This window comes from Burkholderia reimsis, from assembly GCF_003294055.1.
In the GTDB taxonomy this organism is placed as follows: Bacteria; Pseudomonadota; Gammaproteobacteria; order Burkholderiales; family Burkholderiaceae; genus Burkholderia; species Burkholderia cepacia.
The window spans coordinates 1-57,387 of record NZ_QMFZ01000013.1 but is presented as its reverse complement, the minus strand read 5'-3'; the positions used below and the strand labels follow the sequence as shown (position 1 = coordinate 57,387).

The following is a 57,387-nucleotide window of genomic DNA, read 5'->3' as shown; positions in this document are numbered from 1 at the left end:
AGGGTCATGTTCCATGCGGCGTGGGCGAATGCGCCCGAGGCGCCGCCCGAGGTGGCGCGGTATTCGGTCGTGCTCGCGCTCGACTGCGACACGATGGAGCGTTACGCGGATCTCGACGAAGGCGCACGCACGCGCGTGCACGCGATGCTGCACGAGGCCGTGCAGCAGACGCTCGAGCAGTTGCCCGACACCGACGAAAACCTGACGCTGACGATCGAACTGACCGACGCGATGCTCGATGCGGCGCGGCACCTGCAGTAATCGTTGCGGGCCGACGTGCCGCATCGGATTACATCCCGTTGAAATCTTTGCAGTCGGGCGCGCGGCGACGTCGAACGGGCCGGCCGGGAGCATGCGTGTGCCGGCCTTGATGCGATCGCGGGTCGTTCCCCGGCCGGTACCTCGATGCGAGCGGGTGCGACCGTGCGCGTGCAAGTGCAGCGCGCCCGGCGGCCGGCACGCCGATTGCTGCACGACCGATGCGGCACGACGTGTGCCGCCCATCCGAAGGAGACATTCATGAGCGGCAGGCTGGAGCATTGCAAGGTGGCCATCCTCGCGGTCGACGGATTCGAGGAAGCCGAACTCGTCGAGCCGCAACGCGCGCTCTCGGCCGAGGGCGCGCAGGTCGACGTGATTTCGCAGAAGCGCGGCGAGATCCAGGGTTTCCGGCACGTCGACAAGGGCGGGCGCGTGAAGGTCGACCGCACGTTCGACGATGCGCGCGAAGGCGATTACGACGCGGTCGTGCTGCCTGGCGGCGTCGTGAACGGCGACGCGATCCGGATGCTGCCGGCGGCGCGCGAATTCGTGACGGCGGCCGTCGGCGCCGGCAAGCCGATCGCGGCGATCTGCCACGGCGGCTGGCTGCTCGTGTCGGCCGGGCTCGTGGAGGGCCGCACGATGACGAGCTGGCCGAGCCTGCAGGACGATATCCGTCATGCGGGCGGCAAGTGGGTCGACGAGGAGGTCGTGCGCGACGGCAACCTGATCACGAGCCGCAAGCCCGCCGACCTGCCCGCGTTCAATGGCGCGCTGGTCGAGCGCCTCGCGTCGCGGGGGGCGTAAGCCGATGCCGGCCGATTCCGCCCGCCGCGTGACGCTGACCGACACGCCGCCCGTGTTCGACGGAGCGGCGCTGCAGTTGAGTTTCGTCGTCGACGTCGATGGCGTGCCGCAAACCTGTGCGATCACGGTCGAGGCGCTCGAGGATCATTTCGGCGCGCAGTCGGCGCTGGAGGCCGACCTGCGCGATGCGTTCGAACGCGGCCGCGCGCGCATCGAGGCCGCGTGCGCGGAGGTTCTGGCCGACGGCGGCGGGGCGGACGTGGTGCTGCAAAGCGGTTATTTCCGTGCGCCGGGCGGTCGGGTGCGGGCCGGGCTGTTTCGTCCGGGGAAGTCCTGACCTCCGTCGCGCTTCCCGAAGCGTCGTTCCGCGCCGCATCCAGCCATCAGGCCATCCAGCCAACCGCATTACACGCCATTGAAAACTTTGCCGCGCGTCGCAGGCATCGCTCGGTGCCAAATCGCGCTGCGTGCCGAACGCGCGGTGCGGTTCGCGTCGTGTCGACAGGCATGTTCCCTGCATGAATGGCCTGTTACCGGCGCACGATTCGCGCCGCATGCCGATGCGACCCGTTCGTCGCATCGCACGTAGCCGCAGACGGGGAACGAGCATGCTGACCGCCCATGAATTTGCCGTGCTGTTCCTGGTGCATCACGCACCGGAGCAGATCCAGATCGACCGCGACGACGTCGTCGCCCTCGTCGAGCAACAACTGATCGTGATGCAGCGCGACGACGCGTCCGGCGAGCGTCGGCCCGTGTTGACGGCCGGCGGCTTGTCGGTTCTGAAGTGCGTGCAGCGGCATGACGGGGGCGCGACCGACGTGACTGACCTGAGTGACATGAACGACGCGTGATGCACGGCGCCGCGCGGCGCTCACCGCGCGATCGCGACGCCCGCGTTGACCTGGACGACAGGTGTCCGGCCGTCGAACGGCGGCGCGGGCAGGAAGCGGTCGATCACGCCGGCTTCGAACAGCAGGCAGTACGTCGATCCGCCGAACTGGAAGTAGCCGATCTCGTCGCCCTTGTCGACGCGCTGCCCCGGCACGACGTCGATCACGCACGACGACACGTCGCCCATCCCGACGAACACGGCCGCCACGGTGCCGATGCCGGGATCGTCGCAGGAGAGCGCGACCACCGCGCGCGTGGCGACGGCCGTCATGTAACCCTGCGAGTCGTTCAGCCCGGCCGGATCGGTGCCTTCCGCCTCCGCGACCGAGTAGTAGGTCCCGTCGACACGGTACGCGTGCGTGACGACGCCGCGCACCGGTGCATGCCAGCGATGGTAGTTGTACGCGCTCAGGTAGGCCTGGTAGATGTCGCCGCCGACGAAGCGCTCGGCGAGCGGCAGCCACGCGGGCGTGAAGAGGTCGCGCAACGAGTACGGCTGTGCCTTGATCCAGAACGTGTCGCGCAGCTTCACCTTCGATTCGGTGTGGTACGGCGCGGCCTCGCATGCGCTGACGATCACGTGCGGATCGTCGGGTGCCTCGACCGGGCGCGCGCCGTCGCGAAAGCGTCGCGTGAAGAAGTCGTTCCACGAGTCGAAGCCCAGGTGCGGCTGGTCGTCGCGATACTGGAACTGCGACAGCCCGAGGCGCCTGCACGCTGCGTCGCAGAACCAGCCGTCGGGCGCCGACGTGTCGAGATGCGTGCGCGAATGCGGGCCGCCGAGGAAGTCGCACCATACGTTCAGCACGCACTTCAGGTGCGCGTTGACGGTCGCGTCGCGAAACACCGCGTGGCCCGACGGCATGCACATCGGCCAGTCGAGGAACGCGTTGATCGGGCACACGATCAGGCTCGCTTCGCTGAAAGGGGGCGTATAGGTCATCAGGTGATCGAGCACCGTCATCAGCTCGCCGATCGACGCGTAGCCGAGCCGCAGGCCCGAGTCGAGCGCCTCGTCGATTGCGCGGGTCAGGCCCATGCGCAGGACGGCATGGTCGTCGAACAGCCGCGCGAGGGCCTGCACGGCCGGCGTGCGCAAGCGGTCGCCGGCATGCGCGCGGGCCTCCGCCGCGATCCTTTCGCGGAACGCGGCCATGTGGGTTTCTTCGCGCGCCATCCATTCGCCGAGCCGATGGCGCGTGGCGGGCGGCGGGTTGCGGTCGGTCGGCATGGTTTCCTCCGGACGTTGGTTCGTCATGAACGTGATCAGCAAGATGCTTGCCCGGCGGCGGCACCGAAATTGCGGCGATCGTTCGTCCGTTTTTTTGACACGGGAGACGAAGATGAACGCGGCTTCGAATGCACGACAGGCGAACAAGACGAACGAGACGGGCGCGAACGACGCGCGGCACGGCGGCGAACAGCACACGGTGACGCCGACGCGTACACGTGTGCGGCCGGCCAAGGCGGCGTCGCGCGACACGCGTCGACCGGCCGGGCGCGGCGCGGGTGGCTCAGGTGGCGCAAGCGGCGCGAGCGGGACGAGCGGGACGAGCGGGACGAGCGGGCCCGTGGCCGCGCACGACGGCGACAGGAAGGGCAATCCGCTATGGGAGGACGACGGCGGGGCGATACCGCCCGAAGAGTGGTCGTGACGGGGCAATCGTGCTTGGCACGTGCGCAAGGCTGCCGACGTTCGGTCGATTGGATCGACGATCGCCGGCGTGCCAGATACGACACGCACCGGCAGGGCAGGGCAGCTTTCAACCGCCGACACGCGCCGCCACGAGCACCGCAACAGGCAATCCGGCCAGGCAGCGGCGTAGCGCCAGCACCCCGTCGGGCATATCGATCGTGTCCCGATCGTTCAGCCAGTCGATCCACGGCCCCCCGATTCCGCGCGGCAGCACGACCGCCGTATCGCCCCACTGCGCGGGCGCCACGCGCGGCATCCCGGGCGCTTCCCCCAGCAACCGGCTCGCGAGCCGCGTCGCGACGATCACCACGGTGGCGGCCGCGTCGCACCGCGCGAACGCCACCGCGTGACGACCAAGCGGGCCGCGCACGCGTAGCGGCACGTACGCGCCGTCCGCAAACGTCGCCGGCCACCGCGCGCGCAGCGCGAGCATCCGCTCGATCAGCGCGCGTTTCACGCGCGCATCGGGCCAGGCCGGCAGGTACGACGCGACCGGATCGTCGACCCGTTCGGCCGCCAGTGCGTCGAACGGCACGTCGCGCCGGTTGTCCGGATCGACGAGCGAGTGATCCCAGCACTCGGTTCCTTGATAGAGGTCAGGCACGCCGGGCGACGCGATCCGCAGCGTCGTCTGCGTCAGGCTGTTGACGATGCCGGCCGGTGCGATCCGCGCGACGAACGCATGCAGCCGGTGCGCGAAATCGCTGGCGCCGCGCGGCGTCAGGATCGCGCGGACGAATGTTTCGCAGGCGTGCTCGTAGTCCGGTTCGGGCGCCAGCCAGTCGCTGTGCCGCTTCGCTTCGCGCACTGCTTTCGTCTGCCACTGCGCGACGCGCGCGGCGAGTCCGGCCAGCCCGGCCGCATCGTCGGGCGCGAGTGCCGGCGGCCAGCAGCCGACGAGCGTCTGGTACAGCATCGTCTCCGCGGCCGGCCCCGGCGCCCACGCGAGATCGCGATGCGCGCGGCCCCGGTGCGGCAGGTTCAGCGCGCTCCAGTCGAGCGATGCCGCGCGCCATGCGTCCGGGATCTCGCTGAGCACCGCGAGCCGTGCACGCGCGTCCTCGCCGCGCTTGTGGTCGTGCGTGGCCGTCGCGACGAGCCCGTGCGGCACGGTGCGCGCGCGGCGCCGGTTGCGTGCGTGGAACGCGCCGCGCGACAGGCTGAAGTCGCCGGCGTCGGCGCCGACCTCGTTGCGCGACAGCAGCCGGCCGTAGCGATAGTGGGCCGTATCCTCGACGCCTTTCGCGGCGAGCGGCGCGGTGAGCTGCGCGAACGCGACGCGCGCCGCGGCCAGCGCGTCGGCGTTTGCGCGCGGCACGCGTGCGGCCGGCAAGCCCAGCCACGCGGCGACGCGATCGAGCGCGAACCGGTCGGCCGGATCGATGGCCGCGCACGCGCTTTCGTACGCGAGCGCGAGCACGCGGCGGTCGGCATCGTCCGGCTCCTCGCGCGGTGCCGGATACATGCGGTACACGGGCAGCCGCACCGCCAGTTCGCCGAGCACGCGCCGAATCGCGATCAGGCTGACGTCCCGCGTGGCGGGCGACGCGCGCGCGATCCCGTGCAGCAGCCGCGCGGCGCGCGCATGCTCGACGGCGAGCTGGCGCATCAGCACGCGCCGCTTGCCGTCGAGCGCATCCTGCGCGAACGTGCGCGACGAGCCCGACACGGCCGCCCAGTGCGCGGCCAGCGGTTCGGCGCCGGCCGGGTCGTGCAGCAGCGCGCCGACGTCGTTCATGAAGTCGTAGCCGGTCGTGCCGGCGACGGCCCAGTCGGCGCGCAGCGATTCGCCCGGCGCGAGGATCTTCTCGACGACGACATACGGCGGCGCGCTGCGCTGCGCGGCCAGTCGTGCATGCAGCCGCCGGCAGTAGGCGCGCGGATCGGCGAGGCCGTCGACGTGATCGACGCGGATGCCGTCGACGAGCCCGGCCGCGTGCAGGCGCAACGGCAGCGCGTGAACGGCGTCGAACACCGCGTCGTCGTCGACGCGGACGGCCGCGAGTGTCGCGATGTCGAAGAAGCGCCGCCAGTTCAGCTCGTCGGCGGCCGTGCGCCACCACGCGAGCCGGTAATGCTGGCGTTCGAGCAGCCGGTGCAGGCTGGTGCGCGAGCGCGCGACGCGCGGGTCGGCGCCGCGCAGCACCGCGTCGAGCGCGTGCGGGCCGTGCGCGGCCGCGTGATCGCGCAGCGAGGCATGCGCGGTGGCCAGCCGTGCACTGTCGCGCGCCGGCGCGGCGTCGAAGCGTTCGGCGAGCGCGTTCAGGTCCGCGCGGTTCGCGAGGCGCAGGATGTCGGCATAGGTGGCGGCCGCCACGGGCAGCCGCCGTCCGGGGCACGCGATGAAGAAACGGCCGCTGGCCGGGTCTGCGTTCAGCGTGATGTCGCCGGCCGCGAGCGCGTCGCCATAGGGCATCCCGAGACACGGCAGCAGCACCTTGCCGTCGAGTGCCGGATCGGGCGGATGCCAGTCGATGTCGAAATGGCGCGCATACGGGCTGGCGGGGCCCCATTCGAGCACGTCGTTCCACCAGCCGTTCGACGAGCCGCCGACGCCCATATGGTTCGGCACGATGTCGACGATCACGCCGAGGCCGCGTGCACGCAACGCGTCGACGAGCCGATTGAAACCTGCTTCGCCGCCGAGTTCGGGATTGAGCGTGCCGTAATCCACGGTGTCGTAGCCGTGCCGCGAGCCCGCTTCGGCGGCCGAAACCGGCGACAGGTACAGGTGACTCACGCCGAGCCGCGCGAAGTAGTCGGCGTGCGAGGCCGCGTCGTCGAACGTGAAACCCGCATGAAGCTGCAGTCGCAGCGTCGCGCGCGGCGTCATGCGCCGCGCTCCCTGGAACGGCGCGCCTGCACGACGGCGGCGATGCGTTCGCGCACGTCGGCGTCGAACAGCGAGTCGATTGTGCGCGGCAGACGTTGCCGCCAGTTCGGATGCCCGCACGGCGGCCCCGGCAGGTTCGGCTGCGCGTCCAGCGCGAGCAGGTCCTCGAGCGGCACGATCGCGAGCGGCGACGGGCTGCGCGCGACGTAAGCGAGGATCGCGCCGACCGGCGGGGCATCGGCCGGCGGGGCGGCGGCGCCGGCCGGTGCGCAGCCGGCCTGCTGCAGCGCGTGCCATAACGCCGCGCGTTCGGCGGCGCGTTCCGCGTGCGCGGCGGGCAGGCCGGGGGGCGCGTCGGGCGGCGCCGCGTTGCCGGCGTCCGGGCGCGGCGCGGTGTCGTGCCCGCGCGCCTGCACGATTTCGTCCGAATCGTGCGCACTGGCGTCGTCCGGTGCGGGAGCGGCCACGTCGTACCTGTCCGCGTCGTCGTGCTGCGCGGCGGCCTGGGCCGCGGCTTGCCGCCAGGCCAGGTCGACGCCGCGCCACCAGCCGGCCACGGTCGGCAAATCGTGAGTCGACGTCGTCGCGATCGCGTCGCGGTCCCACTCGGACGGCTGCCGGAACGCGCCGCCCGCATCGCGCTCGAACCACAGCACGCGCATGCCCGCGACCCCCTGCGCGCCGAGCCGTTCACGAAACCCGGCGGGCACCGTGCCGAGATCCTCGCCGATCGCGAGCGCGCGATGGCGGGCCGCCTCGAGCGCGACGAGCCGCATCAGATCGTCGACCGGATAACGCAGGTACGCGCCGTCGCGCGGCGAGCCGCCGTCCGGCACGATCCACATCCGCGCGAAGCCGAGCACGTGATCGATGCGGATGCCGCCCGCGTGCGCGAACGCCGCGCGCAGCAGCTCGATGAACGGCACGAAACCTTCCGCGCGCAGCGCGTCCGGCGTCCAGGTCGTCACGCCCCACGCCTGGCCGGCCGCGTTGAACAGGTCGGGCGGCGCGCCGAGCGATACGCCGCGCAGCAGCGTCGCGCCGTGCGCCCACGCGTCGCTGCCCGCGCGATCGGAGCCGACCGCGAGATCGGCGATCAGCCCGGTGGCCATGCCGGCGCGGCGGGCCGCATGCTGCGCGTCGCCGAGCGCGCGCGCGGCGCACCATTGCAGGAACGTATGGAACGCGACCGTATCGGCATGCGTGTGCGCGAATGCGTCGACTTCCGCCGATGCCGGGTCGCGCCACGGCGCCGGCCACTGCCGCCAGTCCGCCCCGAGCCCGTGTTCGATGCAGAACGCCTGCAGCGCATCGAAGCGCGCATGCGCGTCGAGCGCCGCGCCGCCCGTCGCGCGAAACCGCTGGAACGCGTCGCGCGACGGGGCGTCGTCGGCGCGCCACGCGTCGAAGCACGCGCGCAGGCGGCGCAGCTTCAGCGGCAGCACGTGCGGCCAGTCGATCAGCGGCGCATCGGCTGCCGCACCGGATACGTGACGCACGGCCTCGGCGCCCGGCACTGCGTCGCAGTCGAGATACGCGACGTTGTGCCAGCGCCGCGACGACGGCGAATACGGGCTGTCGTGCGCGGGCAGCGCCGGATAGCCGGCGTGCGTCGGGCTGATCGCCACTGCCTGTGCGCCATGCCGCGCCGCGCGCGCGGCCAGCCGCGCGAGCGCGGTGTAGTCGCCCGCGCCGCCGTCGCCCGCGCGGCGCAGGCTGTAGAGCTGCGCCGCGATGCCCCAGCGGTTGCCCGCATCCGTCGCACGCGTGTCGAACGGGTGCGTATGGGGCAGCGCGATCGTCAGCCCGATGCGCCGGTCGCCGATGTCGAGCGCGTGGTAACCGGGCATCGCGAGCGGCGGCAATGCGCCGTGCGCATCCACGCGCCCGTCGATGTGTCCGCCCGCTTCGAGCGTGATCCGGAAGCGCGCGCCCGGTTGCGCAAGTGCGGCGGGCAGGGGCAGCGGCAGGCCCGCGTCGCCGGTCACGACGCGCGGCACCGCCGTGTGTTCGCCCGCGAGCGCCGCCGCGCTTTCGACGCGCTGAGCCGCCGTGCCGCACGGCCAGCCCAGCGCATCGACGAGCGCGGCGAGCGCGCCGTCGTCCACCCGCCGCGCGATGCCGCCGGCATCGGTCCAGTCGGATTCCAGGCCGGCCGCGTGCGCGAGTGTCGAGATCGAAACGTCGGTCGTCATGATCGGCTCTGCCCGTTCGCGCGATGGTGCCGCGCATCGTGGTTGACCGCACCGTCCCGCCAAGCGATGCACGCGCGTGGCGGCAGCTTCAGGTCGGGCAGCCGGTCGCGGGCGCGCGGCGGCGTCTCGAACACGATCTTGCCGACCGGCAGTTCGGGCAGTGCCGCGTCGAGCGAGCCGAGATTCAGCGCGATCGTCAGCGTGCTGCCGTCGCCGAGGCGCCAGCGCGCGACGAGCGCCGCAGGGTCGCCGTCGCCCGCGAGCAGGTCGACGCCGAGTGCCCGCGCGCCCGGCACATGCGGCGTCACGAGCACCGCGCGCACCGTCAGCGCGCTGCGGTAGAAGCGCTGCCATGCGGCCGCATCGGGCCAGTTGTCGTCCGGCGGATGGTGCGACGACGAACGGACAAACGTCGCGATGTCGTTCGGGTCGGGAATCAGGTCGCGATGCGCGGGATCGGCGAACGCCGGAAATGCCGAGAATTCGCGGCGCCGGCCTTCGCGCACCGCGTCGGCGAGCGCGCCGCGATAGTCGGTGAAGAACTGGAACGGCTGCGTGCTGCCGTCTTCCTCGCCCATGAACAGCAGCGGGATCGGCGGCGCGAGCAGCATCAGCGCGGTGGCCGCGCGCACCGCGTCGTCGTTCGCGAGCGCGCGCAGCCGCTCGCCGAACGCGCGGTTGCCGATCTGGTCGTGGTTCTGCAGGAACGTGACGAACGCGGTGGGCGGCAGGTGCGCGCTCGGCTCGCCGCGCGCGGCGCCGTCGTGCAGCGGCGACGGTTCGCCCTGGTACGCGAAACCTTCGCCGAGCGTGCGCGCGAGATGGCGCAGCGGCGCGTCGGCGTACGCGCGGTAGTAGCCGTCGCGCTCGCCGGTCAGCAGCACGTGCGCGCTGTTGTGGAAATCGTCGTTCCACTGCGCATCGAAACCGCCGGGGCCGAGCAGGCTCGCCGTGTTGCGTTCGTTCTCGAGCACGAGATGAAGGTGGCGTGTGTCGCCTGCATGCGCCCGCACGCGGCGCGCGAGTTCGCGCAGCCACGCGTCGTCGCCGATCGCGTGCGCGGCGTCGATGCGCAGCCCGTCGAAACGGAATTCGTCGAGCCAGTACAGCGCATTCTCGATGAAGAACGCGCTCGTCTGCGGGTGCGAAAAATCGATCGCGGGCCCCCACGCGGTCCGCCGGTCGTCGCGGAAGAAGGCGGGCGCGTAGCGCGGCAGCTGGTTGCCTTCGGGGCCGAAGTGGTTGTACACGACGTCGAGGAACACCTGCAGCCCGAGCCCGTGCGCGGTGTCGACGAGCGCCTTCAGCTCCTCGGGCCGCCCGTACGACGCATCGGGCGCGAACGGCAGCACGCCGTCGTAGCCCCAGTTGCGCGAACCGGGGAACGCGTTGACGGGCATCAGCTCGACGGCGGTCACGCCGAGCGCGGCAATGGCCGGCAGCCGCCGCTCGACGCTCGCGTAGCCGCCGCATGCGCCGACGTGCAACTCGTACAGCACCGTCTCGTGCCACGGCCGGCCGCGCCATGCGCCGTCGCGCCAGCGATACGACGCCGGATCGACGACCTGGCTCGGGCCGTCCACGCCGCCGGGCTGGAAGCGCGACGCCGGGTCGGGCACCGCGAGACCGTCGTCGAGGCGGTAGCGATACAGCGCGCCGGGGCCGCACGGCGCGACCGTCTCGAACCAGCCGTCGCCGACGGGTGTCATCGGGATCGTGTGTTCGCTATCGTCGTGCAGTTCGACGGCGGCCGTGCGGCTGGCGGGCGCCCAAAACCGGAAGCGCGTGCGTTCGGCATCGACGCAGGTCGCGCCGAACGACGATTCGAACGCGTGCGTGCCGGTTGGACGATCGGAACGGGATGTCATGGCGGTCCTCAGGAGGGCGGGTCGGGCGGCACGGCGGCCACCGCGATCGCGGCTGCATGCGCGGCGACGTCGAGCCCGTCGGCCGGCCAGTTGCGCGGGCCGGCGTCCGGCGTGGCCGTGTCGACCAGCACGCGGTATTCAAGCATCGGCGCGGGCGGCGCGAACACGATCGTCTCGGACGACGCGTTCAGCATCACCAGCAGCGCCTCGGTGCGCCCGGTGCGGCCCGTGCCGACACGCCGCATCGTCAGCGCGCGGCGTTCGCGATCCTGCCACGCGGGCACGGTCATCGCGACGCCGCGCTCGTCGAACCAGTCGATCTCGGCCATGCCCGGTGCGGCGTTGCGGTCGCCCGACGGATAACCCGGCGTGGACATCACCGGATACATGCGGCGCAGCGCGGCGAGCCGCGACACGAAGCGCATCAGCGTCACGGCTTCGTCACTGTGGGCGAGGTCCCAGTCGAGCCACGACAGTTCGTTATCCTGGCAATACGCGTTGTTGTTGCCGTGTTGCGTGCGGCCGAACTCGTCGCCGGCCACCAGCATCGGCGTGCCGAGCGCGGTGAACAGCGTCGCGAGCATCGAGCGCGCGACGCGCGCGCGCACCGCGCGGATCGCGGCATCGTCGGTGGGCCCTTCGGCGCCCCAGTTCGCGCTGCAGTTGTCGTCGCGGCCGTCGCGGTTGTCCTCGCCGTTCGCTTCGTTGTGTTTCGCCGAATACGAGACGAGATCGGCGAGCGTGAAGCCGTCGTGCGCGGTGACGAAATTGACCGATGCCCACGTGTGGCGCCGCTGGTGGTTGAACAGGTCGGCCGACCCGGCGAGCCGCGCGGCGAGCTCCGGCCGCTGGCCCGCGTCGCCGCGCCAGAAGCGCCGCACGGTGTCGCGAAAGCGGTCGTTCCACTCGGCGAAACCGGGCGGGTGGCGGCCGAGCTGGTAGCCGCCGGGGCCGAGGTCCCACGGCTCGGTGATCAGCTTGCGCTGCGCGAGCACCGGGTCCTGCCGCAGCGCGTCGAAGAAGCCCGCGCCGGGGTCGAAGCCGTGCGCCTCGCGCCCGAGCGTCACGCCGAGGTCGAAGCGGAAGCCGTCGACGTTGAACGCGGTGGCCCAGTAGCGCAGCGAATCCATCACCATCTGCACCACGCGCGGATGCGACAGGTTCAGCGTGTTGCCGCAGCCCGTCTCGTCGACATGAAAGCGCTGGTCGCCCGGCACGAGCCGGTAGTAGCTCGCGTTGTCGAGGCCGCGCCACGACAGCGTCGGGCCGAGCTCGTTGCCCTCGCACGTATGGTTGTAGACGACGTCGAGCACGACCTCGATGCCGGCCGCATGCAGCTGCCGGATCGCGATGCGCATCTCGTCGAGCCGCCGCGTCGCGAGATACGCGGGCTCCGGCGCGAAGAACGCGGCCGTGTCGTAGCCCCAGTAGTTGCGCAGCCCGCGGTTCACGAGCGCGCGCTGCTGCAGGAACGCGTGGACGGGCAGCAGCTCGACCGTCGTCACGCCGATCGACAGCAGGTGATCGATGAACGCAGGATGCGCGAATGCCGAGAACGTGCCGCGTTCGGGCGGGCGCAACCCGGCGCGGCGCATCGACGTGCCGCGCACGTGGGTCTCGTAGATCACCGTGTTGCGCCACGACACGCGCGGGCGCCGGTCGGTGCTCCAGTCGAACGCCTCGTCGACCACCACGCACTTCGGCATCGCGGGCGCCGAATCGCGGCGGTCCATCGACAGGTCCGCGCGATTCGAATGGACGCGATAGCCGAACAGCGCGTCCGACCAGCGGAACTGGCCGACCAGCTTGCGCGCGTACGGGTCGAGCAGCAGCTTGGTGGAATTGAAGCGATGGCCGTGCTGCGGCTGGTAGGGGCCGTCCGCGCGAAACCCGTACACGGTGCCCGGATGCGCGTTGGGCAGGTAGCCGTGCCACACCTCGTCGGTGCATTCGGGCAGGTCGAGGCGCGCGAGTTCCTTGCGGCCGGTCGGATCGAACACGCACAGCTGGATGCGCTGCGCGTGCGCGGAAAACACCGCGAAATTGGTCCCGAGGCCGTCCCAGGTCGCGCCGAGCGGATAGCTGCGGCCGGATTCGAGACGGGTGGGCAGGGCGGTCGGCATGGGGCGGATCTCCGTGTCGAGGGCGCGGGTAATCAGGCGGGGGTCAGCCACAGTGTCGCGAGCGGCGGAAGGCGCAGCAGTGCCGACCACGCCTCGCCGTGCGCGGGCACGGCCTCGGCCCACACGGCGCCGTCGTTGCCTGCGTTGGTGCCGCCGTATGGGGCGGCGTCGGTGTTCAGCAGTTCGCGCCACTGCCCGGGGGCGGGCAGGCCGATGCGGTAGGCCGCGCGCGGCACCGGCGTGAAGTTGCAGACGGCGACCACGAGGTGCCCGGCGTCGTCGCGGCGCGCGAACGCGAACACGCTGTTGTCGCGGTCGTCGCCGATCAGCCAGGAGAAGCCGGCCGCGTGGCAGTCGAGCGCATGCAGTGCCGGTTCCGCCGCATAGGTGCGGTTCAGGTCGCGCACGAGCCGTTGCACGCCGCGATGCGCGGGCGCGTCGAGCAGGTCCCAGTGCGGCGTCGCGTCGTGCGCGAACTCGGCCCATTGCGCGAATTCGCTGCCCATGAACAGCAGCTTCTTGCCGGGGTGCGCCCACATGAAGCCGAAGTACGCGCGCAGCGTCGCGAGCCGCTGCCATGCGTCGCCCGGCATCTTCGCGACGAGCGAGCCCTTGCCGTGCACGACCTCGTCGTGCGACAGCGGCAGCACGAAGCGCTCGGAGAACGCGTACACGAGCCCGAACGTCATCCGGTCGTGGTGATAGCGGCGGTGCACCGGGTCTTCGCGCAGGTACGCGAGCGTGTCGTGCATCCACCCCATGTTCCACTTGAAGTCGAAGCCGAGCCCGCCGTCGCCGGTCGGCGCGGTGACGCCCGGCCACGCGGTCGATTCCTCCGCGATGGTGACGACGCCGGCCGGCGCGGCCGCACCGTGCAGCGTGTCGTTCAGCATGCGCAGGAACGCGACCGATTCGAGGTTCTCGCGGCCGCCGTGCACGTTCGGCACCCATTCGCCTTCCTTGCGCGAATAGTCGCGGTACAGCATCGACGCGACCGCGTCGACGCGGATGCCGTCGACGTGATACCGGCGCGCCCACGCGAGTGCCGACGCGGCGAGGAACGCGCCGACTTCCGTACGGCCGACGTTGAACACGCAGGTGTGCCAGTCGGGATGCAGGCCTTCGCGCGGGTCGGCGTGCTCGTACAGCGCCGTGCCGTCGAACTGCGCAAGGCCATGCGGATCGTCGGGGAAATGCGCGGGCACCCAGTCGACGATCACGCCGATGCCGGCCGCATGCGCGCGGTCGACGAAGCGTGCGAAACCGTCGACCGGCCCGAAGCGCGCGGACGGCGCGAACTGCGCGAGCGGCTGGTAGCCCCACGACCCGCCGAACGGGTACTCGGCGATCGGCATGAACTCGACGTGCGTGAAGCCCATGCCCCGCGCGTACGGAATCAGCCGCTCGGCGAGTTCGTCCCACGTCGCGCTGCGGTTCATCTCGTCGGGCACGCGTTGCCACGATTCCGCGTGCACCTCGTAGATCGACCACGGCACGCGGTAGCGGTCGGCACGCGGCCGCGCGTGCATCCAGCCGTCGTCGTGCCACGCGAACGCGTCGAGCGCGGCGACGTCGGCGACAACCGACGCCGTGCGCGGCGGCGCCTCGGTCGCGCGCGCACAGGGGTCGGCCTTGTGCGGCAGCACGCGTCCGTCGGCCGCGCGCAGCTCGTACTTGTAGCACTCGCCCGCGCCGATGCCCGGCACGAACAGCTCCCACACGCCCGACGGCTGCCGCAGCCGCATCGGATGGCGGCGGCCGTCCCATGCGTTGAAATCGCCGACCACCGACACGCGCTGCGCGTTCGGCGCCCAGACCGCGAAGCGCACGCCGTCGGTGTCGTCGATGCGCAGGGGCGTCGCGCCGAGGCAGTCGAGCACCGCGGCCGGGTCGCCGGCCGACAGGCGCGCGAGCGTTGCGTCGTCGAGCAGCGTGCCGAACGCGTACGCATCGTCGATCACCTGCCGCGCGTCCGGCCAGTCGACCGCGAGCAGGTAGTGCGGGGCGCCGCCGTTGCGCGCGATCGTGCCCGCGAAGCAGCCGGCGCGATCGACGCAGGCGAGCGTGCCGAGTTCGTCGCCGTCGGGCGACAGCACGTGCACGCCGGTCGCGCCGGGCAGCAGCGCGCGTACGACGGTCCTGCCGGTCTGCCCGTGCGGGCCGAGGCACGCGAACGGATCGGGATGACGTCCGGCGAGCAGCGCGTCGATGTCGGATCGTTCGAACAGCGTATCGGTCATCGCGTGCCTCCGTCGTCGGATGCGCCGCCGTCGTCGAGCAGCCGTTCGACCAGCGCCGCGAGCCCGCCGACCGGCACGCCCAGCCAGTCGGGGCGGTTCGCCGCTTCGTAGCACAGCTCGTACGACGCCTTGTCGATCAGGAACAGCGCGAGCAGGCGGTCGGCGTAGCGCGGATCGACGAAGCGCGCGGGCGCGAGGTCGGCGGCCGCGCGATAGCAGTCGACGAAACGGTCGGCGGCGGCCTGCCCGAAGCGGTCGAACAGCGCACGCTTGCGGCCGGCCGCCTGCGGCGGCGCCTTCTCGATCGCGAACTGCGCGGTCGCGCTCACATACGACAGCGAGCGCAGCAGGCCCGCCACGTCGCGCAGCGGATGCGACTTCGCGCGGCGGCGCTCGAGCGGGCGCGCCGGCTCGCCTTCGAAGTCGATCAGCAGCGCGTCGCCCTGCACGTCGAGCACCTGCCCCAGATGGAAATCGCCGTGAATCCGCATGCATTGCGCGTCGAGCGTGCGCGGCACGAGTTCGCCGAGCGCCCGCACGGCCGCGTCGCGCGACGCGAGCAGCGTGTCGGCCGCCGCGCGCATCGCGGGATCGAGCGCATCGAGCCGCGTGTGCAGCACGTCGAGCGCGCGCTCGAACGACGCGATCGCGTCCGCGCACCAGCCGTCGACATGGCCGGGCGTCGCCCGCTCCGGCGCGAACGCGGGGTCGTCGGACGGCTGCGCGAGCGCGACGTGCAACTGGCCGAGCCGCGTGCCGATGATGCCCGCGAACGCCGCGTAGCCGAGCAGCGCTTCGGGTTCCTCGTCGGCGTCGTCGGTTTCGTCGTTGTCCGCGGCCGGCAGCGCGAGCTCGTCCACCGCGCGGCGCAGGAAGTCGAACGAGCGCGTCCACGCGTCGCCCTGGTTGTCCGCATAACGCTGCAGGATCGCGACCGTATGCGGCGTGCCGTCCGGGTCGACGTGCACGACTTCGCCCGCGAGCGTCGCGGTGTTCGGGTAGCCGATCCGCGTCAGGTAGCGGCTCATTTCCGCTTCCGGATGCACGCCGTGCGCGACCTTGCGCACCAGCTTCAGCACGATCGCGTCGCCGATCACGAGCGAGCTGTTGCTCTGCTCGGCCGCGAGCCAGCGCACTTCGGCGTCGTCGCCGGGGTCGAGCGCGGCGAGCGCGTCTTCCGGCAGGAACGCGAGGTGGCCGCCGTCGGAGGTCGGCACCACGGCGGCGTCGCGCAGCTTGCGCAGCATCCCGCGTGCGAACGCCGGCAGCGCGAACGCGTCGGTCAGGTAGCCGATCGTGTGGCCGCGCCGCACGCGCGCGAGCGCGAGCTGCGTGAACAGCGGCTGCGAGGTCTCGCCGCCCCATGCGGCCGCGAGCGGCACGACGTAGCGTTCGACGTCGCGCTGCGCGCCCGATTCGACCCAGGCCTCCGCATACTCGAACGGCTCGCCCGGCACCGGCGTGACGACGTTCAGCCGGGCCTCGCCGATCGTGCGGTCCTTCGACGCGAACCAGCGCCGCCGCGCGAGCCACGACGGCAGCGCATCGTGCGCGAGCGTGTGCAGCTGCTCGAGGTTCGGCCGCGCCTCGCCGCGCCGCATCACGAGCGTCACGTATTCGGGCAGCGCTTCCGCGTGCGGCTGCCGCCACGACGGCTCGCGGCCGTGTTCGGCGAGCACGAACCACAGGAAGCCGTACGGCGGGAAGGTGAGGAGATACGGGAGCTGGCCGATCGGCGGAAACGGGGAATCCGACGTCATCTCGATCGGTACGCGGCCCGCGAACCCGGACAGGTCGAGTTCGACGGCCTGCGACGCGCGCGACAGGTTCGCGACGCACAGCACCGGATCGTGGCCGTCCAGCTCGCGCAGGTACGCGAGCACCTTGCGGTTATCCGGGCGCAGGAAGCGGATCGTGCCGCGCCCGAACGCCTGCGACGCGCGGCGCGTCGCGAGGATGCGCCGCGTCCAGTTCAGCAGCGAATGCGGGTCGCGCGTCTGCGCCTCGACGTTGATCGCGTCATAGCCGTACAGCGAGCCCATCACCGGCGGCAAGACGAGCAGTTCGGGGTCGGCGCGCGAGAAGCCGCCGTTGCGGTCCGACGACCACTGCATCGGCGTGCGCACGCCGTCGCGGTCGCCGAGATGGATGTTGTCGCCCATCCCGAGTTCGTCGCCGTAATAGATCACCGGCGTGCCGGGCATCGACAGCAGCAGCGAGTTGATCAGCTCGATGCGGCGCCGGTCGCGTTCCATCAGCGGCGCGAGCCGGCGCCGGATGCCGAGGTTCAGCCGCGCGCGCCGGTCGCTCGCGTAGGTCTGCCACAGCAGGTCGCGCTCGGAGTCGGTGACCATCTCGAGCGTCAGTTCGTCGTGGTTGCGCAGGAACACGGCCCACTGGTTGCTCGGCGCGAGCGCCGGCGTCTGCCGCATGATGTCGACGATCGGGAAACGGTCCTCGCTCGCGATCGACATGTAGATGCGCGGCATCAGCGGGAAGTGGAACGCCATGTGGCATTCGTTCTCGTCGCCGAAATACTCCTGCACGTCCTCCGGCCACTGGTTCGCCTCGGCGAGCAGCATCCGGTTCGGGTACTCGGCGTCGATCGTCGCGCGGATCTGCTTCAGGATCGCGTGCGTCTCGGGCAGGTTCTCGTTGTTCGTGCCTTCGCGCTCGACCAGATACGGCACCGCGTCGAGCCGCAGCCCGTCGATGCCGAGGTCGAGCCAGAAACGCATCACCTGCAGCACCTCGCGCACGACGGCCGGGTTGTCGAAATTCAGGTCGGGCTGGTGCGAATAGAAGCGGTGCCAGTAGTACTGGCCGGCGAGCGGGTCGTGGGTCCAGTTCGACGTTTCCGTATCGAGGAAGATGATCCGCGTGCCCGCGTATTTCGTGTCGGTGTCGGACCACACGTAGTAGTCGCGGTGATTCGAGCCCGGTTTCGCGCGGCGCGCGCGCTGAAACCACGGATGCTGGTCCGACGTGTGGTTGATCACCAGCTCGGTGATCACGCGGATGCCGCGCGCATGGGCTTCGCGGATGAAGCGCCGCACATCGGCGAGCGTGCCGTAGTCGGGATGCACGTCGCGGTAGTCGGAGATGTCGTAGCCGTCGTCGCGGCGCGGCGACGGGTAGAACGGCAGCAGCCAGATCGTGTCGACGCCGAGTTCGGCGATGTAGTCGAGCTTCGCGATCAGGCCGGGGAAATCGCCGATGCCGTCGTTGTTCGAGTCGTAGAACGACTTCACGTGCACCTGGTAGATGATCGCGTCCTTGTACCACAGCGGATCGTCCGCACAGAGGGCCGGCGCGCGGCGGCGCGCGCGGCGCCGGCGCGGCGTGCCGGCCGGCTCGAGCGACGGGAACTGTGCGCGACGCACGTCGTCGAGGGAATCTTCGCGTTTCATCATCCATGGGCTCCCGAAATGGGCCGGGCGTCGCCCGGTTCGCGCGCCGCCGCCCGCGCGGCGCCTGGAGACGGCGTGAGCCGCCAGATCGCATACGGCCGCACGTGCGGATCGAGCGAGACGTACTGGCGGTGCCCGCGCCAGGTTTCCGCGTGCGTGGCGTCCTGTTCGAGCGCGTCGAGCGGTTCGCCGTCGACGAGCCCGAAACCGCGCCACAGCGATGCGTCGAGCGTGAAGTTCGCGACCTGCGGATGCCACGGGTCGGTGCTGATCGCGACGGCGACCACGCTGTCGAACGCCGGCGTCGCCTTCACGAACACGAGCACCGCGTCGTTGTCCGCGTCGGCGAACGTGATGCCGAGGTGCGTCTGCAGGGCCGGGTGAGCGCGTCGCGCGCGGTTCAGCCGCGCGATCTCGGCGCCGATGTGCGCGGCGCGGCGCCAGTCGCGCGCGCGCAGCTCGTACTTCTCCGCGTCCGCGTATTCCTCGCTGTCCGGCAGCGGCGCCGATTCGCCGAGCTCGAAACCCGAGTACATGCCCCACGATCCGGCCAGCGTCGCCGCGAGCGCCGCGCGGATCACGAACTGCGTGCGCGGCGCGTTCTGCAGGTGGCGCGGGTTGATGTCGGGCGTGTTGACGAAGAAGTTCGGGCGGAAGAACTCGCGCGCGGGGCCGGCCGTCAGCTCGGTCAGGTAGTCGATGAATTCGCGCTTCGATTCGCGCCACGTGAAGTACGTGTACGACTGCGAGAAGCCGACTTTCGCGAGGCGATACATCATCCCCGGCCGCGTGAACGCCTCGGACAGGAACACGACGTCCGGATGCCGGCCGCGCACGTCGTCGATCATCCACGCCCAGAACGGCAGCGGCTTCGTGTGCGGGTTGTCGACGCGGAAGATCCGCACGCCCGCGTCGACCCAGAACAGTATTGCGTCGCGCAGCGCGAGCCACAGGTCGGGCAACGCATCGGGCGCGTAGAAATCGGGGTTCACGATGTCCTGGTAGCGCTTCGGCGGATTCTCCGCGAAGCGCAGCGAACCGTCGGGCCGCCACGCGAACCAGCCCGGATGCGCGGCGAGCCACGGATGGTCGGGCGAGCACTGGATCGCGAAATCGAGCGCGATCTCGAGCCCGTGACCGCGCGCGGCGTCGACCAGCGCGCGGAACGATTCGAGCGTGCCGAGCTGCGGATGCACGGCCGTGTGGCCGCCGTCCGGCGAGCCGATCGCATACGGGCTGCCGACGTCGTCGGGGCCGGCCGTCAGGCTGTTGTTGCGCCCCTTGCGCGCGGTCGTGCCGATCGGGTGGATCGGCGGGAAATACAGCACGTCGAAACCCATGTCGCGGATGCGCGGCAGGTGCGCGATCACGTCGTCGAACGTGCCGTGCCGGTCCGGATCGTCGCTCGCCGAGCGCGGAAACATCTCGTACCAGCTCGAGAAGCGCGCCGCGCGGCGCTCGACGTCGACCGGGAAGGGCGTCGTATGCGTGACGAACGGACGGTAGCGCAGCGCCGCGAACGCATCGGCGAGCGGCGCCGCGCCGAGTTGCGCGAGCCGCGCGTCTGCCGGCGCGTCCTTGAACCCGGCGGCCAGCTGTTCCATCCGCGTGAGCGCGCGCGCATCGAGCGGATCGGCGAGCCTGAGCGCGGTCGCGAGCAGCAGCTGCGCTTCGCGCAGTTCGAGCGTCACGTCCTGACCGGCCGCGTTTTTCTTTGCGACATCGTCGACGAGCGACGCCCAGTCGTCGCGCCATGCGATCACGCGAAACTCGTGGCGGCCGAGCCGGTCGAGCGTGACGCGTGCGTGCCAGCCGTCGTTCGGTTCGGCTTCGAACGGGATTTCGCGCCAGTCGTCGTCGCAGGCGGCGCGCCACTGCAGCGCGGCCGCGAGATGCGCGTGTCCGTCGGTGAAGATCGATGCATGGACGACGAGCGTCTCGCCGATCACGCGCTTGACCGCGAAGCGACCGCCGTCGACCGACGGCTCGACGCGCTCGATCGCGATCCGGTCGGCCGCGAGCGCGGCGGACAACGCGCCGCGCTCGCTCGCGGCGTCGGCGCGTGTCGTGGCGGGCGGTGCGGGCCACGCATGCAGCAGCGCGTAGGCGCCGGGTTCGAGCGTGAACGGTTCCAGCGCGGCCGGCGGGGTGGCTCGCGTACCGTCGTGCGTGACGACGCGCGTGAATCCGCCCGGCACGCCGGGCAGGATCGTCGCGGGGTCGACCGTTGCCGCCGCGTCGAGATCGGGATTCACGGCGATCAGCAGCGCGGCTTCGTCGTGTTCGAGCGACGGCCCGATGCCGCGCAGCAGCGTGGTCGCCGCCGCGCCGGGCGCGCTCAGCTGCACGATTTCGCCGCGCGCGGCCGCGACGGGCGTGGCGCGGCGCCACGCGTTCGCATCGGCGATCGCGCCCGACAGGTCGAAGCGCGCCCGCTCGAACGCGGCGCGGTAGCGTGCCGCATCGGCGTCGCGCGCCATCAGCGGCACCGTGACGCCGCGTTCGAAGCCCATCGGCACGAGCCAGCCGGTGCCGACGGCCGCGGCCGTCCACAGCGCGCGGCGATAGGCGCGGGCGACGGTGTCGTCCGGCGCGTCGGGCCAGTCGTCGGCGAGGCGCGCGCCGTCGAATGCGTCGGGAAACGCGATCGGCGAGCCGATGCGCCGCAGCAGCCGGTGTTCGTCGACGAACCACGGTGCGCGCAGGTCCCACCAGCGTACCGATGAAAACACCGCGTCGAATCCGGTGCCTTCGAGCTGCGCGAGTGCGTCCCGCGCATGGCCGGGCACGCCCGCGAGCACCGCGACGTCCGGGCGCTCCCGGCGCAGCGCCGCGCGCCAGCCGGGCCACCAGTCGGCCGGCAGGTGATGCGGCGCGTCGACCAGGAAGCCGGCGGCACCCGCATCGGCGAATGCGCCGAGGTGCGCGCACCACCAGGCTGCCAGCGCGTCGCGCACCGCGTCGCTCCCGAGGTTCGCGTGGGCGAGGTCCAGCGCGTGCGCGGTGCCACGCGGATCGATCAGCGCGTCGTCGTGCGTGCGCTCGACGTACCAGTCCGGATGTTCGGCGCGCAGCGGGTTGTCGCGCGCGATGCGGTCGGGCACGACTTCGAGCAGCAGGCGCAGCCCGTGGCCCTGGGCGAGTTGGGCGAGCCGCGAGAAGGTTTCGAGTGCGCTCGCACGTGTCGCGAACGATTGGGCCGGACGCCGGAAATCGGCCACGTGACGCGGAAAGCCGGCGACGCTCGCGGCCCAGAAGCCGCCGACCAGCACGTGATCGAAGCCCATGCCCGCGATATGCGCGAATGTCTGCGGCCATGCGTCGAGCGGCCCGACGAGGCGGGCGTCGCAGAAATAGAGGTGCGGGGCGAAGGTCGGCGTGGAGTCCATGGCGTGGCGCGGAGCGGGTGGCGGCAGTCGATAACGCCGGTGTGCCGCAACGCGCGTGCCCGCCGGGCGGTGTCCCGCCGGGCAAGGCGTGTGCAGGAAGCCGGCCGGTGCCGGGACTGTCGTTTTTACATGAACGCCGGGTACATGCATGCACTTACATGCGCGGTATCGAGCGGATATCCGTGCTGTCGCCGGTGCCGCGATCGTCGTCCGCGTCGGGCAGCGGCACGCCGGGGTCGTAGCGCACCACGGCGCCGTGTTCGATCCGGTGCGCGAACGGCGGCGGCGGGTCGATCTCGTCGCCGAAGCGCGCGCGCACGAACGCGCGCAGCAGCGCCACGCGTGCATCGCGGGCGTGCGCGCCGCAGGTCGACGGGCCGTCGGCGAAGGTGGCGTCGCATTCGACGTCGTCGCCGTGGCGGGTGATCCGCAGATCGTCGACGCGGTCGAGCACCGCGCCGGCGTCGGCCCACGATGTCGATGGCGTGAACGGGGCATCCAGGTGCCGGAACGCGTCGCAGGCGGCCGTCACGACGACGGTCGGCGTCACGGCGGTGAAGCGCAGCGTGTCTTCGTCGTCCGCGCAGAGCGCGCGGGCGCACCAGTAGTCGAGTGCCTGTCCGTCGAGGGCGTCGGTTCGCATGGGTGAGCTCCATCCGGTCGAAACCGGCTCACCGCGCAAGCGACGTGCCCGTCGCGGGCGTCGCGCGTATGCGGGCGATCAGTGGATAGATCGTGGTCGAATGCGTGCCGCGACGCACGGCCACGTCGACCAGCAGTTCGCCCGGATCGACCCGGATCCGGGCCAGCGAGAACACCGGGCACACGGTCGGGAACGTGCGCGGCGCCGTCGGCCGTCGCGTCGGCGCGTGTCGCGTGATCCCGAACGATCATCGCGCGTCGACGTCCCGGTCGCCGTCGATATGCTGCAGCAGCGCGTCGCAGCGTGCGCGCAGCGCCTGCAGTTCCGGCGAATCCGCGTCGAGCCGCACGCGTTCGCCGCTGGCCGGATCGCCGTGCGCGACCGCGATGTCGTAGATGCCTTGCGCGATCGTCGTCGATGCGTCCGCGATCTTGATCCGCTCGAGCCATCCGCATTCGGCGCGATGGCTCGCAAGCCATGCGCGCTGCGCGCCCACGAGCTGGCGGATCGGGAGCCATGCGCCTGACCGCATGCGCGCGGCGAGCTGGCACGACACGAGATGGGAGAGCAGGTCGGTGCGGGTCACGCGAAGCTCCTTGACGCGGTATCGGGTTGACAGGTCCGTACACAGGCGATGCTTTGCAGCGTTTCGCAGATGGCGGCAAATTCCGGTCCGCTGGTGCGCGAGAACGAAACCGAAATGTCGTCGGTGTCGGGATCGTCGTCCGACTGCTGGACGATGTACCGCTTCACGCGCACCCGGCCGAGGCCGAGCGCTTCGTGCAGCGTGCCGAGCGTCAGGCCGCCGCGTTCGGCCACGAGCCGCAGCGTGCGTTGCTGGCGCTGCGCGATGAAGCGGCGCTCGAGCGGTTTCACGCCCGCGAGGATCGCGAGCACGATCGCCGTCGCGCCGATCGACGCCATGTACATGCCGCCGCCCGTGGCAAGGCCGACACCGGCCACGGCCCACAGGCTCGCGGCGGTCGTCAGCCCGCGCACGTCTTCGAAGCCGAACGTCGACACCAGCATCACGAGGGCGGAGCCCACGCATACGAGCATGTGCGTGCGCAGCCCGGCGGCCCAGTTCAGGCGTTCGCGTTCGAGCCCTATCACGCTGCCGAGCAGCGCGGCCAGCAGCAGGCGTCCGAGAAGTTCGAGGTGGCCGATCATGATGGGAAATCCTTGCGGCCCGCGCGAGGCGGCCCGGAACGGTCAAGACTGTCGATACGGTCGATACGTAACGGGACGCAAGCCGCGTGCCGGCCGGGCACGGCGCGTGCGCACGAGGTTCGCCGCGCGCGCGGTGGTCACGCGGCGCGCATTTTTTGCATCGGAATCGCAGATAAGGACAGGAGGCCACCATGCAACATCAACAGGACGCACAGGTTCGCGACCCGTATCGCGGCCACGAAATCCTCGTCTGGGCCCGGCGCGACGAACGCGGCGCGTGGCGCGACGAGGTGCAGGTGTATGTCGGCGGCGCGCGCATCGAGCTGATCGTGCCGGAGCCGCCCGGCCCTGAATGGCTGACCGAGGTCGACGCGCTGCGCGCGGGCGTCGAGCGGGGTCGGTACCTGATCGACAAGCGGGTGGACGACGATTGAGCCGCTCGGCGGCCGCGTGGCGTTACGGCGCGGCGTCGCCGGCCGTTCGTGGCCGGCGAAACCGACGGCGATCCCGCGCAGGGGTGCCGTCGGCGAGGCGGGCGGTTCAGGGCCGCGCGGCGATCTCGTCGAGATGCCACAGCAGATCGGCCGGATCGTCGTACACGCGCAGCGCGCCCGCGCGTTCCAGCTCGTCGCTGCCGTAACCGCCCGACAGCAGCCCGACGCCGAGCGAGCGGCAGCGGCTCGCGGCGAGCATGTCCCAGATGCTGTCGCCGACCACGACCGTGTGCTCGATCGGCACGTTCAGCTGCGCGGCGGCCGTCAGGAACAGGTCGGGGTCGGGCTTCGCGTACTTGACCTGGTCGCGCGTGACCACGACCTGCTTCGCCGGATCGACGCCGAGCGCCTCGAGATTGATGGCCGCCGTTTCCATTCGTCCGCTGGTCGCGATCGCCCAGCGGATGCCCGCCGCCGACAGCGCGGCCAGCAATTCGCGCGCGCCGGGCAGCGGCCGGACCTGCGCGCGCAGCCGCTGGTACGCGGCCGCATGCAGGCGGGCAAGGCGCTCGACGCGTTCGGCGTCGAGGTTGCCCGACGTCTCCCGCAGCAGCTGATTCAGGAACAGGCCGCCGCTCATGCCGATCTTGCGGTGGATGCGCCACACCGACAGTTCGATGCCTTCGGCATCGAGCGCCTCCTTCCACGCGAGCACGTGCTGATAGACACTGTCGACGAGCGTGCCGTCGAGATCGAACAGAAATGACGTTTCAATGCGCATGTGAATCTCCTGGCTCGCCGGAGGCGAGCGAACAAGGGGCGAGCGAACGGGGCGCGAAAGCGTGCCGCACATTATCGGCGCAAGGCCATGTCATGACCATGTCCCGCGGCCGCCCCGCGCCGCGCCGTGTCAGGCGCCGCTGGTACAATCGCGGCGATACGCCAGGCCGCGATTTCCGCGCCGCACGCGCCCCAACCCTCGTCGATCCCAGGTATGGCAACACCGGACGCCTTCAGTTCCGAGCACTCATGGTGGGGCGTACTGGCCCTGGCCCTGACCGCCTTCATCTTCAATACCACCGAATTCGTACCGGTTGCGCTGCTCGGCTCGATCGGCGACAGCCTTCACATGCAGCCCACCGACGTCGGGCTGATGCTGACGATTTACGCATGGACCGTCGCCGTCGTGTCGTTGCCGCTGACGCTGCTCACGCGCCACGTCGAGCGGCGCAAGCTGCTGTCCTGCGCGTTGCTGGTGTTCATCGGCAGCCACGTCGTCACCGGCGTTGCGTGGAATTTCACGGTGCTGATGATCGGCCGGCTCGGCATCGCCTGCGCGCACGCGGTGTTCTGGTCGATTTCCGTTCCGCTGGCCGTGCGGATCGCGCCGCCCGACCGGAAAAGCCGCGCGCTCGGCATGCTCGCAATGGGCACGTCGATCGCGATGGTCGCCGGCATTCCGCTCGGACGCGTGATCGGTGAGACATTCGGCTGGCGTGTCACGTTCCTGATCGTCGCGGGCGCGGCGGGTATCGCGTTGCTGCTGCTGCGCGCGACGTTGCCTGCGCTGCCGAGCCAGGGCGCGGGGTCGCTCAGCAGCGTCGGCGTGTTTCTGCGCAAACCGGCGCTGGTCGCGTTGTACGCGATTACGGTGCTGGTCGTGTCCGCGCATTTCACGTCGTACACGTACATCGAGCCGTTCGTTCAAAGCGTCAATCACGCGAGCAGCAGCCGGATTACCTACGTGCTGATCCTGTTCGGTGTCGCCGGGATGCCGGCCGCAATCTGCTTCAACCGCATTTTCCCGCGCCGGCCGGACGACTTTCTGCTGGCTTCGATCGTCGCGCTGTCGGGATGCCTGCTGATCCTGTTCCCGTGCGCGCTGAACATCGTGACGCTGTCCGTACATACGCTGGTATGGGGCGGCGCGATCGTCTGTTTCGGCCTGGCGATGCAGGCGTGGGTGCTGAAACTGGCACCGGAGGGGACCGATCTTGCGGTATCGATCTTCTCCGGGCTGTACAACGTCGGGATCGGCGCGGGCGCGCTTCTCGGCAACCATATCGCCGGCGATTTCGGGCTGCCGTGGATCGGCACCTTCGGCGGCGTGGTCGGTGCGTGCGCGGTCGGGATCGCGTGGCTCGCGCTACGGCTTCACGCGAAGCGGGAGGAGGCAGCCGCGGCGCCGTGAAGCCGCGCCACGGATCGCGCCTGGCATCTCACGCCACCGAATAGCCGCCGTCGGCCACGAGCGCATGCCCCGACACATAGCTGGAATCGTCCGATGCGAGGAACGCGACGATCGTCGCCATCTCCTCGGCCGAGCCCCACCGTCCTGCCGGCGTCGATGCGGCAAATGCCTGTTGCGCGTCGTCCGACGGCCAGATGCCGCGGTGATGGAACGGCGTTTCGATCAGCCCCGGGCACAGTGCATTGACGCGCACGCCGTGCTTGAACCACTCGATCGACGCCGTCTTCGTCATCCCGATCACCGCGTGCTTGCTCGCGATATAGACCGACGCATTCTCGAATCCGATCAGCCCGCCCATCGACGCATTGTTGATGATGCTGCCCGACCCCTGGCGCAGCATGATCTCGGCCGCGTACTTCATCGAGTTGAAGACGCCGCGCACGTTCGGCTCGAACACCTTGTCGAAACGCTCGGCATTCTGCTCGAGCAGCGGCGCGAATACGCCTTCCGTGCCGGCATTGTTGAACGCGATGTCGAGGCGATCGTAGGTCGCTACCGTGAAATCGAAGAGCTTGCGCAGATCGTCTTCGTTCGCGACGTCGGCGGCAAATGCGCGGGCGTCGCCGCCGGCCGTCACGATCTCGTCGACCAGTCGATCGAGTTCGGCCTTGCGCCGGGCGCTGACGACGACCTTCGCGCCGCGTCGCGCGAGTTCGATCGCCGACGCACGGCCGATGCCGGAACTGGCGCCCGTCACCACGGCGACGCGGTTTGCGAGTGGGGCGGTTTGCGTGCTTGCGTTCATGATGTGTTGCTCCTGAGGGGTTGATCATCCACGTCAATGCGACGTCTGGTGCTCATTGTGGTCGTTCGGTTGCCGCAATAAAATGGAACAATCTCGCATTCAGAATTCCGGATTTCGGAATTAAACGCGTCGCTCAGGGAACGTCAGAAGGGTTCGCCATGCTCAATCGACTCGATCTCCTCAAGATTTTTGCAGCGGCGGCCGCGGCACCCACGTTCCGCGAGGCGGCGGCGCGTCTCGGCGTGTCGCCGCAGGTCGTGACGCGCGCGGTGCGCGAGCTGGAGGAGATGCTCGGCGAAACGCTGTTTCACCGGACGACCCGCAGCATCCGGATCACCGCGTTCGGGCAGTCGTTCGCGCGCGACGCGAAGGCGGCGCTGTCTACCGTCGACGGGCTGTTCGGGCCGGCGGCCGGGCAGGCCGACGAACCGGCCGGTATCGTCAGGGTCACGGCGCCGTCAGGCATGGGGCGTCGTTACGTCCAGCCGATCCTGATCGACCTGATGCAGCGGTATCCGGACCTCGTGCCCGACCTGCGGCTGTCGGATGCGCCGTCGCCGGTGGTCGACGAGCAGATCGACATCGGCGTGCGTGTCGGCGCAATCGGCGACAACCGCTTCGTCGCACGCATGGTCGGGCCGTTGCCGATGTGGGTCGTGGGGGCACCGTCGCTGATCATGCGGCTGGGCGAGCCGAAAAGCCGCAAGGAACTCGCGGCGATGCCGGTGACCTGCCTGATCGACCGCGCGAACGGACGGCCGTGGCCATGGGTGTTTCGCGGCGAGCAGCAATTCGTTCCGTCATCGCCGGCCTATCTGACGGACGACACCCAAGTGGAGATCGAGGCCGTGTGCGCGGGGATCGGGTTCGGTCAGTGCTCGGAGTACCTGGTCAGGCCGCACGTCCAGAAGGGGCGCCTGGTGCGCCTGTTGCCGAGCATCGAACCCGAGCCGTGGAAACTGCACGTGTATCGGCCGCGGCGCGGCCCGATGCCGCGGCGTATCCGGGTGGTGTACGACGAGCTGGTGGCGAAGCTCGCGCACGCAACGTCGCGCGCGTAGGCGATGCGTCCGCATGGTCCGGCAGCCCGCCCGCTCATGGCGGGGGCAACACGCCTGTCCGGTTTCGCGTCAAACCGGCAACAACGATCCGAATTGTTTCCGTCCAGTCGATCGAGTTTCCAAAGATTGGGTTTTTGCGGTCATTTGCTCAAACCATTGGCGACAAGGCGACGGGCGACCGGAAAACCGCCATCTCCCAATATGTGGCCGCGTGCCGCAAAGATTGAAACGGGGAAACGAACGTCATTAATCTGCGTACGCGCACAAGGCTGATCGACGTGCGTCGTTCACAACAATCGGGAGACGAAGATGCAGCGCACAAATCATTTAGGAATATTGATGATATGCCTTGCGGCGGCAGCGATCGGCCTGTCCGCATGCGGAGGCGACGATGTCGGTTCGTCGCCGGGAACGAGCACGTCGGCGACGGGAACGGGAGCGACCTCGACGACGGGCGGCAGCACGACCACGACGGACACGTCGCCGACTGCACTGCAGCAGATCGCGGTGAATCCGCCGCCGATGGGCTGGTCGTCATGGAACAGCCTCGAAGAAAACGTCAGCTTCGATACGATCAAGGCGCAGGCGGACGGGCTGGCTGCGCTGAATGCGAACCTCGCGACGGGCAACAAGTACCAGTACGTGAATATCGACGAAGGCTGGTGGACCTCGAGAAAGCGCGACGCGAACGGTAATTTCATCCTCAACGTCGACATGAACGGCAATCCCACCAACCAGTGGCCGGGCGGGATGAAGGCGATGGCCGACTACATTCACGGCAAGGGATTGAAGGCCGGCATCTATATCGATTCCGGGCCGCAGGGCTGCGGCAACACGAACGGCACGCATTTCGTCGGCAGCGATTATGCGCACTACGATCACGATTTCCTGCAGTTCGCGCAATGGGGCTATGACTTCGTCAAGGTCGACTGGTGCGGCGGCCGTGCGGCCGGATACGATCCGCAGCAAGCCTATACGGCGATCTCGCAGGCGATCCAGAAAGCCTATGTCGCCACCGGCAAGCGGCTGGTGCTGAACATGTGCGACTGGGGCACGCTCGGCCAAAGCGGCTATCCCGATTACAACCTCGGGCCGTGGGACTGGGGCGCGGGCATCGCGATGTCATGGCGCACGACGGGCGACATCTACGGGCCGGGGAGCGGTGTGCCGAAGTTCGGCTCGGTGCTCGGCAACTTCAACGGCAACTATCACCCCGAAGGCCAGCACACCGGTTATTACAACGATCCGGACATGATGGTGGCCGGCATGGGCATGACGGCGGCGAACGATCTTGCGCACGTGAACCTGTGGGCCATCGCCGGCGCGCCGATGATACTCGGCAACGACCTGTCGAAGTCGCTGTCGAGCGAGACGGTGAGCCTGCTGACCAATCCCGAGCTGATCGCGATCGACCAGGACATGCTGGGCCTGCAGGGCTTGAAGGTCGCCGACGCCAACGGGCAGCAGGTGTGGGCGAAGCTGCTGGCCGGCGCAGGCAAACGCGCGGTTCTGCTGTTCAACAACGGTACGGCGGCAAGCGACATGACGGTCACGTGGCAGCAACTGGGTTTCGCCGCAGGCACCTCGGCCGTCGTCCGCGACGTCTGGGCGCACAAGGATCTCGGTGCGGCCACCGGTTCCTACACGGTCGCGAGTGTGCCGGCCGGCGGCACGGTGATGCTCGTGCTGAGCGGCACGGATCTGCCGTCGACCACCTACCTGCCGGGCACCCTGTCGGGCGGCGCGACCGTTGCGGACTGCGCGGCGTGTGCAAGCGGCAGGAAGGTGACGGGGCTGGGTGCGGTGACGTTCAATGACGTGAGCTCGCAAACGGCGGGCGGTTATGTGCAGATTGCGTACCTGAACACCGGGACGGAAACCGTCGAGGCACGGCTCGGTGCGAACGGCGGCAACGGCACGACACTCGCGTTTCCGCCCACGGGCAAGGCCGTCGGCACGGTGACGGTCTTCGTCGACCTGCAGTCCGGGCAGAACACGTTGACGTTGTCGAGCCTCGGTGGCACGACGGCGGCCCCCGACGTCACGTCGATCGCCGTGGTGGCCGGCCCCGTGAAGGTTCCGCCGCCGCCGCCGCTGGCCTACGAGGCCGAGGCGGCCGGCAACACGCTCGGCGGTGCGGCACGCGTGTCGTCATGCGGCGCGTGCTCGGGCGGGCAGGACGTCGGTTATGTCGGCAATGGTGACGGGACCAGCAACGGCACGCTGACGATCAACGGCATCTCGGTGGCGGCGGACGGCACCTATAGCGTCGCGATCGCCTACGTGAACGGCGATTCGGCGCCGCGCAGCGCGCAGCTCAGCTTCGACGGCGCGGCCCCCGTGTCCGTGTCGTTCCCGTCGACAGGCGGATGGGGGAACGTGTCGACGCTGACGGTAACGGGCGCGTTCCGGCAGGGCAGCGCCAACACGCTGAAGTTCGCCAATCCGACGGGCTGGGCACCCGATATCGACGGCATCGGCGCGCCGGCCAAGCAATGACGAGCGCGTGGCGCGGCTTCCCGGTCGAGGGCGGTCGCGCCATGCATCGACGGGCACGTTGCAAGCCGACATATTGCGGCATCATCATGGTGCCGCCGCACCCGCACGCGGTGCCCGACATTCGACTGGAGACCCTGCATGCCGATACCCCGGATTGAAACCCGCGACGCGATGGGCGAACCCGATGTGGTCTATCTCAACCCGGCGCACGTGCTATGGATGTCGCTGCCGACCGCCGCGCACCGGCGGCCGGGCGGCACGGCCATTCGCGTGGACGACCGCGTGAAGGGCGGCTCGTTGCTGATGGCCGACAATCCGCCGGCTGCGCAACTGTTGCAGGATCTCGGCCCGTTCGTGACGGTGACGCTGGCAAACCCGTCGTCCGACTATCCGGACGGTCTCGTGCATGTCCGCGCGCATGCGATCGTCAAGATCGCGACGGACGACCACGACAAGCCGCTGGCCGCTCGCACGTTCGGCTGGGTCCATGTTCAGGATGGCTCGGCTTTCAAGGTCGTCGATTACACCGGCGTGGCCGCGCAATGGCAGGCGACGGTCGCGGCCGCATCATGAACCTTTCCGTCTCCGAGATCACGCCGGAGGAACTCCGGCTGTTCGGCGACATCGTCGCCCGCCTGGAAGAACTGGGGCCGGTCGTCGACGTGAGGACGGTCGTGCTGCCCGAGATCACCCGGCTGATGCGCGCGGATTTCGCCGCGTCGTTCGAGTGCGACGCGCAAACCGGGCTCTGGCGCAACGGATTCTCGTACAACCTCGACCCGTCGCAGATCGCGCGGTACGAAGCGTGGTTCCAGCATATCGACCCGGTTACGTCGCAACTGTGCGCGCGCCGCGTGGCGACCTGCGTCGACGAGGTGATGAGTCGCCGCGAGCTGGAACGCACCGCGTTCTACGGCGACTTCCTGAGCCGCGAGGGCATGCATCACGGGATCAACGTCTATGCATTCGATGGCGCGACGCACGTCGGCGACCTGCGCATCTGGCGTGCGCAGGGCCGCCCCGACTTCACCGAGCGCGACAAGCTGCTGCTGGACGGCATCGAGCCGTTTTTCCGGCGTGCGCTGCTGAGGCGGCGTCATGCGTGTACCGGGCTGACCGAGCGCGAGAGCGACGTCGCGCGGCTCGTCGCCGCCGGCTACACCGACAAGGCCGTCGCGCGCACGCTCGGCATCGGGCTGGCGACGGTCCGCACGCATCTGCGGCGCGTGATGGCGAAGAAGGGCGTCGCCAACCGCGCGAGCCTGGCCGCCGCGCTGGCGTGACCGGCGGCGCGGCCGTCGGCCGGGGTCATCCATTGTGATGATGGGCGTCAAAATCGGCACGCCCTACCTTGTGGCGATCCCCCGTGACGAGGACCGACGACGATGCCCACCCTGGGAACCCTGACGCTCACCGAAGCCCGGAACGCGATCCTGCGCCGGGAGTTTTCCTGTGTCGAGTACGCATACGCGCTGATCGAGCGGCACGCACGCTGGCGCTACCTGAACGGCTTCACGTGCGTCGACGATGCGCGGCTGCTCGCCGAAGCGGCCCGCTGCGACCGCGACCTCGCGACGTCGGCCACCCCGCACGCGCTGCTGGGCCTGCCGATCGCGATCAAGGACAACATCGACACCGCCTGCCTGCCGACCGGCAACGGCACGCTCGCGCTGCATAACCGCGTGCCGCCGCAGCACGCGCCGGTGGTGGCGCGGCTGCTCGCGCACGGGGCGCTGATCGCGGGCAAGGCCAACCTGCACGAGCTGGCATTCGGCGTGTCGGGCAACAACCGCGTCACCGGCGCGGTACGCAACCCGTACGATTTCAACCGGATTCCGGGCGGCAGCAGCAGCGGCTCGGGCGCGCTGGTCGGCGCGGGCGTGGTGCCCGCCGCGCTCGGCACGGACACCGGTGGCTCGGTCCGGATTCCGGCCGCGTTGTGCGGTGCCGTCGGCCTGCGGCCGACCGTGGGGCGCTACCCGTCGGGCGGCGTGGCGCCGATTTCTCGCACGCGCGACACCGTCGGCCCGATCGCGCGGTCGGTCGAGGACATCGCGCTGCTCGACGCGATTCTCGCCGGCGCCGCCGCGCCGCTGTCGCCCCCTGTGCGCAGCGTGACGCGCCCCGTGCGTCTCGCGATTCCGCGCACGACGTTCTGGCGCGGCCTCGCGCCGGACGTCGACGCGGTCGCGAATGCCGCGGTGGCGAAGCTGGAGCAGGCGGGATTCGAATGTGTCGACCTCGACCTGAACGACTATCCGGGGTTCTTCGACGACGAGCCGGCCGTCATCGCGATGTACGAATTCCGTTCGTCGATGCACGCGTACCTGGTCGAGAACGGCTACGACCTGACGGTCGACGACATCGTCGCGAACGTGGGGAGCCCGGACGTCGCGAAGATCGCCCGCCATGTCACCGGCCCCGACGGGATCGGCGAAGCGGCCTACCGCACCGCGCTCGACCGGCGGACGCGTTCGCGTGCCGCATATCGGCAGTGCCTCGCCGACAGCGGTGCCGACGCGCTGGTCTTTCCGACGACGATCGCCACCGCGTGCCCGATCCCGGCGGGCGACACGATGATGCTCAACGGCGAAACCGCTTCGGTGTTCTCGACCTACATCCGCAATACCGAGCCGGGCAGCAACGCCGGCGTGCCGGGCATGACCGTCCCGGCCGGCCTGACGGTGGACGGGCTGCCGGTCGGCCTCGCACTCGACGGCGCGGCCGGCACCGATCGCGAACTCATCGCGGTCGCGCTGGAGGTCGAGCGGGTGCTCGGGCGACTGCCGGCACCGGACGACGGGTTCGGGGTTGGGGGCAGGTTGGGCGGTTATCCGGGCTGACGCTATGCCGCCGCGCCGCCATGTTGCCGCGCCGCGGACGTGGACGGGGCGGCGGCTGAATCGTCGAAGCCGGCGGCGCTCGCCGCGAAGCTGGCCGGCATGCACGACCGGCGGTTTCCCGTGACGCCGAACGGCCGTGGATCGGCATCTTGGGCGGCGGGGTCGGCGCGGTCGCGATCGTGTGGTTCACGTTGCGGCCGCACGAGAGGCGGGCGGGGGCGCAGGCGCCATCGCCGCACGCAGTATCAATGCGCGCCGGCGTTCGTGATTCCCGCTGCATCGAGCTGCCTGAGCTTCGCATACAGCGTGGTGCGCGAGATGCCCAGTTGCCGCGCAGCGGCCGACACATTGCCGTCGTGCTCGTCGACCGCCCGGCGGATCGCGTCGAGCGACTGCTCGTGCAGGCTGGCCTGCGGGCTGGCGGCCGGTGCGGTGCCGCACACGTCGGCGGCGTCTTCCAGCGCATCGGATTGCCGCCGCATCGCCGCCCGATCGAGCGGTGCGCGCACGGCCCGCACCCAGATGTGGCTGCCGTCGTCGCGCGCGATCCGCTGCGGCGTACGCGCCGGTGTCAGCAAACGACGCTGCTGCGCGGGCGTCGCGCCGGGAAAGAGTTGCCGGAGATCGTGCGGTTCGATCGGCCCGGCCGGCGCGAGGTCGAGCATCTGCCGCGCGAGCCGGCTCGCCGCGCGCACGCGGCCCGCCTCGTCGAGCGCGACGACGCCCGCGAGCGGCGTGCCGAGCCAGCGCGGATCGTACTGCACCTGCAGCAGATGGCAGTCGCGCAGCATCGCATACAGCCGCTGCTCGGCGGACAGCGCCGCATGCCGGAACTGCTCGCGCAACTGCACGACATTGCGCCGGCCGACGCCGGTGATGTCCAGCGCGCCGATCACTTCCCCGTCGAAACCGACCAGCGGCACCGCGAGACAGAACACGCGCGAGAATTCGTCGAGATAGTGCTGGGCGCCCGCGACGACCGCCTCGGTGCCGTCGTGAATCACGCAGCTCGGCGCGGTCGTGCCGATGTTCGGCTCGACGATCCGGCGTCCGGCGACGATCGGCGTCAGCAGCGTGTCGTCGCAATGCGGGCTGCGCCGCGCGTGGACGATCGTGCCGCGCGGATTGACGCAGAAGATCGTCCACTCGCTGCCGCCGAACGCGGCCCACAGCTGCTCGATTTCCGGCGCGACGCAGCGGGTCAGCCGACGGTCCGCGCGCGATTCGTCGAGCTCGCGCTGCATTTCATAGCGGGCGGTTTGCCACGGCCGTAGCCCGGCGTCGCGCGAACGCAGCCACGAGCGCGCGACGCCGGCCGGCAACGCCGTTTCCGGCAGCGGTTCGCCCGCCGCGAAGCGGGCGCGGAGCCGGTCGAGGTCGACCGGCCGTGCAGGGGATTCGGGGGCTGCATTCACGCTGCGCTCCAGTTGGGTCGAAGGTTCGGGCCGGACGTGCCGGCCCGCGTGTAGCGCGAATGCGTAATATAGCCCGGCGCCCGCGGCGCGGTATTTTCGCGGCGGCTACGCCGCCGCACGAGGCCCATGCGCGCCCCCGGTCGCGATTTTCCCCGCGACCGGGGGCGTGTCGCTGCTCAATGCGGCAAACGCAGGATCGGCTTGAGCGTGATGCCGCGGCTGCTGTCCTCCGCGGCCTGGTTGATCTGTTCGAGCGGATAGAATTTCACCAGCCGGTCGAACGGAAACCGCCCCTGGAGATGCAGCTGGACGAGCTGAGGAATGAACGTCTGCGGCACGCTGTCGCCTTCGACGATGCCGCGGATCGAACGGCCGCCGAGCAGCAGGTTGTTGACGTCGAATTCCGCCTTCGTCCCGAGCTTCGGCGCGCCGACCACGCCCATCGTGCCGCGCGAGCCGAGCGCTTCGATTCCCTGCGACAGCACGGCGGGCAGCCCGGTCGATTCGAGCGCGTAGTCGACGCCGCCGCCGGTGATCTGGCGGATCGCGTCGACGACATCGACTTCCTTGCTGTTGATCGTGTGCGTCGCGCCCAGCTCCAGCGCCAGCGCGAGCCGCGACGGCACGATGTCGACGGCGATGATGGTCGTCGCGCCGGCGACGCGCGCGGCCATCACGGCGCTCATGCCGACCGCGCCCGCGCCGAAGCTTGCGAAACTGCTGCCCGGGCGCACCGCGAGTGAATTGATTACCGCGCCGGCGCCGGTCTGGATCCCGCAGCCGAGCGGCCCGAGCAGTTCGAGCGGCGCTTCCGGCGGCACCTTGATCGCGTTGTTCTCGCGCGCGAGCGCATAGCTGGCGAACGACGACTGCGCGAAGAAATGATCGTGCAGCGGCTGCCCGTGTTCGTCGCGGATCGCGGTCTGTCCGTCGGCGTCGGCGCCGCCGAAATTCAGCCCGAAGAACTGCCGGCAATACGCGCCGTGACCGCCGACACAGGACGGGCAGTGGCCGCACGCGCCATAGGTGAGCACCACGTGATCGCCCACGGCGAGCGTCTTCACGTTCGGGCCGACCGCCTCGACCACGCCGGCGCCCTCGTGACCGAGCACGGCCGGCAGCGGTACCGGGTAGTACTGGTCGCGCACGATCAGGTCGGTGTGGCACAGGCCCGTCGCGACGACGCGCACCCGCACCTCGTCGCCGCGCGGGGCACGCAGGCGGGCGGATTCGATCGAGAAGGGTGCGCCGGCCGCGCGCGCGACGGCCGCGGTGACGACGCGGGTATCGTTTTCGGTGTACATGTTCGGTCTCCTTGTCAAATCGGATACAGCGGCGCTTCACCCTTGATCGTCAGCCACTGCCACTGCGTGAACTCCTCCCAGTTTGCCGCGCCGCCGATGCTCGAGCCGTTGCCCGATGCGCCGACGCCGCCGAACGGGTTGATCACTTCGTCGTTGACCGTCTGGTCGTTGATGTGGAGCAGCCCGGTGTTCAGGCGCTCGCCGATCCGGAGTGCCCGGCCGACGTCGGCGGACAGGATCGCCATCGACAGCCCGTATTCGGTGCGGTTCGCGAGCGCGATGGCGTCCTCGTCCGTATCGAACGGCACGACGACCGCGACCGGCCCGAAAATCTCCTCGTCGAACGCCGGGTTGCCCGGCGCGACGCCGCTCAGCACGGTCGGCTCGAAGAACAGGTCGCGATGGCCGCCGCCGGTCTCGACGCGCGCGCCCGCGCGACGGGCCGCGTCCACCAGGCTCGCCGCATGGTCGAGCTGTGCGGCATTGATCAGCGGCCCGAGGCCGACGTCCGCGCTCGCGGGATCGCCGACGCGCAGGCTTCGAGCCTTCTCGACGAGCTTCGCGACGAAGCGGTCGTGAATGCTGCGCTGCACGAGCACGCGGCCGGTCGCCATGCAGATCTGGCCTTGATGCAGATACGCCCCCCACGCGGTATTGGCGACGGCGCGCTCGAGGTCGGCATCGTCGAGCACGATCAGCGAATTCTTGCCGCCGAGTTCGAGCGAGACCTTCTTCAGGTGGCGGCCGGCGGCTTCGCCGACCTTGCGCCCGGCCGCGGTCGAACCGGTGAACTGGATCATCGCGACGTGCGGATCGGCAACCAGTGCGGCGCCGGCCGCGCCGTCGCCGGGCAGCACGTGCAGCACGCCTTCCGGCAGGCCGGCGAGCTCGAACACGCGGGCGATCGCGACGCCACCGCACACGGCGGTACGCGGATCGGGCTTCAGCACGACCGCGTTGCCGAGCGCGAGCGCGGGCGCGACCGCGCGCATCGCGAGGTACAGCGGGAAGTTGAACGGCGAGATCACGCCAACGACGCCGCGCGGGCGGCGGCGCGCGAGCGACAGCCGGCCGGCCGCCGACGGCAGCACTTCGCCGGCCGCGCGCGACGGCAGCCCGGCTGCTTCGTGCAGCGCCTTGATCGTGACCGACGTCTCGAACGACGCCTTCGCGCGCGTCGAGCCGCTTTCGCGCACGAGCCAGTCGACGATCGCATCGAAGTGCGTTTCCGCGACGGTGGCCGCGCGGCGCAGGACGGCCGCGCGCTCGTCGTACGGCAGCGCGAACCATGCGGGCTGTGCGCGATGTGCGGCGGCCGACGCTTCGGCCACCGCTGCGCCATCCGCGAGGCCGAGGCGGCCGAGCGTGTTGCCGGTCGCGGGTTCGATCACGTCGGCCGCGTGCGGGCTGGCGTGCCAGCGTCCGTTGAAAGTCTTGCCGTGCCAGATGTCGGCGTCGAACAGTGCCGTGTTGCTGCTGCTATCCATGTACGCTCCTGAGGAAATTCCGACCCGCCGGATCGGGCCTTGCATCGTCCCGACCGGCATGCGCGCGAGGGTAGGCGGGCGCGGCGAAGCGGGGCTATCCGGGTTTCTTCCCACCCGCGGAGGGCGCGTGAAATGGGGGGCGTATGCGAATTTGTGTGCGGAAACTGAACAGTCGTCGTGCGGATTGGTGCCGCACGCCGTCTGGGGACTCGGCAGGTTATGGCAGGTGTAGTGCGACGTGCGCTGCGTCTGAAGGCTCGGCGCGCAAACCTGTGGGAAGACACCTGAGCTCACGCTCCGTCGGAGCGGTAGTTGGCGACCCGCAAGGGGGTCGTGTTTGCGCAAAACGGACATTCGAAGCATTCGCCACGAACGTTGCACCGCATAGCGGTGCACTATCCCGGTGCTAGCGCGTTAAAGCTTCCATGGTTTGGACAATACGGCCAAACTTGTCATTGCCCTCAAAGGCCGCACAGTTCCGTGCGTATACCTGTTCCTTCCCGTCATTCTTGGAAAAAAATACTTCCGCGCAATCGCAGCGTAAGGTTGCCACCTTTGCATGAGTCCGGGTATCGCTTAACGTCGCGACCCAGCAACTATCTGCACATCCACAGCTAGCGTAGGCAAGTACTTGATGGCGCCGGTGCCAAGGCAACGGCTCGGTCCTCACGCCTTGCGCTCCAACCTTTGACAAGAATAAGAGCGCGAGCAAACACACGGCCGTGCGCGTTCTATTGCGGTTCATGTCTATAACCATCGAGATTTGATTTTACTAATAGTGACCTGCGGCGGGATTTTGCAGCCACGCCCGATGAGTATCTTGGCCTCGGCGCGACTGCGGAATCATTCCCGATTAAATCGCTTCTCCCGCAGCGTGCCGTTGGAACCTTCAGCGGAGTCGTTCTGCCAAGGGCGGCAAGAACGGACACAGCGTGTACGATCTGATCTTCAAGAAAACCATCCAAGGAGAGAGGAATGAGTCCGGAACAGGCCCGAGCCGAAGAAACCCAGGCGATGGAGCGCATGGTGGCCGCCACGCTGCGCGTGCAGAGTACGTTCGCCTCGATGCAGAAGCAATTTCCGCCGCATGGCAGCGGCGAGCCATCGCCGTTCGCGCTGCAAACCTTTGATGCCGCCCTGCAGGAACTTGAAGACGCACAGGCCGCGTTCGATGCGCTGCTGAACGATCTGATCGACGGTAACCGCTAAAGGCTACGCCCTTATCTGCACCGATTGTCGACGATCTAAAAAGCTGTGTCGAACGGCCGCTTGAATCCATCGCCGACGGCGGCCGGCCGCCGGTCTGTGACGCATGACCGGCGCAGATCGACCCGAACCGGCTAGACACCCTGGCTATACTGAATGTCGAATTTGTGCGGTGGAAGCCGTCAGTAGCGGCCGAGCCGCCACCGCCCATGCAGTCGTCAAGGGCGTGTCCGGGGCGGGGCGTCGCGACTGAACGATTCGCATACCGAGAATCGTATATAAATCATGCCTCTACGGTCGTGCAGGGGAGTGTACGACGCGAATTGACGACTTTGCTTCGGACATAGACGAAGTGACGAAATTATTTCGGTGAGATTGTCGATAATGTCGTCAACTCGGGCGCCAAGAGCCACGTGCGACGGGCACCTCGAATTGACATCTTTGCTTTGCTCTACGGTACACGGCCATCGACGACTGTTCACGCTTTCGTGTGCTGGCCGTCTGCCCCCGTAGAAATGCCCGAAATACGCTGTTTTTCCTTGATCGCGTCATCGAGGAGATGCCGTTTCCGATTCAACGTATCCAGACCGATCGCGGCGGTGAGTTCTTCGCTGAATCCGTGCAGCGGCGCCTGATGAACGAGTGCATTAAATTCCGGCCAATTCCACCACGCTCGCCGCAGCTCAATGGCAAAGTTGATCGTTCGCAGCTTACTGACCTGAACGAATTCTGGTTCCACCATGCCCCGACAGAGCGGGCAATCGACTTGCGAATCGAAGAGTGGCAGTTCGACTACAACTGGCGTCGGCCACACGGCTCACTCGGTGGAAAGACTCCGGTTGACCGCATTGCGGAGCTGGGTGAAATCACACCTCTCGCGGAAGCGGTGGAAGGTGCGTACGACGAGCGGAAAGAGCGAATTCGGCACCGTGAATGGCGGGTCGACAAAATCCTCGGCGAACGTCATCGGAACGCGTTTTCCCTACGGGCGCCACGGGTTCCGACGCGTCAAGGAAACGGCCTTCAAAAAAGTGAAACGATGTCTGCGAATCGCACAAATCAACAATCGTAGCGTCCGCTCGCACAGTTTCGGACACTCGCCTCCGGCACAAACGAAGGCGCCGCAATCCAACGCACAATTGGCTCCTAGTCCTCAACTCATGTCAGTTGCCACGGCTTCGACGCCCTTTGGCATCTAAGGTTTCAGGTAACCCGCCAGGCGTGTCCAGGCAGGAGAACTAGGTCGGTCGCTTCCTCAGCATCTTTGAGGAGCATCTTGCGCGGCACGCCCATCTGCGCACGCATGGTTAGCCCACGCGCTAAATCCGTGACTTGGGTTGCGCGCGCGGCGACGGGAAAATCCGGTGGGATTTCTCCGGCACTGATCCCGTCCCGAAAGCGACGTTCCACCAGCGCCGTGCCGCCCGCGACTGCAGTCTGCAGGAATTGCTGAACCTCAGCGTCGTTTACGAGCGGGGCGACACATATCATTAGGCAGCCCCGGGCGGACCCTTTCTCGGTCGCACTTTCGACGGCGTACCTCAGAAAGCCCAAAATTGAGTCGCGAAGACCCTGTGGTGAGAGGAGTGCCTTGGCGGCTGATGCGCCCTTCCGTTCTGCGTACGCCTTGAGGACGCGCAAGAATATCGCGCGCTTGTCCCCAAAGACAGCATACAGGCTCGGCCGTCCCACCCCCATCCCGGTGACGAGATCGTCAATCGTCACTCCGTCGTAGCCTTTCGACCAGAACACCTGAATCGCCCTTTCCAGCGCATCCGTTTCGTCGAAGCTACGTGGTCGACCTACTGGCCTCGCGGTATTTTGAATCATTTGGTTCGAAACTCCTTGACAGTTCCCTTTGCGTCAATTTATAACCGAATGGTTCTAAATTATCAAACTGATCTTGGCCTCGCTGGGCCGTACAACTTGACCATCATCCTTTAACACGGAGACGTCCATGGAACATTCAATCGCGCTCGTCACCGGCACCACCTCAGGGGTCGGTTATGAGGCAGCCCGCTTGCTCGCCACCAGCGGCTACCGTCAAGTCTTCGTCACCGGGCGCAGCTTGGCCCGGGTTCAAGCAGCGGTCACTCAGCTCGCGGCTCAGACCAAGAAACAGGTATTTACGCCGCTGCAGCTGGAACTGGACGAGCCGACCAGCGTTCAATCCGCCCTCGCCGAGCTCGAAAAGCGAGGTCATCCGATTGATTTTCTACTCCTCAACGCCGGAATGGTCCCAGGTAAGCAACGGGTGATCACTGCGGCGGGCGTCGAGGCTTCTCAGGCTCCGCTCATCGGCCATCACCAATTAACTGTCGGGTTGCTCCGCGCCAACCTGCTGAGCCCCAACGCGCGGATCGTTATCGCCAGCGCGGAACCCGCCCGAGGGGGCGTACCCATGTTCAAGTACACCGAAGTGGACGCACTCGCCGCCAAATACCACCAGGGCGACCTGACCGCAGCTATGGAATCCCTGCTGCGCAACGGTCCTAACGTGAAGTATGTACCCAACAATGCGTATGCCGACGCGAAGCTGATCGTTGCTTGGTGGGCTGCTGCGCTCGCGCGTCGGCTGCCCTCCGGCATGGCCGTGTTCGCTGTCTCGCCCGGTGCGGCGACCGCCACCAATGTGGGGCGAAACGCTGGCTGGGCGGTGAAATATCTGATGATCCCGCTCGTAAACCTCATTCCCGGCATGAATCAGACGCCGGAGACTGCGGCCCGTCGGTACCTTCAGGCGTCGGAGTTTGGGGCGGACGCCTCAGGGCAATTCTTCGCGTCGGCTAAAGGGAAATTCACAGGCCCAATTGAGGCGCAGCGCCAGCCGCACCTCCTCGATGGCGCTAATCAAGAAGCCGCGTGGCAGGCGGTCGCCAATGTCTCTGGCGTCAACTGGTCGTACATCGAATCCTCACGCGCGGTGTCCTGAAGGCGCGCCGGTCGTGGCGAAATGGTCGCAGTTGCCAGGATCAGCGGGCGATTGGGCAGTTACATGATCGCCCACGTGCCACACGATATTTTTGAATCAACGGTAGTGCAAGGTAGCTAAGTATCGGCAAAGTAACCGTAACTCTCTCAAGGAGAACACATATGAACCGGTACCAGATAAAAAGGTGTGTGATTACCGGAGGCACAAGCGGCATGGGCTCGCAACAGCGAAGCTGCTCCTCGACGGCCATTGGCAAGCCGTAGCAGCCGTTCGAGTGTCCGCGCGCGCACGTCGGCGGGTGTCGGAAACTGGCCGACAGCGCCCGTCAGCCTCTGATGAACAACGGACATCGACAACGAACGTCGACACCCGCCAACCGGATTCCTTCCGGTTGTTCGCGGAAACCGACGCCGAAGCTGAGGGCCGGACGGCCAGCCGCACCATTTTCCGCGTCAGGAAAACCCTGATCGACTCGGCAGGCCGTCGGTTTCAGGCCGTTTTCCCGCCGCCACGAGCCGCCGCATTGCGCCCCCGTCCAAACGGTACCCCGCACCCGCACGACCGCGCCCCATCAAGCCTCTCAGCCCGCATACCTAGCCAAAACAGGTATGGCGCACCGCAGTATTCAGCGTGATGAGCGTGAATTCAATACCTGCCAGGTATCAAAAATCCCGCCTAAAAGTATTGGACGCTCCATCTGGCCGGGACGTATAAATCGCCTCAAGAACTTCACCCCCACCGCGTGCCCCATGTCCTCCGTCACCATCGAACGTATCGAAACCCGCCTCGTCGACCTGCCGACGATCCGCCCGCACAAGCTGTCGGTGGCCACGATGCACGGCCAGACGCTGATGCTCGTGAAGGTGTTCTGCAGCGACGGCGTGACGGGCCTCGGCGAAGGCACGACGATCGCCGGCATGGCCTACGGCCCGGAAAGCCCCGAAGCGATGAAGCTCGCGATCGACGCGTACCTCGCGCCGGCGATCGTCGGCAAGGATGCGACGCGCATCCAGACGCTGATGGCGTTCCTCGGCAAGCTGGCGAAGGTCAATCACTTCGCGAAAAGCGCGCTCGAAACCGCGCTGCTCGACGCGCACGGCAAGCGGCTCGGCGTGCCGGTGAGCGAGCTGCTCGGCGGGCGCCGGCGCGATCGCCTGCCGGTCGCGTGGACGCTCGCGTCGGGCGACACGGCCACCGACATCGCCGAAGCCGAGCGCATGCTCGACCAGCGCCGCCACAACGTGTTCAAGCTGAAGATCGGCGCGAAGGCGCCCGAGACGGATATCCGGCACGTGGCCGAGATCAAGAAGGCCGTCGGCGATCGCGCATCGGTGCGCGTCGACGTGAACATGGCGTGGAGCGAAACGCAGGCCGCGCGCGCGATTCCGGCGCTGGCCGATGCCGGCTGCGAACTGGTCGAGCAGCCGGTGGCCTCGGCCGCGGCGCTGGCGCGCCTGATGCGCCGCTTCCCGGTCGCGCTGATGGCCGACGAAATCCTGCAGGGCCCCGACAGCGCGTTCGAGATCGCGAAGCATCACGGCGCGGACGTGTTCGCGATCAAGATCGAACAGAGCGGCGGCCTGTTCGCCGCGCAGCGCGTGGCCGCGATCGCGGACGCGGCCGGCATCGAGCTGTACGGCGGCACGATGCTCGAAGGCGCGTTCAGCACGGTGGCGTCCGCGCACCTGTTCGCGAGTTTCGCGAACCTGCAGTGGGGCACCGAACTGTTCGGGCCGCTGCTGATCACTGAAGAGATCCTGACGCAGCCGCTCGATTACAGCGACTTCGAACTGACCGTGCCGGACGGCCCCGGTCTCGGCATCGAACTCGACGAGGACAAGGTCAGGCGTTTCACCCGCGACGGACTCACCCGCGTCGCGCGGTAGCTCGAGTCACGCACCGCCGTCATTCCCCCAAATACACGTGGAGACATCATCATGAGCGTCAAAGTTTTCGAAACCCGGGAAGTGCAGGATCTGCTGAAGGCCGCGTCGAACGCGGGCGCGGACAACCCGAAGGGCGGCAACGCGCGCACGCAGCAGGTCGTGCTGCGGCTGCTCGGCGACCTGTTCAAGGCGATCGACGATCTCGACATCACGCCCGACGAAGTGTGGGCCGGCGTGAACTACCTGAACAAGCTCGGCCAGGACGGCGAAGCGGCGCTGCTCGCGGCCGGCCTCGGCCTCGAGAAGTTTCTCGACATCCGGATGGACGCCGAGGACGAAGCGCTCGGCCTCGACGGCGGCACGCCGCGCACGATCGAAGGGCCGCTGTACGTCGCCGGCGCACCGGTGCGCGACGGCGTCGCGAAGATCGACCTCGATGCGGACGACGGCGCGGGCCCGCTCGTGATCCACGGCACGGTCACCGGTGTCGACGGCAAACCGGTGGCCGGCGCGGTGGTCGAGTGCTGGCATGCGAACTCGCACGGCTTCTACTCGCACTTCGACCCGACCGGCAAGCAGAGCGACTTCAACCTGCGCGGCGCGGTGAAGACGGGCGCCGACGGCAAGTACGAATTCCGCACGCTGATGCCGGTCGGCTACGGCTGCCCGCCGCAGGGCGCGACGCAGCAGCTGCTGGACAGCCTCGGCCGCCACGGCAACCGCCCGGCGCACGTGCACTTCTTCGTGACCAGCGACGGCCACCGCAAGCTGACGACCCAGTTCAACATCGACGGCGACCCGCTGATCTGGGATGACTTCGCGTATGCGACCCGCGAGGAACTGATCCCGCCCGTCACCGGCAAGACCGGCGGCGCCGCGCTCGGCCTGAAGGCCGACGCGTACCAGGACATCGAGTTCAACTTCGTCCTGACGCCGCGCGTCGAGGGCAAGGACAACCAGATCGTCGAACGCCTGCGCGCTTCCGCCACGGCATAACCGCCCGCCGGCACGGCGGCGCTCAGGCGCCGCCGCCGGCCGGGTTCCCGCGAGATTCAACCGATTACCGATGCGAGCGTGCTTGCAGGACGCGGCACGCGCATGGGAGGAGCCATCATGTCCGCCACGATCGACCAAGCCAACGACCTGGATCACCTGCTCGCCACCGCCGTGCAGGACGACAAGGAGGCCGGCGTATTCCGCTGCCGCCGCGACATCTTCACGAACGCCGAGCTGTACGAGCTCGAGATGAAGCACATCTTCGAAAGCAACTGGGTGTACCTGGCGCACGAAAGCCAGATTCCCGACAACAACGATTACTACACGACGTGGATCGGCCGCCAGCCGATCGTGATCACGCGCGACAAGACCGGCGAGCTGCACGCGGTCATCAACGCCTGCGCGCACAAGGGCGCGATGCTGTGCCGCCGCAAGCACGGCAACAAGGGCAGCTTCACGTGCCCGTTCCACGGCTGGACCTTCTCGAACACCGGCAAGCTGCTGAAGGTGAAGGACGAGAAGACGACGGAATACCCGGTGCAGTTCAACACGCACGGTTCGCACGATCTGAAGAAGGTGGCGCGCTTCGCGAACTATCGCGGCTTCCTGTTCGGCAGCCTCGGCGCCGACGTGCTGCCGCTCGAGGACTACCTCGGCGAGGCGCGCGTGATCATCGACCAGATCGTCGACCAGGCGCCGAACGGGCTCGAGGTGCTGCGCGGCAACTCGTCCTACATCTACGAAGGCAACTGGAAGATGCAGATGGAGAACGGCTGCGACGGCTACCACGTCAGCACCGTGCACTGGAACTACGCGGCGACGATGGGCCGCCGCAAGGAAGACGGCACCAAGGCCGTCGACGCGAACAGCTGGAGCAAGTCGGTCGCGGGCGTGTATGGCTTCGACAACGGCCACATCCTGCTGTGGACGAAGACGATGAACCCGGAAGTGCGGCCCGTGTACCAGCATCGCGATGAAATCAAGGCGCGCGTCGGCGACGTGCAGGCCGACTTCATCGTCAACCAGACGCGCAACCTGTGCGTGTACCCGAACGTGTTCCTGATGGACCAGTTCAGCACGCAGATCCGCGTGGTGCGGCCGCTCGGCGTCGACAAGACCGAAGTCAGCATCTTCTGCTTCGCGCCGAAGGGCGAGAGCGAAGCCGATCGCACGACCCGCATCCGCCAGTACGAGGATTTCTTCAACGTGACGGGCATGGGCACCGCCGACGATCTCGAGGAGTTTCGCGCGTGCCAGGCCGGTTATGCGGGCATCACGGCGATGTGGAACGACCTGTCGCGCGGCGCGCCGCTGTGGGTCGACGGGCCCGACGAGAACGCGAGGAAGATGGGGCTGAACCCGCGCATTTCCGGCGAGCGCAGCGAGGACGAAGGGCTGTTCGTGTGCCAGCACGAACATTGGGTGAACGTGATGCGCGATGCGCTGAAGAAGGAACGCGGGGAGGTGGCAGCATGAGCTTCGATTACCGGACTGTCTGCGCCGCGCTGTATCGCGAAGCGCGCCTGCTCGACGATCGCCAGTGGGACGAGTGGCTGACCTGCTACACGGAGGACGTCACGTACTGGATGCCCGCGTGGGACGACGACGATCGGCCGACCGACGATCCGCAAAGCCAGATCTCGCTGATGTATTACGCGGACCGCGGCGGCCTCGAGGATCGCGTGTTCCGGATCAAGACCGAGCGCAGCGGCGCATCGACGCCCGAGCCGCGCACCAGCCACAACGTGACGAACGTCGAGGTGCTGGCCGAACGCGAGAACGAAGTGGACGTGCGCTACAACTTTCACACGCTGAACCACCGCTACCGCGTGACCGATCACTTTTTCGGCACGATGTTCGTCACGTTGCGCAAGGCAGGCGATGAACTGCTGATCTCGTACAAGAAGATCGTGCTGAAGAACGACTACATCCGGCAGGTGCTCGACGTCTATCACGTCTGACGCTGTTGTTTTGTCATGAAAGGAAGTGGAGGTGACGCCATGTCCAGCTACAAGATTGCACTGAACTTCGAGGACGGGGTAACCCGCTTCATCGATTGCAAGGCCGGCGAGAAGGTTCTCGACGCGGCCTTCCGCGCGAAGATCAACCTGCCGATGGATTGCTCCGACGGCGTGTGCGGCACCTGCAAGTGCCGCGCCGAAAGCGGCCGCTACGATCTCGGCGACGACTACATCGACGACGCGCTCACCGAAGACGAAAAGGACGGCGGCCTCGTGCTGACCTGCCAGATGGTGCCGCAAAGCGATTGCGTGATCGCGGTGCCGACGTCGTCGGTCGCGTGCAAGACGGGCCAGAGCGGGTTCGCGGCCACGGTGACGAAGGTCGAGCAGTACAACGATGCGGCCGTCGTGCTCGAACTCGACGTCGGCACGGCCGCGCCCGTGTTCCTGCCGGGCCAGTACGTGAACATCGACGTGCCGGCGAGCGGCCAGCACCGTTCGTATTCGTTCTCGTCGGCGCCGGCCGATGCGAAGGTGAGTTTCCTGATCAAGAAGATTCCCGGCGGCGTGATGAGCACGTGGCTCGAATCGGCGCGGCCCGGCGACACGCTCGAACTGCACGGGCCGCTCGGCAGCTTCTACCTGCGCGACGTGCAGCGGCCGCTGCTGTTCCTGGCCGGCGGCACGGGGCTCGCGCCGTTCCTGTCGATGCTCGAGGTGCTCGCGCGCAGCGGCTCGCAGCAGAAGGTGCACCTGATCTACGGCGTGACGCGCGATCTCGACCTCGTGCTCGTCGATGCGATCGAAGCGTATGCGGCGAAGCTGCCGAACTTCAGCTTCGCGACGGTCGTGGCCGACGCGGCGTCGAGCCATCCGCGCAAGGGCTGGGTCACCCAGCACATCCCGGCCGATGCGCTGAACGACGGCGACGTCGACGTGTATCTGTGCGGGCCGCCGCCGATGGTCGACGCGGTGCGCAAGTATTTCGACGACGAAGGCGTGAAGCCGAACAGCTTCCACTACGAGAAGTTCACCCCCAACGTCACGGCAAAGGCGGCATGATCATGCAGCGATTCTCAGGCAAGGTCATCGTCGTCACGGGGGCCGCGCAGGGCATCGGCCGTGGCGTCGCGCTGCGCGCGGCGGCCGAAGGCGGGAGGGTGCTGTTCGTCGATCGCGCGGATTTCGTCGCCGAGGTCGCGGCCGAAGCGACGGGCGGCGAGACGGCCGGGTTCGTCGCGGATCTCGAAACCTACGACGGCGCGCATGCGGCGATCGCGCATGCGGTGCAGACGTTCGGCGGTATCGACATCCTGATCAACGGCGTGGGCGGCGCGATCCGCATGCGGCCGTTCGCCGAATTCGAGCCCGCGCAGATCGACGCGGAAATCCGCCGTTCGCTGATGCCGACGCTCTATACGTGTCATGCGGTGCTGCCGCACCTGCTCGCGCGCGGCGGCGGCACGATCGTCAACATCTCGTCGAACGCGACGCGCGGGATTCGCCGCGTGCCGTACTCGGCGGCGAAAGGCGGCGTCAATGCACTGACGTCGGCGCTCGCGATGGAATATGCGGAACACAACATCCGGGTCGTGGCCACCGCGCCGGGCGGCACCAGCGCACCGCCGCGCCGCGTGCCGCGCAATGCGGCCGGCGACAGCGAACGGGAACAGGCATGGATGGGCGAAGCCGTGCGCCAGGTCACGGAATCGGCGTATCTCAAACGCTACGGCAGCCTCGACGAGCAGATCGCGCCGATCCTGTTCCTCGCATCCGACGAGGCGAGCTACATCACCGGCACGGTGCTGCCGGTCGCGGGCGGCGATACGGGTTGAGTCGCGCGTCGTCGCGCCGCCTGGCACGTGTCCAGGATGTTCGTCGACAACCCATCCATCTATCCACCCACCAACCGGCCGGCGCGAAGACGCCGGCCACGGAGACTCCCATGCGTGATCGTAAAGCCATCGTTCCGGCGGGAATGGAAGCGGTGTACGAGAAGATCGGCTATGCGCCCGGCCTGAAGGTCGGCGATACGCTGTACGTGTCCGGCCAGATCGGCCGCGATGCGGCGATGCAACTCGTCGAGGATCGTGAAGCACAGATCGTGCAGGCGTTCGAGAATCTGAAGCAGGTACTGAACGCGGCGGGTGCATCGTTCAGCGACGTGGTCGACCTGACGACCTTCCATACCGACATGCGTGACCTGCCGTTGTTCATGCAGGTGCGCGACCGCTACCTCGATGCCCACCCGAAGCCGGCATGGACGGCGGTCGGCGCGCACATGCTGGGCGGCGCGCCCGGCTATATCGTCGAGATCAAGGCGGTGGCCGTGTTGCCGGCGTGACGCGTGCGGGCGGGATGCCGGCACGAGGCGACGTAGTGCACGCATCGATTCGACCCGACTCGCCGCTTGCCGGCACGGAACGAGAGACGTCGCGATCCACCGGGCAATCCTGACGAAATGCTTTCTCGCGACGTCGGGCGTGCGTCGTTGCGCCGCGGTCGGCGACAAGTCGCGCGAGTTCGTTTATGGTGCGAGGGAACGCAGCGTCATCTCTTTCCTTCCGTCGAGAATCCGCGATGAAATGCCTGCCACGCGCCGTCTTCGCCGCTGTCGCTTTCACCGTCGCGCAAGCCGCGCTCGCCCAGGCGCCCGCCACGGTGCGGCTCGAAGACATGACCTGGACCGAGCTGCGCGACAGCATCCGGGCCGGCAAGACCACCATCCTGATCCCGGTCGGCGCAACCGAGCAAAGCGGGCCGTACGTCGCGCTGGGCAAGCACAATGCGCGGGTCGCGGTACTGTCCGAGCGGATCGCGCAAGGCCTCGGCAACGCGATCGTCGCCCCCGTCATCGCCTATGTGCCCGAGGGCGGTTATGCGCCGCCGACGTCGCACATGCGCTTTCCCGGCACGATCACCGTCCCCGACGACGTCTTCGAAAAGACCCTCGAGTCCGCCGCCAACAGCTTCCGGGTCCACGGCTTCACGAACATCGTGTTCCTCGGCGACCACGGCGGCTACCAGAACGACATCCGGCAGTCGGTCGCGCGGCTGAACAAGTCGTGGGCCGGCACGGGCGCGCGCGCGTTCGTGCCGGCCGAGTATTACGGCACCAGCTCCGACGGTTACGACCAACTCCTGCGCGAGCACGGTGTGCCGGCCGCGGACATCGGCACGCACGCGGGGCTGGCCGATACGTCGCTGCTGCTGGCGGTCGCGCCGGGCATGGTCAGGGTCGACAAGCTGCGCAACGCCGCGAAGCCGGGCGCCGTCGACGGCGTCTACGGCGGCGATCCGCGCCATGCGAGCGTCGAACTCGGCAGGCTGGGCACCGACGCGATCGTGTCGCGCACCGTCGACGCGATCAGAAAGGAAACCGCCGGCCGCTGACGCCGCGGCGCCATTGCGTCGCCTTTGCCGTCGTTCCATGCCATCGAACCGGGACATCGTCATGCAACCGCGCCTTCGCCGTCACATCCGCTTCCCCCGTCCCGCGATCGTCGTCGCGGCTGCGCTGGCCGGCTTTTGCGCCCAGGGTGCGATCGCGGCGTCCGCCGTCGCGGCCGTACCCGGCATGCCGCCCGTCATCAACCCGGACAACCTGTACGGCGAGGCACAGGCCGGCCGCATGAGCGCGGCGGTGGCGGGCGCGCTGCCGCGCATCTATGTGCCGAACCTGAGATCGAACGACGTCTACGTGATCGATCCGGCCACGTACAAGGTCGTCGACCGGTTTGCCGTCGGCCGCAGCCCGCAGCACGTCGTGCCGGCGTGGAACCTGCGGACGCTGTGGGTCGCCAACAATGCGGAAGGGCGCACCGACGGCAGCCTGACGCCGATCGATCCGAAGACGGGCAAGCCCGGCCCGGCAGTGCGCGTCGACGATCCATACAACATGTATTTCACGCCCGACGGCAAGGAGGCGATCGTCGTGGCCGAGGCGCATGCGCGGCTCGACTTCCACGACCCGGGCACGATGGCGCTGAAATCGAGCCTCGAGGTGCCGCAATGCAAGGGCATCAACCATGCGGACTTCTCGATCGACGGCCGGTATGCGCTTTTCACGTGCGAGTTCGGCGGCAAGCTCGCGAAGATCGACCTGGTGAATCGCAAGGTGCTCGGCTACCTCGAACTCGACCGGAAAGGGATGCCGCAGGACATCCGCGTGGCGCCGGACGGCAAGCTGTTCTATGTCGCCGACATGATGGCGGACGGCATATACGTCGTCGACGGCGACCGCTTCGCGAAGGCCGGTTTCATCCCGACCGGCGTCGGTACGCACGGGCTGTATCCGAGCCGCGACGGCACGAAGCTCTATATCGCGAATCGCGGCTCCAATCTCGTCCACGGGCCGCGCCACGGCAAGGGCAGCGTATCGGTGCTCGACTTCGCGACGCGCAAGGTGGTCGCGAACTGGCCGATCCCCGGCGGCGGCAGCCCCGACATGGGCAACGTCAGCGCGGACGGCAAGACGCTGTGGCTGTCGGGCCGCTTCGATGACGTCGTCTACGCGATCGACACCACGAGCGGCACGGTTCGATCGATTCCCGTCGGCATGGAGCCGCACGGCCTGACGGTGTGGCCGCAACCGGGGCGCTATTCGCTGGGCCATACCGGCAACATGCGGTAGGGCGGCGGACGGTCAGGGCGCGCGGTCGTGCGCTCGTGTGCCACGACAGCGCGCACGCGCTGCGGCACGTCACTCCCACGCGTGCTTGCTGAACTGATAACCCTTGCAGCGGATCGTCTTGATGCGCTTCGGTTCCGTCAGGTCGTCGCGCAGCTTGCGGCGCAGCTTGGAGATGCGGCCGTCGATCGAGCGGTCGAAACCGTCGAACTCGATTCCGCGTAACAGCTGCGTCAGGTCTTCCCGGCTGACCACCTCGCCGGCGCGGCAGACGAGGGCCCACAGCAGGTCGAATTCGGTCGAGGTCAGGCGCGGCGCGCTGCCGTCGGGAAGGCGAATCTTGCGATCCGCCCGGTCGATCGAAAACTTGCCGAACTCGAATCGCTGCGGCGATGCCGGTGCGCCGTCGACCGGGCGCAAGCGCATCCGTCGCAGGTGGGCCTTGATCCGCGCGAGCAGGATGCGCGGCTCGACCGGCTTGCGGAGAAAGTCGTCCGCGCCGAATTCCAGGCCGAGCAACTCGTCGAACTGCTCGTTGCGGGCCGTCATCATGATGACGATGCCGTCGTACTGCATGCGTGCGTCGCGGCAGATCTCGAAGCCGTCCTTGCCCGGCAGGTTGATGTCGAGCAGCACCAGGTCGGGGCGGCGCGCGACGATCGTGGACACGGCGTCGGTGCCGTCGAACAGCGTGTCCACCTCGTACTGATGCATGCGCAGATAGTCTGCGATCAGCGAGGACAATGGGACGTCGTCTTCGACGAGCAGGATTCGGATGGGCATCGCTAAACGAGGGGGCGAAACGGGAAAGTGGCGAGCGCTCAGGCCCGTCCGAACATGGGGAAGCCGAAGAGACGCGCATGATACTGAGAAACATTCCGGCAGAATGTGGCGAAATCTGCATCGTTCGGTGAGTCTCGCCGCGGGCGGGGTGTCGCCGCGTTGCAGGAACGCGAACGCACGAAGGGGCGGTGTCGTGTTTAGTCGAACGATGCGATGTACGCGTAAACACGTTCGGAGCGGTATCCGGCGTGCAACCGGCTGAAATACCGGGCGGGAGGTCGTTCGTGCGGAAACGTTTGCGAAAGCGCCGCGCATGCGGGCGTCGCGCACGCTCGCCAGAGCAAAACCGGTAAAGATTGCTCCACATATCATTACAAAATATTACCTGACGGGTGGCGTGCGGCACGCCAGATCGGTGCGGCAGACTGCCTTCGCGCTACCGTCGGATCGCCTTGCGCAATCGCCTCACCTCCTGTTCCGACATCGGCGCCGCGCGATTGCCCCACGCGCCGCGTACATGCCCGACCACCGATGGCGATGCGCGGGCGCGACCGTCGGGCACGCACGTTGCTCGGGTTTGGGCGGCGCCCGCCTGCGGGTGCGGAACCGCATGCCGCTGCGCACGGCGGGCCCGCGCGTGCGCCGATATCGACATTCGTATCCGGGAGGCGCCATGCGTGAATCGAACGATCCATCCCGCGCCAGGACGGGCCTGGGCGGCCGGGCCGCGATCGATCCCCGGGCCGTCACGGTCAGGCACCCCGTCACGCGCGCGTTCGAACGCTTCGCGTCGCACGTGACCGTGTGGGCCGGCTCGCCGGTCGCGTTCGGCAGCGCGGTTGCCGTCACGGCGCTGTGGCTCGTCACCGGCCCGCTTTTCCACTATTCGGATGCGTGGCAGCTCGTCATCAATACCGGGACGACGATCGTCACGTTCCTGATGGTGTTCCTGCTGCAGCGAAACCAGAACCGCGACAGTGTCGCGATGCACCTGAAGCTCGACGAACTCGTGGCCGTCACGCACGCGGCGAGCGACCGGCTGATCGGGATCGAGGACGCGTCGGAGGAGGAGTTGCGCGCGATGGCGCAGACCTACCTCGACATGGCGAAGCGGGTGGCCGCCGGGGACGGTAATCCGGATGGCGACCGCGAGCCGGCGGAACCTTCGCCGGAATCCTGACGGACGTGTCGCTGCACGGCTGCACACGATCGGCTCGCGGCCGGCGGACGATTTTTCAACCGCTTGTCATTTCTGTTCATGCAGCGCGGCATGCAGCGCATTCGCGCGATGAGCGCATCGTGGCGTGCCGTCCGCTGCCGGACGGAACGCGCGAAGCGGGCGGCATCCCGCACGCGCGTGCGGCCGAAGCGTTTCGACGCGATGTCCGGCAACGGCGCTGCCGACGATGTGCAGTCGAGCATGCTTCCGGCAAAAACGTTCGAGGAATTCCACCGTCTCGAACGCCGCCTGTACGAGTCGATCCCCCCGCCAGGCAAGGTTACTCGACATATCATTACAAAATATTACCGATGTCGCCGCACATCGTTCCCTACAATTTCGCTTCCTGATGCGCGCGCATGATGCGCCGCGATTTCGTCCGTCATGCGGACGGTGACAGGCAACTGACGGGAAGGCGACATGATGCCGTGGCGAGTCGTGCAGAGTCTCGAAGCGCTCACGAACGCGATCGAAGCCGCGGTGGCGCGGGCCGACTGGGCCGAGGCCGTCCGGGCCGCCGAGACGCGTTCGCGGTTCGTGCTTGCGCTGGCGCCCGATCAGCCGGACGAGGTCATGTCGGCGCTCGGGAGAATGCAGGAGACCGATGTCCGGATCTCCATCGTCGCACGCGACACGTTGCAGGCGCTCGTCGCCGAGGGCTGGGCGGCGTTGCACGACACGCGGGCGGCGACGCATGCGTTGAAGGCCGGGCAGCGCGCGCTGGACGCGGACGCTGCGGCATCGCGATGCGCGTCCCGCGCCGACACGCGATTCGCGCTTCGTCATTGAGCGCGATGCAGATATCCGCTTTCTTGGGTGGCAGGATGAGATTCAGAAAACGTACCGCCTACGTCGATGCCACACGATGGTTCGTCGATGGCGATCATGACCGGGTGGCGCGGCGCCACGACACGTGGGCAGTCGCGACGCCGGAAGGCTGGCGTCCGGTGAAGCCGGGCGACTGGATTCTGCTCGACGAAAGCGGGAACTGCTGGCCGATGGACAACGGCCTCTTCCTGCGCTTTTACGAACCGGCCGCGGACTGACGTGACCGACGGACCACGCTCGCCTAACGGCGCTTGCGCGAAAACAGCAACGAATCGGCGTCGTTGAAGCGAATACGCTGCGGCTCGCCATAACCCGCCTTCTCCGCGACGCGAATCGATGCAACGTTGGTCGGCTTGATCACGCATACGCTGCGCTCGAACCGCTGCTGCCCGTCGAGCCAGGCAAGCGCGGCCGCGAGCGCCTCGGTCGCGTAGCCCTTGCCGTGCGCCCACGTCGCGAGGGCCCAGCCGGCTTCCGGCACACCGCGAATCGACGGCTCGATGAGCCGGTGGAAATCGGCGAAGCCGAGGTCGCCGACATAGCGGCCCGACGCCTTCTCGCGAATCGCCCAGTAGCCATAACCCAGCAGCGGCCACAGCCCGCGATACGCGAGCATGCGCATCCACGAGTCGCGCGGCGCGGACGGCTCGCCGTTGAAGATGTGTTCGACGACCTTGGGTTCGGCCCACATCGTGGCGAGCGCATCGAAGTCGCCGAGCGGATGGCCTTCGAGGATGAGGCGCGGCGTGTCGAGAACGGGCGGGGAAGAGACTGGCGGCATCGTGGTTTCCGGAAAGAAGGGGGGCATGGGACGGCCGGGCCGTCGCACGTCGATGCCGCGCTGGTCGGGGCCCGTTCACGCACTCGCCGGCAGGTCGGGCGGCGGTGTTGGTCGGTGAGCGGCGGCGTGTGATCGGCGGTACGCGAGCGCGGCACGCTGCGAGCGGGCAGGTCCATTTCGGCAAGACAGGGCGCGGGAATGATAGCAAAACCCTTGTCGCGTCGGGCGTCGCGTCCGGCGGCCTCCGGCGGCCGCGAGTGACGCCGGTGCATCGACGGCGTCGAACCGGAAACGTGCGCGATGCAGCGGCTGACCGCGCGATAATCGGACTTTCATGCGGCGCACGCCGCACTTCCGATGTGCGTTCACCCCTCGACATGACACTCGAATCCGACTGGCTGAGCCGCTTCATGGCGCTCGTCACGGTCACCGGGAAGCTCGAAATCCGCTGTGCGTTCGGCGCGCCGTGGGCGGTCACGTATGAACGATCGCCTGCGTGCGAGATCCCGTATCACGTGGTGCTGCGCGGCCGCGCGATCCTCGAGAATCCCGACGACGGCTCCGTGCGCGAACTCGGCGGCGGCGATCTCGTGCTGTTGCCGCACGGCTCCCCGCATGTGCTCCACGACGGCAGCGGGTTGCCGCCGGTGCCGGCGGTCAAGCGGCCCGGCGGTCACGTCTTCATCGGCGAGAACGCGGGCACCGGCGAGCGGCTGGACATGCTGTGCGGACGTTTCGTGGTCGCGCCGCCGCACGACCGGCTGATCCGGCGCCACCTGCCGGCCGATCTCGTCGTGCGCGCGGTGGCGGACAGCCGCACGGCGGACGCGCTGGCCGCCACCGCGCGGCTGACCGCCCTCGTGGAGCTGATGCGCGCGGAATCGCTCGAGCAGCAACTCGGCGGTCTCGCGATCCTCGACGCGCTGTCGGCGGCGCTGTTCGCGCTCGCGCTGCGCGCGATCAGCGAATCGGGGCAGGCGCCGACCGGCCTGCTGGCGCTGGCCGGCCAGCCGCGCCTCGCGCCCGCGATCGTCGCGATGCTCGACGATCCGGCAAGGCCGTGGACGCTGCCCGAACTGGCCGCGCTGTGCAGCATGTCGCGCGCGACCTTCATGCGTCATTTCCAGTCGAATCTCGGGCACTCGGCCGCCGATCTGCTGACGGATATCCGGATGAGCCTCGCCGCGAATGCACTGCGCCGGCCGTCGGCCAGCGCGGAGGCCGTGTCGGCCGACGTCGGTTATCAGTCGGTGGCTGCGTTTCGCCGCGTGTTCACGCGCTGGGCGGGGATGACGCCAGGTGAATGGCGGCGCCAGTCGTTCGGTGGTCCGCGCGATGCGGCGGAATCGGACGACGGCGTGGCCGGCGATGCGGAGTAAATGCGAAGGAGGCGGCGCCTGCTGCGGTTCGATGCAATCGCAGACGGATCGGCCAGATGTCGGCGCACGGTTCGATGCCGGGCGCATCGCTACGGTTGTCCGGCTCGACGAACAACTCGACGACAGCGCGGCACCTCGGATTTTTTGATCCCCCAGGCAGCGCCGTGGCCGTCATCCAGGCGGCACGCCCGCCGCGGCAATGGAGCCGGCGACGGGCGCGATCGAAACGGCAGCGGCAGCTGCACCGCATGCCGTCCCGATGCTCTTGCAGCCGCGCGACTTACTTCACGGGCGGGAAATCGACGACCGTGTCGTTGATGCGGTTGAACGTGTTGGTGAAGATCGTCAGCGCGATCGCGAGCGAGATTTCCGCGAGTTGCGTGTCCGTGTAGCCGGCTTCGCGGATCGCCGCGAATTCGTCGTCGGTGATCGTGCCGCTCGTCCGTTGCAGGTTCAGCACGAAACGGATCAGTGCGTCGCGCTTCGCGTCGCCGGTGTTCGGCTCGCGCGAACGGATCGCGCGCAGTGCGTCGGCCGACAGGCCGGTCATCTTGCCGAGCAGGTTGTGCGCGGCGACGCAGTAGTCACACCCGGTATCGGCGCTGACGAGCAGCTTGATCGTTTCGAGATCCTGCCGGGTCAGCGTGCCGCCGGCGAGCACGCCTTCGGCGTCGAGCACGGCCGCGAGCGCGTTCGGCGCGAGATGGCCGACGGCGGCGAACAGGTTGGGGACAGTGCCGCCGGCGACCTTGCGGACTTGTGCGTACACGTCGGCGGTTGCGCCGGTGGCGGTTTCGATGGCGGGGATGGCGATGCGGCTCATGACTGGCTCCTTGATCGGAAAGTTGACGCCCGTTCGTTCGGGGTGACTCCACTTTAGAAGCGCAGGGCGATCCTCATAAGGCACAAAATCGCCATTGTGATGCTCAAAAGGATCAAATCGATCCGCCGCCGCCGGCGGTCTACTTCCGGCTTTTCAGGAAGGTCCGCCCTTCGGCCGTGATCGACGCGCCGGAGCGGCCGTGTGCGGAATGGCTGACGAAGCCCGCGCTGACGAGTTCCCGCGCGATCGACCAGCCGAGCGCGGGCGCATCGCGCCCGTAGCGGACGTCGGCGAGGCGCTCGAGCGCCCAGATGGCGGAGGCCGACAGGTTCGGGGTGTTGGACGTGAAGTTGTCGCTCATCGCTTCCTCGTGAAAAGGGGATTCGGGGTGGGCG

The 57,387-nt window shown here is 68.6% G+C and carries 49 protein-coding genes and 2 pseudogenes (1 of these 51 only partly in view); 29 read left to right on the top strand and 22 right to left on the bottom strand.

What is annotated here, in order from left to right; all coding sequences use genetic code 11:
• The 4 genes from DPV79_RS16890 to DPV79_RS16875 all read left to right on the top strand — a co-directional run.
• Window positions 1–261 carry the 3' portion of a DUF3022 domain-containing protein gene (locus DPV79_RS16890; protein WP_113046054.1) on the top strand. Its footprint begins 105 nt before the window's first position, so 261 of the gene's 366 nt are visible here — the last part of the coding sequence; its start codon lies beyond the left edge, outside the window; it ends in the stop codon at window positions 259–261.
• A gap of 258 nt (window positions 262–519) precedes the next feature.
• The gene (locus DPV79_RS16885) at window positions 520–1,068 is read left to right on the top strand and encodes a type 1 glutamine amidotransferase domain-containing protein (protein ID WP_059524495.1); all 549 of its coding nucleotides are present in this window, start codon (window positions 520–522) and stop codon (window positions 1,066–1,068) included.
• A 4-nt stretch (window positions 1,069–1,072) separates the two neighbouring features.
• Entirely contained in the window at window positions 1,073–1,405 is a 333-nt protein-coding gene (locus DPV79_RS16880) for a DUF1488 family protein (protein ID WP_113045985.1), read from the top strand.
• A gap of 271 nt (window positions 1,406–1,676) precedes the next feature.
• Window positions 1,677–1,922 (top strand): hypothetical protein, encoded by a 246-nt coding sequence (locus tag DPV79_RS16875; protein WP_113045984.1) that lies wholly within the window; start codon window positions 1,677–1,679, stop codon window positions 1,920–1,922.
• 20 nt (window positions 1,923–1,942) lie between these two features.
• Here DPV79_RS16875 and DPV79_RS16870 read toward each other — a convergent pair whose 3' ends face one another.
• Window positions 1,943–3,193 carry a phosphatidylserine decarboxylase family protein gene (locus tag DPV79_RS16870; RefSeq protein ID WP_113046053.1) on the bottom strand — a complete coding sequence of 417 codons (1,251 nt, stop codon included), beginning with the start codon at window positions 3,191–3,193 and terminating at the stop codon, window positions 1,943–1,945.
• Window positions 3,194–3,305: 112 nt separating this feature from the next.
• Here DPV79_RS16870 and DPV79_RS16865 point away from each other — a divergent pair, with 112 nt between their 5' ends.
• A complete protein-coding gene (locus tag DPV79_RS16865; RefSeq protein WP_113045983.1) occupies window positions 3,306–3,617 on the top strand; it encodes a hypothetical protein in 312 nt (103 codons plus the stop codon).
• A 108-nt stretch (window positions 3,618–3,725) separates the two neighbouring features.
• Here the strand turns inward: DPV79_RS16865 and treY are convergent, their stop codons facing one another.
• The 11 genes and pseudogenes from treY to DPV79_RS16810 all read right to left on the bottom strand — a co-directional run bounded on the left by treY (window position 3,726) and on the right by DPV79_RS16810 (window position 23,529).
• Window positions 3,726–6,491, bottom strand: coding sequence for a malto-oligosyltrehalose synthase (gene treY / locus DPV79_RS16860; protein WP_113045982.1), 2,766 nt, complete (start codon window positions 6,489–6,491; stop codon window positions 3,726–3,728).
• The gene (gene malQ / locus DPV79_RS16855) at window positions 6,488–8,686 is read right to left on the bottom strand and encodes a 4-alpha-glucanotransferase (RefSeq protein WP_113045981.1); all 2,199 of its coding nucleotides are present in this window, start codon (window positions 8,684–8,686) and stop codon (window positions 6,488–6,490) included. The genes treY and malQ overlap by 4 nt, the downstream gene beginning before the upstream one ends.
• Window positions 8,683–10,554, bottom strand: coding sequence for a malto-oligosyltrehalose trehalohydrolase (gene treZ / locus DPV79_RS16850; RefSeq protein WP_113045980.1), 1,872 nt, complete (start codon window positions 10,552–10,554; stop codon window positions 8,683–8,685). Before treZ ends, malQ begins: the two co-directional genes overlap by 4 nt.
• An 8-nt stretch (window positions 10,555–10,562) precedes the next feature.
• Window positions 10,563–12,677 (bottom strand): glycogen debranching protein GlgX, encoded by a 2,115-nt coding sequence (gene glgX / locus DPV79_RS16845; protein ID WP_059813525.1) that lies wholly within the window; start codon window positions 12,675–12,677, stop codon window positions 10,563–10,565.
• 32 nt (window positions 12,678–12,709) lie between these two features.
• On the bottom strand, window positions 12,710–14,917 hold the full coding sequence (gene glgB / locus DPV79_RS16840; RefSeq protein ID WP_113045979.1) for a 1,4-alpha-glucan branching protein GlgB: 2,208 nt from the start codon (window positions 14,915–14,917) through the stop codon (window positions 12,710–12,712).
• On the bottom strand, window positions 14,914–18,327 hold the full coding sequence (gene treS, locus DPV79_RS16835) for a maltose alpha-D-glucosyltransferase (protein WP_113046052.1): 3,414 nt from the start codon (window positions 18,325–18,327) through the stop codon (window positions 14,914–14,916). The genes glgB and treS overlap by 4 nt, the downstream gene beginning before the upstream one ends.
• A complete protein-coding gene (locus DPV79_RS16830) occupies window positions 18,327–21,716 on the bottom strand; it encodes a maltotransferase domain-containing protein (RefSeq protein ID WP_113045978.1) in 3,390 nt (1,129 codons plus the stop codon). The genes treS and DPV79_RS16830 overlap by 1 nt, the downstream gene beginning before the upstream one ends.
• Window positions 21,717–21,870: 154 nt before the next feature.
• Window positions 21,871–22,359, bottom strand: coding sequence for a phage protein NinX family protein (locus DPV79_RS16825; RefSeq protein WP_021161540.1), 489 nt, complete (start codon window positions 22,357–22,359; stop codon window positions 21,871–21,873).
• A gap of 28 nt (window positions 22,360–22,387) precedes the next feature.
• Window positions 22,388–22,576 (bottom strand): annotated as a pseudogene (locus DPV79_RS43870) (endonuclease/exonuclease/phosphatase family protein); the annotation flags it as partial.
• Between the two features lie 30 nt (window positions 22,577–22,606).
• Entirely contained in the window at window positions 22,607–22,945 is a 339-nt protein-coding gene (locus tag DPV79_RS16815) for a hypothetical protein (protein WP_059648549.1), read from the bottom strand.
• Window positions 22,942–23,529, bottom strand: a complete 588-nt coding sequence (locus tag DPV79_RS16810; RefSeq protein WP_113045977.1) for an MgtC/SapB family protein — start codon at window positions 23,527–23,529, stop codon at window positions 22,942–22,944. Before DPV79_RS16810 ends, DPV79_RS16815 begins: the two co-directional genes overlap by 4 nt.
• A gap of 191 nt (window positions 23,530–23,720) precedes the next feature.
• On the opposite strand from DPV79_RS16810, the gene DPV79_RS16805 reads away from it, so the two are divergent.
• On the top strand, window positions 23,721–23,963 hold the full coding sequence (locus DPV79_RS16805) for a DUF6566 family protein (protein WP_113045976.1): 243 nt from the start codon (window positions 23,721–23,723) through the stop codon (window positions 23,961–23,963).
• A 106-nt stretch (window positions 23,964–24,069) separates the two neighbouring features.
• Here the strand turns inward: DPV79_RS16805 and DPV79_RS16800 are convergent, their stop codons facing one another.
• The gene (locus DPV79_RS16800) at window positions 24,070–24,744 is read right to left on the bottom strand and encodes an HAD family hydrolase (RefSeq protein WP_059687748.1); all 675 of its coding nucleotides are present in this window, start codon (window positions 24,742–24,744) and stop codon (window positions 24,070–24,072) included.
• Between the two features lie 213 nt (window positions 24,745–24,957).
• Between DPV79_RS16800 and DPV79_RS16795 the strand changes: the two genes are divergently transcribed.
• Complete coding sequence (locus tag DPV79_RS16795; protein WP_060125381.1) at window positions 24,958–26,154, top strand: sugar transporter; 1,197 nt, start codon at window positions 24,958–24,960, stop codon at window positions 26,152–26,154.
• Between the two features lie 28 nt (window positions 26,155–26,182).
• Here DPV79_RS16795 and DPV79_RS16790 read toward each other — a convergent pair whose 3' ends face one another.
• A complete protein-coding gene (locus DPV79_RS16790; RefSeq protein ID WP_021161532.1) occupies window positions 26,183–26,959 on the bottom strand; it encodes an SDR family NAD(P)-dependent oxidoreductase in 777 nt (258 codons plus the stop codon).
• A 158-nt stretch (window positions 26,960–27,117) separates the two neighbouring features.
• On the opposite strand from DPV79_RS16790, the gene DPV79_RS16785 reads away from it, so the two are divergent.
• From DPV79_RS16785 to iaaH, 5 genes are all read left to right on the top strand, one after another.
• Window positions 27,118–28,020 carry a LysR family transcriptional regulator gene (locus DPV79_RS16785; RefSeq protein ID WP_113045975.1) on the top strand — a complete coding sequence of 301 codons (903 nt, stop codon included), beginning with the start codon at window positions 27,118–27,120 and terminating at the stop codon, window positions 28,018–28,020.
• Between the two features lie 339 nt (window positions 28,021–28,359).
• Window positions 28,360–30,519, top strand: coding sequence for an alpha-galactosidase D (locus tag DPV79_RS16780; protein ID WP_244321768.1), 2,160 nt, complete (start codon window positions 28,360–28,362; stop codon window positions 30,517–30,519).
• A 138-nt stretch (window positions 30,520–30,657) separates the two neighbouring features.
• Complete coding sequence (locus DPV79_RS16775; RefSeq protein ID WP_133295676.1) at window positions 30,658–31,092, top strand: hypothetical protein; 435 nt, start codon at window positions 30,658–30,660, stop codon at window positions 31,090–31,092.
• Entirely contained in the window at window positions 31,089–31,802 is a 714-nt protein-coding gene (locus tag DPV79_RS16770; protein ID WP_113046050.1) for a helix-turn-helix transcriptional regulator, read from the top strand. Before DPV79_RS16775 ends, DPV79_RS16770 begins: the two co-directional genes overlap by 4 nt.
• 102 nt (window positions 31,803–31,904) lie before the next feature.
• On the top strand, window positions 31,905–33,362 hold the full coding sequence (iaaH, locus tag DPV79_RS16765; protein ID WP_113045974.1) for an indoleacetamide hydrolase: 1,458 nt from the start codon (window positions 31,905–31,907) through the stop codon (window positions 33,360–33,362).
• A 245-nt stretch (window positions 33,363–33,607) separates the two neighbouring features.
• Here the strand turns inward: iaaH and DPV79_RS16760 are convergent, their stop codons facing one another.
• From DPV79_RS16760 to DPV79_RS16750, 3 genes are all read right to left on the bottom strand, one after another.
• Entirely contained in the window at window positions 33,608–34,777 is a 1,170-nt protein-coding gene (locus DPV79_RS16760; RefSeq protein ID WP_244321767.1) for a helix-turn-helix domain-containing protein, read from the bottom strand.
• Window positions 34,778–34,953: 176 nt separating this feature from the next.
• Window positions 34,954–36,081 (bottom strand): NAD(P)-dependent alcohol dehydrogenase, encoded by a 1,128-nt coding sequence (locus tag DPV79_RS16755; protein ID WP_059587647.1) that lies wholly within the window; start codon window positions 36,079–36,081, stop codon window positions 34,954–34,956.
• Window positions 36,082–36,095: 14 nt separating this feature from the next.
• Complete coding sequence (locus DPV79_RS16750; RefSeq protein WP_113045972.1) at window positions 36,096–37,568, bottom strand: benzaldehyde dehydrogenase; 1,473 nt, start codon at window positions 37,566–37,568, stop codon at window positions 36,096–36,098.
• Between the two features lie 975 nt (window positions 37,569–38,543).
• Between DPV79_RS16750 and DPV79_RS16745 the strand changes: the two genes are divergently transcribed.
• Window positions 38,544–38,777 (top strand): hypothetical protein, encoded by a 234-nt coding sequence (locus DPV79_RS16745; protein WP_113045971.1) that lies wholly within the window; start codon window positions 38,544–38,546, stop codon window positions 38,775–38,777.
• Window positions 38,778–39,228: 451 nt separating this feature from the next.
• Window positions 39,229–39,809: pseudogene (locus tag DPV79_RS16740) on the top strand (integrase core domain-containing protein); the annotation flags it as partial.
• A gap of 168 nt (window positions 39,810–39,977) precedes the next feature.
• Here DPV79_RS16740 and DPV79_RS16735 read toward each other — a convergent pair.
• On the bottom strand, window positions 39,978–40,604 hold the full coding sequence (locus tag DPV79_RS16735; RefSeq protein WP_113045970.1) for a TetR/AcrR family transcriptional regulator: 627 nt from the start codon (window positions 40,602–40,604) through the stop codon (window positions 39,978–39,980).
• A 127-nt stretch (window positions 40,605–40,731) separates the two neighbouring features.
• Between DPV79_RS16735 and DPV79_RS16730 the strand changes: the two genes are divergently transcribed.
• The 10 genes from DPV79_RS16730 to DPV79_RS16685 all read left to right on the top strand — a co-directional run bounded on the left by DPV79_RS16730 (window position 40,732) and on the right by DPV79_RS16685 (window position 51,182).
• Window positions 40,732–41,706, top strand: a complete 975-nt coding sequence (locus tag DPV79_RS16730; RefSeq protein ID WP_113045969.1) for an SDR family NAD(P)-dependent oxidoreductase — start codon at window positions 40,732–40,734, stop codon at window positions 41,704–41,706.
• A gap of 749 nt (window positions 41,707–42,455) precedes the next feature.
• Complete coding sequence (locus DPV79_RS16725) at window positions 42,456–43,592, top strand: muconate/chloromuconate family cycloisomerase (RefSeq protein WP_059492719.1); 1,137 nt, start codon at window positions 42,456–42,458, stop codon at window positions 43,590–43,592.
• Window positions 43,593–43,643: 51 nt separating this feature from the next.
• Window positions 43,644–44,588, top strand: a complete 945-nt coding sequence (gene catA, locus DPV79_RS16720; RefSeq protein WP_042974834.1) for a catechol 1,2-dioxygenase — start codon at window positions 43,644–43,646, stop codon at window positions 44,586–44,588.
• A 117-nt stretch (window positions 44,589–44,705) separates the two neighbouring features.
• The gene (locus tag DPV79_RS16715; RefSeq protein ID WP_021159131.1) at window positions 44,706–46,064 is read left to right on the top strand and encodes a Rieske 2Fe-2S domain-containing protein; all 1,359 of its coding nucleotides are present in this window, start codon (window positions 44,706–44,708) and stop codon (window positions 46,062–46,064) included.
• Window positions 46,061–46,549, top strand: coding sequence for a benzoate 1,2-dioxygenase small subunit (gene benB, locus DPV79_RS16710; protein ID WP_027792559.1), 489 nt, complete (start codon window positions 46,061–46,063; stop codon window positions 46,547–46,549). Before DPV79_RS16715 ends, benB begins: the two co-directional genes overlap by 4 nt.
• Before the next feature lie 39 nt (window positions 46,550–46,588).
• Window positions 46,589–47,611: a benzoate 1,2-dioxygenase electron transfer component BenC gene (benC, locus tag DPV79_RS16705; protein ID WP_113045968.1), complete on the top strand. Its 1,023-nt coding sequence runs from the start codon at window positions 46,589–46,591 to the stop codon at window positions 47,609–47,611.
• Entirely contained in the window at window positions 47,608–48,384 is a 777-nt protein-coding gene (benD, locus tag DPV79_RS16700; protein WP_113045967.1) for a benzoate diol dehydrogenase BenD, read from the top strand. Before benC ends, benD begins: the two co-directional genes overlap by 4 nt.
• Before the next feature lie 110 nt (window positions 48,385–48,494).
• Window positions 48,495–48,893, top strand: coding sequence for a RidA family protein (locus tag DPV79_RS16695; RefSeq protein WP_048028936.1), 399 nt, complete (start codon window positions 48,495–48,497; stop codon window positions 48,891–48,893).
• A 236-nt stretch (window positions 48,894–49,129) separates the two neighbouring features.
• On the top strand, window positions 49,130–49,942 hold the full coding sequence (locus DPV79_RS16690) for a creatininase family protein (protein ID WP_048028934.1): 813 nt from the start codon (window positions 49,130–49,132) through the stop codon (window positions 49,940–49,942).
• Window positions 49,943–50,003: 61 nt separating this feature from the next.
• Window positions 50,004–51,182 (top strand): YncE family protein, encoded by a 1,179-nt coding sequence (locus DPV79_RS16685; protein WP_113046049.1) that lies wholly within the window; start codon window positions 50,004–50,006, stop codon window positions 51,180–51,182.
• 69 nt (window positions 51,183–51,251) lie between these two features.
• Here the strand turns inward: DPV79_RS16685 and DPV79_RS16680 are convergent, their stop codons facing one another.
• Window positions 51,252–51,962: a response regulator gene (locus DPV79_RS16680; RefSeq protein ID WP_021159138.1), complete on the bottom strand. Its 711-nt coding sequence runs from the start codon at window positions 51,960–51,962 to the stop codon at window positions 51,252–51,254.
• Window positions 51,963–52,635: 673 nt separating this feature from the next.
• On the opposite strand from DPV79_RS16680, the gene DPV79_RS16670 reads away from it, so the two are divergent.
• From DPV79_RS16670 to DPV79_RS16655, 4 genes are all read left to right on the top strand, one after another.
• Window positions 52,636–53,142, top strand: coding sequence for a low affinity iron permease family protein (locus DPV79_RS16670; protein ID WP_113045965.1), 507 nt, complete (start codon window positions 52,636–52,638; stop codon window positions 53,140–53,142).
• 63 nt (window positions 53,143–53,205) lie between these two features.
• Window positions 53,206–53,544: a hypothetical protein gene (locus DPV79_RS16665; RefSeq protein ID WP_133295675.1), complete on the top strand. Its 339-nt coding sequence runs from the start codon at window positions 53,206–53,208 to the stop codon at window positions 53,542–53,544.
• 57 nt (window positions 53,545–53,601) lie between these two features.
• Window positions 53,602–53,970 (top strand): hypothetical protein, encoded by a 369-nt coding sequence (locus DPV79_RS16660; protein ID WP_113045963.1) that lies wholly within the window; start codon window positions 53,602–53,604, stop codon window positions 53,968–53,970.
• A gap of 35 nt (window positions 53,971–54,005) precedes the next feature.
• Window positions 54,006–54,227, top strand: a complete 222-nt coding sequence (locus tag DPV79_RS16655) for a hypothetical protein (protein ID WP_059693432.1) — start codon at window positions 54,006–54,008, stop codon at window positions 54,225–54,227.
• A gap of 23 nt (window positions 54,228–54,250) precedes the next feature.
• Here DPV79_RS16655 and DPV79_RS16650 read toward each other — a convergent pair whose 3' ends face one another.
• Complete coding sequence (locus DPV79_RS16650) at window positions 54,251–54,790, bottom strand: GNAT family N-acetyltransferase (RefSeq protein ID WP_048028920.1); 540 nt, start codon at window positions 54,788–54,790, stop codon at window positions 54,251–54,253.
• 377 nt (window positions 54,791–55,167) lie between these two features.
• Between DPV79_RS16650 and DPV79_RS16645 the strand changes: the two genes are divergently transcribed.
• Window positions 55,168–56,169 (top strand): AraC family transcriptional regulator, encoded by a 1,002-nt coding sequence (locus tag DPV79_RS16645; RefSeq protein ID WP_113045962.1) that lies wholly within the window; start codon window positions 55,168–55,170, stop codon window positions 56,167–56,169.
• Between the two features lie 280 nt (window positions 56,170–56,449).
• Here the strand turns inward: DPV79_RS16645 and DPV79_RS16640 are convergent, their stop codons facing one another.
• Window positions 56,450–56,992, bottom strand: a complete 543-nt coding sequence (locus tag DPV79_RS16640; RefSeq protein ID WP_059492739.1) for a carboxymuconolactone decarboxylase family protein — start codon at window positions 56,990–56,992, stop codon at window positions 56,450–56,452.
• Window positions 56,993–57,131: 139 nt separating this feature from the next.
• Window positions 57,132–57,353: a hypothetical protein gene (locus tag DPV79_RS16635; RefSeq protein WP_021158205.1), complete on the bottom strand. Its 222-nt coding sequence runs from the start codon at window positions 57,351–57,353 to the stop codon at window positions 57,132–57,134.
• Window positions 57,354–57,387 lie beyond the last annotated feature (34 nt).

Coding starts and splice junctions, on each gene's coding strand:
- benC (WP_113045968.1), top strand. CDS start 46,589: ATGTCCAGCTACAAGATTGCACTGAACTTCGAGGACGGGGTAACCCGC.
- malQ (WP_113045981.1), bottom strand. CDS start 8,686: ATGACGACCGACGTTTCGATCTCGACACTCGCGCACGCGGCCGGCCTG.
- DPV79_RS16810 (WP_113045977.1), bottom strand. CDS start 23,529: ATGATCGGCCACCTCGAACTTCTCGGACGCCTGCTGCTGGCCGCGCTG.
- DPV79_RS16880 (WP_113045985.1), top strand. CDS start 1,073: ATGCCGGCCGATTCCGCCCGCCGCGTGACGCTGACCGACACGCCGCCC.
- DPV79_RS16745 (WP_113045971.1), top strand. CDS start 38,544: ATGAGTCCGGAACAGGCCCGAGCCGAAGAAACCCAGGCGATGGAGCGC.
- treY (WP_113045982.1), bottom strand. CDS start 6,491: ATGACGCCGCGCGCGACGCTGCGACTGCAGCTTCATGCGGGTTTCACG.
- DPV79_RS16885 (WP_059524495.1), top strand. CDS start 520: ATGAGCGGCAGGCTGGAGCATTGCAAGGTGGCCATCCTCGCGGTCGAC.
- DPV79_RS16730 (WP_113045969.1), top strand. CDS start 40,732: ATGGAACATTCAATCGCGCTCGTCACCGGCACCACCTCAGGGGTCGGT.
- DPV79_RS16735 (WP_113045970.1), bottom strand. CDS start 40,604: ATGATTCAAAATACCGCGAGGCCAGTAGGTCGACCACGTAGCTTCGAC.
- treZ (WP_113045980.1), bottom strand. CDS start 10,554: ATGACATCCCGTTCCGATCGTCCAACCGGCACGCACGCGTTCGAATCG.
- DPV79_RS16805 (WP_113045976.1), top strand. CDS start 23,721: ATGCAACATCAACAGGACGCACAGGTTCGCGACCCGTATCGCGGCCAC.
- DPV79_RS16635 (WP_021158205.1), bottom strand. CDS start 57,353: ATGAGCGACAACTTCACGTCCAACACCCCGAACCTGTCGGCCTCCGCC.
- DPV79_RS16865 (WP_113045983.1), top strand. CDS start 3,306: ATGAACGCGGCTTCGAATGCACGACAGGCGAACAAGACGAACGAGACG.
- DPV79_RS16800 (WP_059687748.1), bottom strand. CDS start 24,744: ATGCGCATTGAAACGTCATTTCTGTTCGATCTCGACGGCACGCTCGTC.
- DPV79_RS16680 (WP_021159138.1), bottom strand. CDS start 51,962: ATGCCCATCCGAATCCTGCTCGTCGAAGACGACGTCCCATTGTCCTCG.
- glgX (WP_059813525.1), bottom strand. CDS start 12,677: ATGCCGACCGCCCTGCCCACCCGTCTCGAATCCGGCCGCAGCTATCCG.
- DPV79_RS16785 (WP_113045975.1), top strand. CDS start 27,118: ATGCTCAATCGACTCGATCTCCTCAAGATTTTTGCAGCGGCGGCCGCG.
- benB (WP_027792559.1), top strand. CDS start 46,061: ATGAGCTTCGATTACCGGACTGTCTGCGCCGCGCTGTATCGCGAAGCG.
- treS (WP_113046052.1), bottom strand. CDS start 18,327: ATGAAACGCGAAGATTCCCTCGACGACGTGCGTCGCGCACAGTTCCCG.
- DPV79_RS16870 (WP_113046053.1), bottom strand. CDS start 3,193: ATGCCGACCGACCGCAACCCGCCGCCCGCCACGCGCCATCGGCTCGGC.
- DPV79_RS16660 (WP_113045963.1), top strand. CDS start 53,602: ATGATGCCGTGGCGAGTCGTGCAGAGTCTCGAAGCGCTCACGAACGCG.
- DPV79_RS16645 (WP_113045962.1), top strand. CDS start 55,168: ATGACACTCGAATCCGACTGGCTGAGCCGCTTCATGGCGCTCGTCACG.
- DPV79_RS16640 (WP_059492739.1), bottom strand. CDS start 56,992: ATGAGCCGCATCGCCATCCCCGCCATCGAAACCGCCACCGGCGCAACC.
- DPV79_RS16770 (WP_113046050.1), top strand. CDS start 31,089: ATGAACCTTTCCGTCTCCGAGATCACGCCGGAGGAACTCCGGCTGTTC.
- DPV79_RS16695 (WP_048028936.1), top strand. CDS start 48,495: ATGCGTGATCGTAAAGCCATCGTTCCGGCGGGAATGGAAGCGGTGTAC.
- benD (WP_113045967.1), top strand. CDS start 47,608: ATGATCATGCAGCGATTCTCAGGCAAGGTCATCGTCGTCACGGGGGCC.
- DPV79_RS16725 (WP_059492719.1), top strand. CDS start 42,456: ATGTCCTCCGTCACCATCGAACGTATCGAAACCCGCCTCGTCGACCTG.
- DPV79_RS16670 (WP_113045965.1), top strand. CDS start 52,636: ATGCGTGAATCGAACGATCCATCCCGCGCCAGGACGGGCCTGGGCGGC.
- DPV79_RS16685 (WP_113046049.1), top strand. CDS start 50,004: ATGCAACCGCGCCTTCGCCGTCACATCCGCTTCCCCCGTCCCGCGATC.
- DPV79_RS16690 (WP_048028934.1), top strand. CDS start 49,130: ATGAAATGCCTGCCACGCGCCGTCTTCGCCGCTGTCGCTTTCACCGTC.
- catA (WP_042974834.1), top strand. CDS start 43,644: ATGAGCGTCAAAGTTTTCGAAACCCGGGAAGTGCAGGATCTGCTGAAG.
- DPV79_RS16715 (WP_021159131.1), top strand. CDS start 44,706: ATGTCCGCCACGATCGACCAAGCCAACGACCTGGATCACCTGCTCGCC.
- DPV79_RS16775 (WP_133295676.1), top strand. CDS start 30,658: ATGCCGATACCCCGGATTGAAACCCGCGACGCGATGGGCGAACCCGAT.
- DPV79_RS16795 (WP_060125381.1), top strand. CDS start 24,958: ATGGCAACACCGGACGCCTTCAGTTCCGAGCACTCATGGTGGGGCGTA.
- DPV79_RS16655 (WP_059693432.1), top strand. CDS start 54,006: ATGAGATTCAGAAAACGTACCGCCTACGTCGATGCCACACGATGGTTC.
- DPV79_RS16780 (WP_244321768.1), top strand. CDS start 28,360: ATGATATGCCTTGCGGCGGCAGCGATCGGCCTGTCCGCATGCGGAGGC.
- iaaH (WP_113045974.1), top strand. CDS start 31,905: ATGCCCACCCTGGGAACCCTGACGCTCACCGAAGCCCGGAACGCGATC.
- DPV79_RS16755 (WP_059587647.1), bottom strand. CDS start 36,081: ATGTACACCGAAAACGATACCCGCGTCGTCACCGCGGCCGTCGCGCGC.
- DPV79_RS16825 (WP_021161540.1), bottom strand. CDS start 22,359: ATGCGAACCGACGCCCTCGACGGACAGGCACTCGACTACTGGTGCGCC.
- glgB (WP_113045979.1), bottom strand. CDS start 14,917: ATGACCGATACGCTGTTCGAACGATCCGACATCGACGCGCTGCTCGCC.
- DPV79_RS16650 (WP_048028920.1), bottom strand. CDS start 54,790: ATGCCGCCAGTCTCTTCCCCGCCCGTTCTCGACACGCCGCGCCTCATC.
- DPV79_RS16790 (WP_021161532.1), bottom strand. CDS start 26,959: ATGAACGCAAGCACGCAAACCGCCCCACTCGCAAACCGCGTCGCCGTG.
- DPV79_RS16830 (WP_113045978.1), bottom strand. CDS start 21,716: ATGGACTCCACGCCGACCTTCGCCCCGCACCTCTATTTCTGCGACGCC.
- DPV79_RS16875 (WP_113045984.1), top strand. CDS start 1,677: ATGCTGACCGCCCATGAATTTGCCGTGCTGTTCCTGGTGCATCACGCA.
- DPV79_RS16750 (WP_113045972.1), bottom strand. CDS start 37,568: ATGGATAGCAGCAGCAACACGGCACTGTTCGACGCCGACATCTGGCAC.